General features: G+C 70.6%; 52 protein-coding genes and 1 pseudogene (1 of these 53 running past the window's edge). 19 read left to right on the forward strand and 34 right to left on the reverse strand.

What is annotated here, in order from left to right; translation table 11 throughout:
• The first annotated feature begins 294 nt into the window (after window positions 1-294).
• Window positions 295-1,434: an alpha/beta hydrolase gene (locus YWY_RS20400; protein WP_169725213.1), complete on the forward strand. Its 1,140-nt coding sequence runs from the start codon at window positions 295-297 to the stop codon at window positions 1,432-1,434.
• Between the two features lie 462 nt (window positions 1,435-1,896).
• Here the strand turns inward: YWY_RS20400 and YWY_RS0105065 are convergent, their stop codons facing one another.
• The 16 genes from YWY_RS0105065 to YWY_RS0105140 all read right to left on the reverse strand — a co-directional run bounded on the left by YWY_RS0105065 (window position 1,897) and on the right by YWY_RS0105140 (window position 18,713).
• Complete coding sequence (locus tag YWY_RS0105065; RefSeq protein WP_028846713.1) at window positions 1,897-3,132, reverse strand: NAD(P)/FAD-dependent oxidoreductase; 1,236 nt, start codon at window positions 3,130-3,132, stop codon at window positions 1,897-1,899.
• Between the two features lie 18 nt (window positions 3,133-3,150).
• The gene (locus YWY_RS0105070) at window positions 3,151-3,360 is read right to left on the reverse strand and encodes a ferredoxin (protein ID WP_028846714.1); all 210 of its coding nucleotides are present in this window, start codon (window positions 3,358-3,360) and stop codon (window positions 3,151-3,153) included.
• A gap of 120 nt (window positions 3,361-3,480) precedes the next feature.
• Window positions 3,481-4,797: a phytoene desaturase family protein gene (locus YWY_RS0105075; RefSeq protein ID WP_028846715.1), complete on the reverse strand. Its 1,317-nt coding sequence runs from the start codon at window positions 4,795-4,797 to the stop codon at window positions 3,481-3,483.
• 19 nt (window positions 4,798-4,816) lie between these two features.
• A complete protein-coding gene (locus tag YWY_RS0105080) occupies window positions 4,817-5,977 on the reverse strand; it encodes an acyl-CoA dehydrogenase family protein (protein ID WP_028846716.1) in 1,161 nt (386 codons plus the stop codon).
• A 2-nt stretch (window positions 5,978-5,979) separates the two neighbouring features.
• On the reverse strand, window positions 5,980-7,173 hold the full coding sequence (locus YWY_RS0105085) for an enoyl-CoA hydratase-related protein (RefSeq protein WP_028846717.1): 1,194 nt from the start codon (window positions 7,171-7,173) through the stop codon (window positions 5,980-5,982).
• A gap of 77 nt (window positions 7,174-7,250) precedes the next feature.
• Entirely contained in the window at window positions 7,251-8,438 is a 1,188-nt protein-coding gene (locus tag YWY_RS0105090) for an acetyl-CoA acetyltransferase (protein WP_028846718.1), read from the reverse strand.
• On the reverse strand, window positions 8,435-9,835 hold the full coding sequence (locus YWY_RS0105095; RefSeq protein WP_028846719.1) for an OB-fold domain-containing protein: 1,401 nt from the start codon (window positions 9,833-9,835) through the stop codon (window positions 8,435-8,437). The genes YWY_RS0105090 and YWY_RS0105095 overlap by 4 nt, the downstream gene beginning before the upstream one ends.
• Entirely contained in the window at window positions 9,832-11,043 is a 1,212-nt protein-coding gene (locus tag YWY_RS0105100) for an acetyl-CoA C-acetyltransferase (RefSeq protein ID WP_028846720.1), read from the reverse strand. The genes YWY_RS0105095 and YWY_RS0105100 overlap by 4 nt, the downstream gene beginning before the upstream one ends.
• Window positions 11,040-12,314 carry an acetyl-CoA hydrolase/transferase family protein gene (locus tag YWY_RS0105105; RefSeq protein WP_028846721.1) on the reverse strand — a complete coding sequence of 425 codons (1,275 nt, stop codon included), beginning with the start codon at window positions 12,312-12,314 and terminating at the stop codon, window positions 11,040-11,042. The genes YWY_RS0105100 and YWY_RS0105105 overlap by 4 nt, the downstream gene beginning before the upstream one ends.
• Window positions 12,315-12,318: 4 nt before the next feature.
• Window positions 12,319-12,573 carry a hypothetical protein gene (locus tag YWY_RS0105110; protein WP_051309778.1) on the reverse strand — a complete coding sequence of 85 codons (255 nt, stop codon included), beginning with the start codon at window positions 12,571-12,573 and terminating at the stop codon, window positions 12,319-12,321.
• Between the two features lie 11 nt (window positions 12,574-12,584).
• Complete coding sequence (locus YWY_RS23965; RefSeq protein ID WP_028846723.1) at window positions 12,585-13,073, reverse strand: aromatic-ring-hydroxylating dioxygenase subunit beta; 489 nt, start codon at window positions 13,071-13,073, stop codon at window positions 12,585-12,587.
• On the reverse strand, window positions 13,070-14,359 hold the full coding sequence (locus YWY_RS0105120) for an aromatic ring-hydroxylating oxygenase subunit alpha (RefSeq protein WP_245566560.1): 1,290 nt from the start codon (window positions 14,357-14,359) through the stop codon (window positions 13,070-13,072). The genes YWY_RS23965 and YWY_RS0105120 overlap by 4 nt, the downstream gene beginning before the upstream one ends.
• 18 nt (window positions 14,360-14,377) lie before the next feature.
• Window positions 14,378-16,081: a class I adenylate-forming enzyme family protein gene (locus tag YWY_RS0105125; RefSeq protein WP_028846725.1), complete on the reverse strand. Its 1,704-nt coding sequence runs from the start codon at window positions 16,079-16,081 to the stop codon at window positions 14,378-14,380.
• A 260-nt stretch (window positions 16,082-16,341) separates the two neighbouring features.
• Entirely contained in the window at window positions 16,342-17,115 is a 774-nt protein-coding gene (locus YWY_RS0105130) for an enoyl-CoA hydratase/isomerase family protein (protein ID WP_028846726.1), read from the reverse strand.
• Between the two features lie 9 nt (window positions 17,116-17,124).
• Window positions 17,125-17,934, reverse strand: a complete 810-nt coding sequence (locus YWY_RS0105135; protein ID WP_028846727.1) for an enoyl-CoA hydratase/isomerase family protein — start codon at window positions 17,932-17,934, stop codon at window positions 17,125-17,127.
• The gene (locus YWY_RS0105140; protein ID WP_051309784.1) at window positions 17,931-18,713 is read right to left on the reverse strand and encodes an enoyl-CoA hydratase/isomerase family protein; all 783 of its coding nucleotides are present in this window, start codon (window positions 18,711-18,713) and stop codon (window positions 17,931-17,933) included. The genes YWY_RS0105135 and YWY_RS0105140 overlap by 4 nt, the downstream gene beginning before the upstream one ends.
• A 151-nt stretch (window positions 18,714-18,864) precedes the next feature.
• Between YWY_RS0105140 and YWY_RS0105145 the strand changes: the two genes are divergently transcribed.
• The 6 genes from YWY_RS0105145 to YWY_RS0105170 all read left to right on the forward strand — a co-directional run bounded on the left by YWY_RS0105145 (window position 18,865) and on the right by YWY_RS0105170 (window position 23,505).
• Complete coding sequence (locus YWY_RS0105145; protein ID WP_245566561.1) at window positions 18,865-19,698, forward strand: SDR family NAD(P)-dependent oxidoreductase; 834 nt, start codon at window positions 18,865-18,867, stop codon at window positions 19,696-19,698.
• 18 nt (window positions 19,699-19,716) lie between these two features.
• Window positions 19,717-20,376: a TetR/AcrR family transcriptional regulator gene (locus YWY_RS20405; protein WP_038044523.1), complete on the forward strand. Its 660-nt coding sequence runs from the start codon at window positions 19,717-19,719 to the stop codon at window positions 20,374-20,376.
• A gap of 186 nt (window positions 20,377-20,562) precedes the next feature.
• Window positions 20,563-21,201, forward strand: coding sequence for a class I SAM-dependent methyltransferase (locus tag YWY_RS0105155; protein ID WP_028846730.1), 639 nt, complete (start codon window positions 20,563-20,565; stop codon window positions 21,199-21,201).
• 31 nt (window positions 21,202-21,232) lie between these two features.
• Window positions 21,233-21,871 carry an SAM-dependent methyltransferase gene (locus YWY_RS0105160; protein ID WP_028846731.1) on the forward strand — a complete coding sequence of 213 codons (639 nt, stop codon included), beginning with the start codon at window positions 21,233-21,235 and terminating at the stop codon, window positions 21,869-21,871.
• Between the two features lie 150 nt (window positions 21,872-22,021).
• Complete coding sequence (locus tag YWY_RS0105165) at window positions 22,022-22,618, forward strand: carboxymuconolactone decarboxylase family protein (RefSeq protein ID WP_028846732.1); 597 nt, start codon at window positions 22,022-22,024, stop codon at window positions 22,616-22,618.
• Window positions 22,615-23,505 carry an RNA polymerase sigma-70 factor gene (locus YWY_RS0105170; protein WP_028846733.1) on the forward strand — a complete coding sequence of 297 codons (891 nt, stop codon included), beginning with the start codon at window positions 22,615-22,617 and terminating at the stop codon, window positions 23,503-23,505. Before YWY_RS0105165 ends, YWY_RS0105170 begins: the two co-directional genes overlap by 4 nt.
• 177 nt (window positions 23,506-23,682) lie before the next feature.
• Here the strand turns inward: YWY_RS0105170 and YWY_RS25005 are convergent.
• Window positions 23,683-24,264, reverse strand: a pseudogene (locus YWY_RS25005) (Type 1 glutamine amidotransferase-like domain-containing protein); the annotation flags it as partial.
• Between the two features lie 34 nt (window positions 24,265-24,298).
• Here YWY_RS25005 and YWY_RS0105175 point away from each other — a divergent pair.
• The 4 genes from YWY_RS0105175 (at window position 24,299) to YWY_RS0105190 (ending at window position 26,700) form a co-directional block, all read left to right on the forward strand.
• Window positions 24,299-24,811: a SigE family RNA polymerase sigma factor gene (locus tag YWY_RS0105175; protein ID WP_028846734.1), complete on the forward strand. Its 513-nt coding sequence runs from the start codon at window positions 24,299-24,301 to the stop codon at window positions 24,809-24,811.
• Window positions 24,808-25,302, forward strand: a complete 495-nt coding sequence (locus YWY_RS20410; RefSeq protein ID WP_038044525.1) for a hypothetical protein — start codon at window positions 24,808-24,810, stop codon at window positions 25,300-25,302. Before YWY_RS0105175 ends, YWY_RS20410 begins: the two co-directional genes overlap by 4 nt.
• 229 nt (window positions 25,303-25,531) lie before the next feature.
• Window positions 25,532-25,987 carry a hypothetical protein gene (locus tag YWY_RS0105185; protein WP_028846735.1) on the forward strand — a complete coding sequence of 152 codons (456 nt, stop codon included), beginning with the start codon at window positions 25,532-25,534 and terminating at the stop codon, window positions 25,985-25,987.
• Window positions 25,988-26,241: 254 nt separating this feature from the next.
• Window positions 26,242-26,700, forward strand: a complete 459-nt coding sequence (locus tag YWY_RS0105190; RefSeq protein WP_425426111.1) for a class F sortase — start codon at window positions 26,242-26,244, stop codon at window positions 26,698-26,700.
• Window positions 26,701-26,703: 3 nt separating this feature from the next.
• Here YWY_RS0105190 and YWY_RS0105195 read toward each other — a convergent pair whose 3' ends face one another.
• Genes YWY_RS0105195 through YWY_RS0105210 form a run of 4 tightly spaced genes read right to left on the reverse strand, consistent with a single transcriptional unit; the run spans window position 26,704 to window position 30,495 of the window.
• Window positions 26,704-27,786 carry an acyl-CoA dehydrogenase family protein gene (locus tag YWY_RS0105195; RefSeq protein WP_028846737.1) on the reverse strand — a complete coding sequence of 361 codons (1,083 nt, stop codon included), beginning with the start codon at window positions 27,784-27,786 and terminating at the stop codon, window positions 26,704-26,706.
• Window positions 27,783-28,973: an acyl-CoA dehydrogenase family protein gene (locus YWY_RS0105200; RefSeq protein ID WP_028846738.1), complete on the reverse strand. Its 1,191-nt coding sequence runs from the start codon at window positions 28,971-28,973 to the stop codon at window positions 27,783-27,785. Before YWY_RS0105200 ends, YWY_RS0105195 begins: the two co-directional genes overlap by 4 nt.
• Window positions 28,970-29,737: an SDR family NAD(P)-dependent oxidoreductase gene (locus YWY_RS0105205; RefSeq protein WP_038044527.1), complete on the reverse strand. Its 768-nt coding sequence runs from the start codon at window positions 29,735-29,737 to the stop codon at window positions 28,970-28,972. The genes YWY_RS0105200 and YWY_RS0105205 overlap by 4 nt, the downstream gene beginning before the upstream one ends.
• Window positions 29,737-30,495, reverse strand: coding sequence for an SDR family oxidoreductase (locus tag YWY_RS0105210; RefSeq protein ID WP_028846740.1), 759 nt, complete (start codon window positions 30,493-30,495; stop codon window positions 29,737-29,739). The genes YWY_RS0105205 and YWY_RS0105210 overlap by 1 nt, the downstream gene beginning before the upstream one ends.
• 148 nt (window positions 30,496-30,643) lie before the next feature.
• Between YWY_RS0105210 and YWY_RS0105215 the strand changes: the two genes are divergently transcribed.
• Both YWY_RS0105215 and YWY_RS0105220 read left to right on the forward strand, forming a co-directional pair.
• Entirely contained in the window at window positions 30,644-31,243 is a 600-nt protein-coding gene (locus YWY_RS0105215; RefSeq protein WP_028846741.1) for a TetR/AcrR family transcriptional regulator, read from the forward strand.
• A gap of 112 nt (window positions 31,244-31,355) precedes the next feature.
• A complete protein-coding gene (locus tag YWY_RS0105220) occupies window positions 31,356-33,701 on the forward strand; it encodes a Tex family protein (RefSeq protein WP_028846742.1) in 2,346 nt (781 codons plus the stop codon).
• Between the two features lie 136 nt (window positions 33,702-33,837).
• On the opposite strand, the gene YWY_RS0105225 is transcribed toward YWY_RS0105220, so the two are convergent.
• The 3 genes from YWY_RS0105225 to YWY_RS0105235 form a co-directional block, all read right to left on the reverse strand.
• Window positions 33,838-34,380 carry a DUF4334 domain-containing protein gene (locus YWY_RS0105225; RefSeq protein WP_038044529.1) on the reverse strand — a complete coding sequence of 181 codons (543 nt, stop codon included), beginning with the start codon at window positions 34,378-34,380 and terminating at the stop codon, window positions 33,838-33,840.
• A 124-nt stretch (window positions 34,381-34,504) separates the two neighbouring features.
• A complete protein-coding gene (locus YWY_RS0105230) occupies window positions 34,505-35,956 on the reverse strand; it encodes an amino acid permease (protein WP_028846744.1) in 1,452 nt (483 codons plus the stop codon).
• A 23-nt stretch (window positions 35,957-35,979) separates the two neighbouring features.
• Window positions 35,980-36,906, reverse strand: a complete 927-nt coding sequence (locus tag YWY_RS0105235) for a proline dehydrogenase family protein (RefSeq protein ID WP_028846745.1) — start codon at window positions 36,904-36,906, stop codon at window positions 35,980-35,982.
• A 110-nt stretch (window positions 36,907-37,016) separates the two neighbouring features.
• Between YWY_RS0105235 and YWY_RS0105240 the strand changes: the two genes are divergently transcribed.
• Window positions 37,017-38,600 (forward strand): PucR family transcriptional regulator, encoded by a 1,584-nt coding sequence (locus YWY_RS0105240; protein WP_028846746.1) that lies wholly within the window; start codon window positions 37,017-37,019, stop codon window positions 38,598-38,600.
• Window positions 38,601-39,035: 435 nt separating this feature from the next.
• On the opposite strand, the gene YWY_RS0105245 is transcribed toward YWY_RS0105240, so the two are convergent.
• From YWY_RS0105245 to YWY_RS0105265, 5 genes are all read right to left on the reverse strand, one after another.
• Entirely contained in the window at window positions 39,036-40,013 is a 978-nt protein-coding gene (locus YWY_RS0105245; RefSeq protein ID WP_028846747.1) for a phosphotransferase, read from the reverse strand.
• Between the two features lie 379 nt (window positions 40,014-40,392).
• On the reverse strand, window positions 40,393-41,556 hold the full coding sequence (locus YWY_RS0105250; protein WP_211227477.1) for a Gfo/Idh/MocA family protein: 1,164 nt from the start codon (window positions 41,554-41,556) through the stop codon (window positions 40,393-40,395).
• Window positions 41,557-42,053: 497 nt separating this feature from the next.
• A complete protein-coding gene (locus YWY_RS0105255; RefSeq protein ID WP_028846749.1) occupies window positions 42,054-42,506 on the reverse strand; it encodes a YiiD C-terminal domain-containing protein in 453 nt (150 codons plus the stop codon).
• A gap of 328 nt (window positions 42,507-42,834) precedes the next feature.
• The gene (locus YWY_RS0105260; RefSeq protein WP_028846750.1) at window positions 42,835-43,449 is read right to left on the reverse strand and encodes a TetR/AcrR family transcriptional regulator; all 615 of its coding nucleotides are present in this window, start codon (window positions 43,447-43,449) and stop codon (window positions 42,835-42,837) included.
• A gap of 135 nt (window positions 43,450-43,584) precedes the next feature.
• The gene (locus YWY_RS0105265) at window positions 43,585-44,538 is read right to left on the reverse strand and encodes an ROK family protein (RefSeq protein WP_028846751.1); all 954 of its coding nucleotides are present in this window, start codon (window positions 44,536-44,538) and stop codon (window positions 43,585-43,587) included.
• Between the two features lie 227 nt (window positions 44,539-44,765).
• Here YWY_RS0105265 and YWY_RS0105270 point away from each other — a divergent pair, with 227 nt between their 5' ends.
• The 3 genes from YWY_RS0105270 (at window position 44,766) to YWY_RS0105280 (ending at window position 51,410) form a co-directional block, all read left to right on the forward strand.
• On the forward strand, window positions 44,766-48,011 hold the full coding sequence (locus YWY_RS0105270; protein ID WP_084608980.1) for an arabinosyltransferase domain-containing protein: 3,246 nt from the start codon (window positions 44,766-44,768) through the stop codon (window positions 48,009-48,011).
• Window positions 48,012-48,801: 790 nt separating this feature from the next.
• Complete coding sequence (locus YWY_RS0105275) at window positions 48,802-50,160, forward strand: WS/DGAT/MGAT family O-acyltransferase (RefSeq protein WP_028846753.1); 1,359 nt, start codon at window positions 48,802-48,804, stop codon at window positions 50,158-50,160.
• Between the two features lie 305 nt (window positions 50,161-50,465).
• On the forward strand, window positions 50,466-51,410 hold the full coding sequence (locus YWY_RS0105280; protein ID WP_156899110.1) for an alpha/beta hydrolase: 945 nt from the start codon (window positions 50,466-50,468) through the stop codon (window positions 51,408-51,410).
• A 106-nt stretch (window positions 51,411-51,516) separates the two neighbouring features.
• Here YWY_RS0105280 and YWY_RS0105285 read toward each other — a convergent pair whose 3' ends face one another.
• Entirely contained in the window at window positions 51,517-52,890 is a 1,374-nt protein-coding gene (locus YWY_RS0105285; protein ID WP_028846755.1) for an amidase, read from the reverse strand.
• Window positions 52,887-53,810, reverse strand: coding sequence for a D-2-hydroxyacid dehydrogenase (locus YWY_RS0105290; protein ID WP_051309883.1), 924 nt, complete (start codon window positions 53,808-53,810; stop codon window positions 52,887-52,889). The genes YWY_RS0105285 and YWY_RS0105290 overlap by 4 nt, the downstream gene beginning before the upstream one ends.
• Window positions 53,811-53,938: 128 nt before the next feature.
• Here YWY_RS0105290 and YWY_RS0105295 point away from each other — a divergent pair, with 128 nt between their 5' ends.
• Together YWY_RS0105295 and YWY_RS0105300 are read left to right on the forward strand one after the other, a co-directional pair.
• Window positions 53,939-54,655, forward strand: coding sequence for a maleate cis-trans isomerase family protein (locus tag YWY_RS0105295; protein ID WP_028846757.1), 717 nt, complete (start codon window positions 53,939-53,941; stop codon window positions 54,653-54,655).
• Entirely contained in the window at window positions 54,652-55,365 is a 714-nt protein-coding gene (locus tag YWY_RS0105300) for a GntR family transcriptional regulator (protein WP_028846758.1), read from the forward strand. Before YWY_RS0105295 ends, YWY_RS0105300 begins: the two co-directional genes overlap by 4 nt.
• On the opposite strand, the gene YWY_RS0105305 is transcribed toward YWY_RS0105300, so the two are convergent.
• The 3 genes from YWY_RS0105305 to YWY_RS0105315 all read right to left on the reverse strand — a co-directional run.
• Window positions 55,362-55,544, reverse strand: a complete 183-nt coding sequence (locus YWY_RS0105305) for a hypothetical protein (RefSeq protein WP_028846759.1) — start codon at window positions 55,542-55,544, stop codon at window positions 55,362-55,364. The two genes, YWY_RS0105300 and YWY_RS0105305, sit on opposite strands and share 4 nt — an antisense overlap.
• Before the next feature lie 26 nt (window positions 55,545-55,570).
• Complete coding sequence (locus tag YWY_RS20415; protein WP_028846760.1) at window positions 55,571-55,828, reverse strand: DUF6879 family protein; 258 nt, start codon at window positions 55,826-55,828, stop codon at window positions 55,571-55,573.
• A 224-nt stretch (window positions 55,829-56,052) separates the two neighbouring features.
• On the reverse strand, window positions 56,053-57,285 hold the 3' portion of the coding sequence (locus tag YWY_RS0105315; RefSeq protein ID WP_038044535.1) for an NAD-dependent succinate-semialdehyde dehydrogenase. Its footprint extends 237 nt past the window's final position; the window shows 1,233 of its 1,470 coding nt (coding positions 238-1,470); the start codon falls outside the window, past its right edge; it ends in the stop codon at window positions 56,053-56,055.

Below are 57,285 nucleotides of genomic sequence, written 5' to 3' on the forward strand. Positions count from 1 at the left end.
CGGCGCGGGGCTGTCCCACGGCGAGCCCATCCCGCGCTGGCGGGCGAAGCTCGCGCCGGAACCGCCACTGCGCATCCCCGGGAGGGCTGGGCTCGCGTATTTCGTCACATTCCGCTCCAACCGAGGAAGCCCATGAGAAAAATAGCTCGAGGCGCCGGCATCCTTGCCGCCGTCGCCGCATTGTTCAGCGCCTTGCTGGCAATTCCGGCCGAAGCTTCGAACGAAACGACCACGTGCCGAGCCGTCGAGGTTCCCTTCACCGTCGCGGGCCAAACCGGCCCCATCGCCGGTACGTTGTGCACACCGCCGGGAGCGAACGTCGTTCAAGTCCTGGTACACGGGTGGACATACGACCAGCACTACTTCGACTGGCCGGTCAAGCCGGAAACGTACTCGTACGCCCGCAGGGCCAATGCGGCAGGCTACGCCACTTTGGCCATCGACCGCCTCGGGGCGGGAGCGTCGCTGCGTCCGCCCAGCCTGTTCACCACGTTCAACAACAATGCGGAGGCATTGCACGCGGTCGTCACCGCGCTCCGTGACGGGTCACTCGGTCAGCGCTTCGACAAGGTGGTGACCGTCGGCCACAGTCTCGGCTCACTGACCGTCGCGCAGGAGGCCGGCCAGTTCAAGGACGTCGACGCCGTCATCACCACCGGCTTCGTGCACACCATCAACTACACCAACGTCATCGCCCGCGTGCTCGGCCGAGACCACCCCGCGATGGGTGACCCCAAGTTCGCCGCGGTGATCAAGGATCCGCTGTACATGACCAGCATCCCGGGGACCCGGGCGTCCTTCTACCACGTGCCGAACACCGATCCCGCGGTGATCGAGGCCGACGAACGGCTCAAGGGTGCCGCCAGCCTGGTCGACTTCGCCACCGGAGCCGGATTCAACGTGGTGAACGTCGATCGGGACCTCGACATCCCGGTCTTGGTCGTCACCGGGGACAAGGACTACTTCTTCTGTGGCCTGGCGTCCATCGACTGCAGCTCCGCACGGGAGCTGATCGAGCACGAACGCCAGTGGTACGGCCCGAATGCCACCATCGAGGCGTACATGCCACCGAACACCGGGCACAACACCGCGTTGGAGAAGACGGCGCCGCAATCGGCCAAGGTGATGATCGACTTCGTGGAACGGCACGTCGGTCATGGCACCGGCGTTCCCGGAACGGCGCCCGGCAAGCGTCCCGCCATACCGAGTCCACCGCCCACCACACCGTCGCCGGCCGCAGCGGTCGTAGCCAAGGCTTTCGAGACGGCAGTGCTTCCGGTGGCGAACGCCTACGTCCAGGCGGTCGAGCACGTGCCAGGGCTGGGCGACACGTCCAACCCGGTACCGGGCGTCGACAAGCTGCTGGCCACGGTGGCCAACACCGCGCACCGGTTCCTCGGCACCTTGCCCGCTGAACTCGTCGGCGCGCCGTAGGCCGCGCACGGCACTCGGCGACCCGGGGCCCGGGTCGCCGGGTTCCCCCTCCCCTTGCGCACTCTGTGGCGCCGGTGGCCGATCCGCCGCCGGCGCCACGGGGTGCACCTTGACGAATCAGGCCCGCCCATCGCCATGACAGATTTCGCCCTTGGGCCGACGATGACGGTCGGCTGCAGGCACAAAGGATGGGCAAGACACCTGCAACCGGCGCACGGCGGCCGTACCAGCAGCGTCCGGCAGCCGGTAACCGTGAACGCGGCACCGTGGACCGGATTCTGGGCACATATCCCCTCTTGCCAGCCGCAGCCCCTGAGACTTGCTTCGCGGAACTGCCACCGCGCCCGGTGGCGTAGTGGCACCGACGAGCTGCGAGTCAGCGGCGCGCCTCACGAGCGACACCATGTGCATCGAGACGGCGACATCTGGCGGTCGTTGCGTGGCCGACGGTGCCGATGCCACTCACGCAGGAGCTGCGGCTACCCGGCGTCGTTCGGCGAACGCCAGTGCATCCGCCCAACTCGCGCCCTTCATGATGAGGCCGCGGTACTTCATGATGACGTTCTGACCGTTGATCGCGAGCGCTCCCGCCAGCCGGTCACCTTCCCGGTACAACGCAACGACGCGCCGGTCACGCGCTGGATCACCGGTCACGATCCGGACCTCGTCGGCCGCCGGAACGCCGACGAACTGAATACGACTGTCGTACCAGTCCGACCAGAAGTAGGGCACGGTCCGATAGGCAGTCGCTCGGGCAGGATTCACCGCGTTGCGCGCGGCCACGGCCGCTTGCTCGGCCGCGCTGGTCCAATGCTCCAGGCGCATCGTGCGGTCGAACAGCGGGTTGTGCCAGCGGGCGACGTCGCCGGCCGCGTACACGCCATCCGCTCCCGCCCGCAGGTACTTGTCACAGACCACGCCGTCGTCGATGCGCAGGCCGGAACCCTCCAGCCACGCGGTGGCAGGTGCCGCGCCGACGCCGACCACGACCAGGTCCGCCGCCACGACCGTGCCGTCCGACAACACGACACGCTCGGTCCGGCCGTCACCTTCGATCCGGTCGACCCCGACCCCGCAGCGCAGGTCGGTCCCGTGACGCCGGTGCAGCTCGCCGCACACCGCCCCCATCTCCGCACCGACCGCCCTGGTCAGCGGCGTGGGCGCGGCCTCGACCACGGTGACCGGCAGTCCGCGCTTGCGCGCGGCGGAAGCCACTTCCGAGCCGATGAATCCCGCGCCGACCACGACGGTCCTGGCTCCGGCATCGAGTGCCTTCCGCACGGCGACGGCGTCGTCGAGCGTGCGGAGGGTGTGCACTCCGGCCAGCCCCTCCGTGCCGCGCAACGTCCTGGCCGTAGCACCCGTCGCGATCACCAGGGCGTCGTAGTCGAGCACCTCGTCACCGAGGTGGACCTGCTTGTTCGCGACGTCGAGGCCGGTCGCCGCCTTCCCCAGCCGCAGGTCCACCTGCAGGTGCTCGCGCAGATGCCGCTCCGACCGGAACACCGGCGGCTCCGGCGCCTGGCCACCCGGACGGGTGTCCAGGTAGGCCTTCGACAGCGGCGGCCGATCGTACGGCAGGTGCGGCTCCTCCCCCACCAGCGTGATCCGGCCGGTGAAGCCGGCCTTGCGGGCCGCCTCGACCGCGCGCAGGCCCGCCAGCGAGGCGCCGACCACGAGCAAGCTCCGCGGTGACATGTCCACCACCCCGGTCGGTCAGGCCGAGCCGGGCTCGGCCTGATGCAGCCGCAGCGCTTCCGTCGGACACCCCTCCACCGCCGCCTCGACGTCGGCCAGCTGCCCTTCCGGCACCGTGTCGGTCTTGAGCACCAGATCGCCGTTGTCGTCGATCTCGAACACGTCCGGGGCCAGCGATTCGCAGATACCGAGCCCGGTGCACTTGGTTCGGTCCACGGAGATCTTCATGTTCTCTCTCCCGATGACTTGCTTGACGTGACGAGGCGTGACTGAGCTGCACGCCCGGAATGAGGTGAGACGCGGCGAGGCCGGAGGGCACACGCCGGAAGCTTGCGGAATCCGCGTGGCTCAGGCTCGAGCACCGACCGGGTATCGCTGCGTGATCTGGCCGACCACGAGCTTCGCCGTTTCTGCACAGGCGGTCGTGCCGCCGTTGGCGTACTCCTTCACGCCGTCACCGACGTTCCACAAGTTCGGTATGGGGGTGGTGTTCGGCAGGTCGAAGCCGGCGACCGCACGCTGCGGCGGCCAGTCGTCCTTCGTCACCGCCCAGGACAGAATCCGTGCCCGGTCGAAACCGGGGATCTGATCCCGCAGATCGGCCAGCAAAAGTTCCTTCTCCGCCTGCTCGTCGAACGGTCCCACCGACGGTTTCGGCACCGACGTGCCGACGTAGAGGTTCCAGCCTTCCGGGGCCATCTCGGGGCAGGTGTCGGTGAAGTTCGCGACGTAGCACAGCCGGCGCGTCTTGGCGAAACCGAGCATGCCGGGGACGTCGACCAGGCGTTCCCGGCTGGCGAAGTTCACCGTGATCATCGCGCACGGACGATCGCCGCGCCGGACCTGCTGCACGTAGTCGGCGGGCAGGTTCTCCTCCCCCACCAGCCGCACGGTGGCGGCGGGCCCGGCGTCGCTCACGGCGACGCGAGTGGTGACCTCGACTTGCCGCCCGTTGCGATCGACGACGGCCCCGGTGACCTTGCCGTCGGCCACGGTCAGCGCGCGAACCTCGGACGACAGCCAGATCTCGCCGCCTTTGGCGGTGATCACCTCGGCCAGCGAACGCCAGATGCCGATGGTCCCTTCCGGGCAGAAGCCGAACTTCTTGAAGGCGCTCTTGCGCGTGAAGTAGGTCAGGAACACCCGCGCGGGCAGTTCCTCCGATCCCACCGCGAACACCGAGCCGCACATGTTCCGGAAGAGACCGTGCACGTTCTCGTTCTTGGTGAACTTCGCCAGCCAGTCCGCCGTGGACAGCTGGTGTTCCGGGAGGCCGTCGTCACTGCGCGCCGCCCCGATGCCCTTCAGCAGCTTGGCGCCCTGCCGGGTGAGCTTGGTCAGCAGCAGTCCCCAGCCACCGCCGGTGACGTCGATGTCCTTGCCGCCGATGCGGTAGAGGATGGGCGGTTTCGGGCAGCGGACGTCGAATCTCGCGCCGACCTCCTCGAACGTCTGCTGGGTGATCCCGCCGACCTCGATCACGATCGCGCCGTTGTTGACCTTGAAGCCGTCGATGTCGCGGGTGGATGCGCGCCCGCCGAGATACCCGAGGCGTTCGACCACGAGTGTGCGGTAACCGAGGTGGGTCAGCCGGGCCGCCGTGAACAAGCCGCCTGCCCCGGCTCCCACCACGAGTGCGTCGTATGCGTTGTCCGTGCTGGTCATCGGCTCGCCTTTCCGCTCGTCAGTAGGAGTCCGGAAGCCCGAGACTGTGCTGGGCGACGTAGTTGAGCACCATTTCCCTGCTGACCGGCGCGGTCCGCATCAGGCGGACCACGAACCACAGGTCGGCCAGCCCGTACTCGCGCGACAGCCCGTTGCCGCCGTGCGTCTGAATCGCCTGGTCCAGCGCCTTCAGGCCGGCCTCGGCGGCGACGAACTTCGCGACGTTGGCCGCCTCGGCGGCGTCTGCACCGGCGTCGTACAGCTCGGCGGCGCGCATCATGACCAGTCGCGCCGTCTCGACCGCGATGTACGACTCGGCCAGTGGGTGCGCGACCCCTTGATGCGCCCCGATCGGCGTGGACCACACCGTGCGGTGGCGGGCGTACTCGCTGGCTTTGGCCACCGCATACCGTCCGACACCGGTACACAGCGCGGCGGCAAGGATCCGTTCCGGGTTCAGCCCGGCGAAGACCTGCCGCAGCCCGGATCCCGCCTGGCCGATCAAGCTGTCCGGCGCCAGGCGCACCTCGTCGAAGAACACGGTGAACTGACGGTCCGGGGAGGTCAGCGCCGTGTCGATGCGCTGCAGCGTCAGGCCGGGGGCGTCGAGCGGAACGACGAAGAGCGACAGCGCCTTGCGGGTGTCGGTGGCGAGGTCTCCGTCCCGCGCGACCAGCAGCAGGGCATCGCATTCGTCGGCGGCCGAGATGTAGTACTTGCCGCCGGAGACGACCCATCCCGCACCGTCCTTGCGTGCGGTGGTCGCCACGTTGTGGCTGTTGGACCCGGCATCGGGCTCGGTCAGCGCGAACGCCATCTTCCGGGTTCCGTCGGCGATCCCCGGCAACCATGCCGCCTTCATCTCCGGTGAACCGTGAGCGGCCAGGATCGACCCGCAGATCGCGGGCGAGATGACCGGGATGAGCAGCGGCATCCCGTGCGCGGCCAGCTCCTCGACGACGATGGCGAACTCGGTCAGTCCCGCACCCCCGCCGCCGTATTCCTCCGGCAGGTGCACGCCGAGCAGTCCGGCCTGGCCCAGCTCGCTCCACAGCTCGTCGATGTGCTCACCACGGCGAGACCGCTCGGCGTAGTACTCGTGGCCGTACTTGGCCGCGATCTTGGCGGCACTCTCCCGCAGCAAGCGGCGGTCGTCGTTGTCGATGACGAGGCCCGTCATGGTCACCGTCCCCTGAATGTCGGCGTGGATCTGGTACGGAAGGCGGCCACGCCCTCCTGCGCGTCGGCGGTCGCCGCGGTACGCGTGATCGCCTCGGTTTCGGCCGCAAGCTGCTCGGGCAAGGTCGCCGACCACGAACCGGACAACAGCCTGCGCATCTCGGCGTAGGCGGCGGTGGGGCCATCGGCCAGCCGCCGCGCCGCCGCTCGCGCCCGGTCCTCGAGTTCGTCCTCGGCGACGACATGGGTCACCAGCCCCCAGTCGGCGGCTTGCCGGGCGTCGAGCACGCGCTGCTCGAAGTACATCTGCGCGGCGCGCCGGACGCCGATCAGCCGGGGCAGGAACCACGAACTGCCGCCGTCACCGGACAACCCGAGGGCGCCGAACCCGGTGGCGAACTTGGTGCCTTCGGCGGCGAACGCGAGGTCGGCGATGCACACCAGGCCGAGACCACCACCGGCGACCGCCCCGTGCGCTGCGGTGACGATGGGCGCGCGGATCTGGCTGAGGATGCGCAGCGCCTCGTGGTACGGCGTGATCATCCGACGCAACGCCGACGGCAGATCGTCCGGCGCGCAGGCACCGATCTCCTCCAGATCTCCACCCACGGTGAACGCGGGCCCGGCGCCGCTGATGAGCACAGCCCGGACGTCCTGGTCCGCCGCGCACCGCACGGCGGCTTCGTACAGTTCGTCGGCGACCTGCTGGTTCAACGCGTTGCGCACCGCAGCACGATCGATCCTGAACTCACCGAGACCGTCGTCGACGGTGAACCGCACCGTCTCCGATGCGGGGCGGTCCAACACCTCCCGCCACCGCGCACTGTCGGTGAGCTGGACGAGCTCGCGGATGCGGCCGTCGGCGAACGACAGCAAATGCACGAACTCGGCGTCCAGCGCGGCCACACCGTCCCGGGTGCGCCCGCGGTACCGGCCACGAACCAGGAGCCGTCCGTCGTCCAGGCTGCCGAACTCGACGGGCTCGGCGCGCGCGACGAAGCTGGCCCCGATCCGCCCCCAGAACTCGCGACGCATGGCGTCCGGCCCCTGGTAGTGCCCGCCCAGGCCGAGCGGCAGCCCTTCCGTGGTGCGACCGACGAAGCCGGGATGCAGCAGTGCGTCCAGCTCGTCGCGGTCACCCGTCGCCAGCGCCCGGTACAGGCGCTTGGCCAGCTGTTCGGCCGCCGCCCTGTCCACGGTCCTCACCTCCCGGGTTCTAATCTAACGTAAATAAAAATCGATGGCCAGGGTGGTACCCGCACCCGCTCACACGGTCAGCCGAGCTGCCGCCCCACCACCGACACGAACGACACGCAACTGCCGGGCCGGCCGCCGAGGTTGTGCGTCAGCGCCAGCCGAGGCTCGGCGACCTGCCGTCGTCCCGCCTGTCCGCGGAACTGCAGCCAGCACTCGTACAGCATCCGCAGGCCGCTCGCGCCGACCGGATGGCCGAACGACTTCAGCCCTCCGTCCGTGTTCACCGGCAGCCGGCCGCCGAGCTCGAACGCCCCGTCGAGGACGTCCCGCCACGCCCGGCCCCGGTCGGAGAACCCCAGGTCCTCCATCAGCACCACCTCGGTCGGCGTGAAGCAGTCATGCACCTCGGCCAGCGAGAGCTCGTTGCGCGGGTCGGAGATTCCGGCTTGCCGGTAGGCGTCCTGGGCGCTGCGCACGACTTCGGGGAAGGTCGTGTAGTCGTAGTCCGGATCAGCAGCACCGCGCGCCGGCCCGGCGACCAGGGACAGCCCTTTCACGTACATCGGCTGATCGGTGTAGTCCGGCGCTTCCTCGGCACGCACGATCAGCGCGGCCGCCGCCCCGTCGGACACCCCGGAACAGTCGAACACACCCAAGCGGCCGGCGACCTTCGGCGCGGCCTCGATCTTCTCCTTGGTGACCGGAGACCGGAACTGCGCCTTGGGATTCAACGCGCCGTTGTGGTGGTTCTTCCACGCCACGTGAGTCATCGCGGACCGCATGTCGCCCGGGTCGACTCCGTAGCGGGCGCAGTACGCCGGGTCCAGCATGGAGAAGGCGGCGGGCGCGGTCAGGCTCAGCTCCGCGGCGGTGCCGTCCCCCGGCGGGTCCGACCGCAGCAGTCCCGAGTAGCCGGAGTCTTTCAGCTTCTCCACGCCGACGGCCACCACACGGTCGTAGGCGCCCGAGGCCACCGCGTAGCACGCGTTACGGAACGCCTCCGAGCCGGTCGCGCAGTAGTTCTCCACCCTGGTCACCGGCTTGTAGTCGAGCGCCAGGGCCTTGCTCAGGAGCAGCCCGGACTGACCGGACGCGAGTGTGCCGAGCCAGTACGCCTCGACGTCGTCACGCGTGACCGAAGTGGTGGCGAAAAGCTCTTCAAGGGCATCCAGCAGCAGATCTTCCGCAGAACGAGACCAGTGTTCGCCGAACCGGGTACAGCCCATGGCCACCACGGCCACCCTGTCCCGAATGCCTCTGCTCACGCCGCACCTCCCCCGGCGCCGGCGGATCCACCCGGTGGTTCGAGCACCCGCGCCTTCCAGAAGTAGTTGTGCACGCCGCCTGCGGTGAACAAACGGCGGAAGGACAAGCCGACCCGTGTTCCCACGGCCAGGTCACCCGGCCGGGCGTCGGCGACTTCGAGCGGGTAGCGTCCGCCGCCGTCGAAATCGACGATCGCCTCGATCAACGGTGGCGACGGCGAGTACGCCAGCCGATCCACGGTGTACGTCGCGACGGTGCCGGTGGCCCCGGCCAGCGAGCGCCGTTGCATCTCGTCCACCGCACCGCACTCCTTGCACACCCGCACCGGCGGCAGGTGCGTGAACCCGCACCGCGAGCACACACTGCCGGTGAACGCGAACTTCCAATCCACCGCACGTGCGCTCGGCGGCCCCGCCGGCCTGCCGGGTTCCGGTCGGCGTGGTGGTTCTCGTTCTAGCCAGCCGCGCCAGCCGAGATAGGTGGCGTAGGGAACGACGACGCCGTCGTCGAGCTGTTCGGCTACTGTGCGGCGCTGCCGCCCGGCAGGCAGATGATCGGTGGCGCGCAGGGCGAGCGCGTCACATCCGTCGACGGCCGACAACACCAGGATCGTCTCGCCCGGCTCGGCCCGATCCAGCACCGCAGCCAGGCCGAGCCCGAAGTCCGCCGCCCCGGAATGGCCGATCGGCGTCGTCGACGCCGTGGCGAACGCCCGCATGGCTTGCTTGCGAACCCCTGAATTCGGCGACACCACGACGACGTGATCGGCGCTGTCCAGGCCCGCTGCCGCGAGCGTCGCTTCGGCGGCGTGCCGCACCAACGGCAGATACGTTTCCGCCCCGAACCGCTCCTCCCACTGATCACTCGCCTGCCTGCCGGGCAGTCGCCACCGGTCCAGGATCTCGACCGACCACGACCGTTCCGCGAGCACGTCGGCGATCGGGGCGGCGGAATCCCCGAAGAGCAGGGCGACCGCCCCGTCGCCACCGAAACGTTCGTCCGACGAGCCGGGTCGCCCGGTCCGGACGTCCGCCAGCACGGCCAAGCCGCCGTCCGCCCTCGCCGCTCGCCACGCCGCGAAAGCGGACCGCGCCGAGCCGATGACGTCCGCGGCGAACGTCTCCTGGGGAAGCGCCAGCGCCGCATGGATGGCTGCCGCGTTGGTCTTGTCCAGGTACGCGGGTGACGTGGTGGCGAAATAGATCGCCCGCGGCGTGGCCTGGTGCGTGCACAACAGGCGCGCAGCCGCCTCGACCGCCATGGTCGTGCTGTCTTCGTCGTACGATGCCGCCACCCGCTCGCCTTCGGCAGGGCCGGTCCCGAGCGTGGCCGCGATCTCCGGCAACCGGACACGCGGCCGGGGCAGGTAGGTGGCATACGCGACGAGCCCGGTCACGAGGCGACCCCCTCGAACAGCGCCGCCATCCCCTGGCCACCGCCGATGCACATCGTCTCCAGCGCCAGACGCCCGCCGCGACGCCGGAGTTCGTGCAGCATGGTCGCCAGAATGCGCGCCCCGGTCGCACCGATCGGATGGCCGAGCGAGATGCCCGAGCCGTTGACGTTGAGCCGGTCGTCGATCTCCTCGGGCTTGACTCCCCAGCCCTTGAGCACCCCGAGAACCTGCCCGGCGAACGCCTCGTTGAGCTCGATCAGGTCCAGATCGTCGAACGAGACCCCGGTGCGCTCGAACAGTTTGGCCACCGCAGGCACCGGACCGAGCCCCATCGTGGCCGGCTCGCAGCCCACGGCGGTCCATGCGCGCAGGAATCCGAGCGGTTCCAGGTTCAGCTCGTCGAGCACGTCCTCCGCGACGACCAGGCAGGCCGCGGCGGCGTCGTTCTGCTGGCTGGCGTTGCCCGCCGTGACCGTGCCGCCCGGGATGATCGGGCGCAGCGTGGCGAGGGTTTCCGGCGTCGTGTCCGGCCGGATGCCCTCGTCCTGCGCGCACGTCACCGGCTCGCCGGTGCGCTGCGGCACCTCGACGGGGACGACTTCCTCGGCGAACTTCCCCGCCCGCCATGCCGCGGCGGCCCGCTGATGGCTGCGGGCGGCGAAGGCATCCGCCTCCTCCCGGGTGATGCCGAAGCGGCCTGCCACGTTCTCGGCGGTCTCGATCATCCCGCTGATCGGCCCGAACCGCCATTCCGGCTGGGATCGTTCCCTGCCCCGGTCGAGCCGGTCGTAGAACGTCACGTTGCCCGACCGCCTGCCCCATCGCAGGTCCGTCGTGTAGTGCTCGATGTTGCTCATGCTCTCCACGCCGCCCGCGACGACCACGTCGGCGTTGCCGGTCTGCACCATCATCGCGGCGGTGACCACCGCCTGCAGGCCGCCGCCGCACCGGCGATCCGTCTGCAACCCCGGCACCTCGATCGGCAATCCCGCGTGCAACGCGACCCACCTGCCGATGCACGGCGCTTCGGAGTTGGCGTAGGACTGCGCGAGCACCACGTCGTCCACCCGCGCCGGATCGAGGCCGGTGCGCCTGACGAGCTCCTTGACGACGACCGCGGCAAGGTCCTCCGCCGGGACCGGCCGCAACGTGCCGCCGAAAGCACCCACGGGTGTGCGCAGCGGGCTGACGATCGCCGCACGTCTCATACCAGCACTCCACTTCGCTCGACAGCTTCCTCCAGCGCCCGGCGGTGATCCGGATGCGCGATCGCCAGCATCCGTTCGTACCGCGAGCGCAACGGCTGACCACGCAGGTCGGCCACCCCGTACTCGGTCACCACCAGGCCGGCATCCGCGCGCGCCGTGCTCACCGGCCCGGACAGCGCGGGCACGATCCGGCTCGTGCTCCCCGCGGTGGACGGCAGCGCCACGATCGGCAACCCGCCCTTGGACCTGGCCGCACCGCGCAGGAAGTCCACCGCACCACCGACGGCTCCGACGTAGTCCCCGGCGACGAGTTCGGCGTTGATCTGCCCGGAAAGGTCGACCTCCACCGCCGAGTTGATGGCGACCAGACGGTCCTGCGCGGCCAGCACCGACAAGTCGTGGGTGTAACCGGTCTCGCGCAGCTGCACCGCGGGGTTGCGGTGCGCGAAGGAGAACAACCGCCGGGTGCCCATCAGCATCCCGCCCACCGACCGGCCCCGGTCCAGGCTCTTGCGCGCGTTGGTGATCACCCCGGCCTCCATCAGGTCGGCCACGGCGTCACTGATCAGTCCCGAGTGCACACCGAGATCGCGGCGGTCGGACAGCTGGGCCAGCACGGCATCGGGCAACGCCCCGATCCCGAACTGCAGGGTTGCGCCGTCGTCGATCAACGAGGCCACATTGGCCGCCACACGCTCGACGACCGGGTCGGCCGGCTTGGGTTTCGCCTCCGCAGGCGGCCGGGAGGTGGGCACCACGACGTCCACGTCCTCCGCGGTCAGCCAGCGTGAGCACTGCGTCTGCGGCACCTGATCGTTGATCTCCGCGATGACCACCCGGGCCGTGTCGATCGCCGCCGAGTAATAGTCGTCGCCGAGGCCGAGCGAGTAGCGTCCGTGCGCGTCGGGCGCCGACAGTTGCAGCAGCACCACGTCGGCACGCAACGGGCCGCGGGTCAGCAGGCCCGGCAGCATCGAGTAGTGCACCGGCGTCACGTCCATGGCGCCGGCCCGGACCATGTGCCGGTTGACTCCGCTGCCGCAGTAGGAGACGAAGGAGATCCGGTCGGCGACCTCCGGCTGCACCGTCCCGGTCACCGGGATGCCGACGAAACACCGGATCGGTCCGATGCGGTCGCGCTGCCGCAGCAACGCCGTCGTCAGGGTGACCGGCTCGGCGCAGGCCTGCCCCCAGACCACGGTGTCACCGGGACGGACGAACTCGGCGAAGTCGATCTCCTCCGGCTCGCGCACGATCGCCGGGCGCGTCATGCGCTCATGCTTCCTCTCGCCAGCGGTGCGCCGACGGATCCAGCAGCCGCCGCAAGTGCTCGTCCGGCAGCCAGGCGATCGTCTCCAGCTCCAGCGCGTCGAGGTAACGCACGTGCCCGGTCCGCAGGTCCTCCAGCTTCAACCGGGGCCCGTTGCCCTGGTGATCGACGCTGACCGCGACCTCGGCGAACTCGCTGCCCACGACCTCCGGCTCGGCCGGGCCGATCACCACGCCGCGGCCGTCCTGCTCGTCCGTCATCCGCCCTCCTCCTAGATCAGGAACGACAGCGTGGGCAGCGGCCGGTCCTTGTTCACCAAGCTGACCTTCTTGTAGGCCATGCGGATCTCACCGTCGACCACGCGCAGCTTGTAGGTCAGCCGCCCGGCCCAGAGCTCCATGCCACGGGCGCGGGACTCGACGAGCACGAAGTTCGCCCCCACCACCGTGTCCGATCCCTCGGTGGCGAGGATCTCGACGTTGGAGATCACCCGCCGGAGGTTGGACGGCGGGGACTGCGAGTAGCGTTTGCCGGTGCGCAGCTGCTTGAGCCGGGTCGCGATCCGGCTCCGGTTGTCGTAGATGACCGAGACCTGGCTCCGCGGATCCGCCGCGTCGTCACCGGCGGGCACCCAATAGATGGCGTCGTCGGTCCACAACGCCTCCCAGGCGTCGTAGTCGTGTTCGTCCGCGTACCGCGCCTCGCGGTACAGGAACTGCTCGATCTGCCGCAGGTCCAATGCCGTGCCTGCCGCGGTCACTTCCCGACCTCCATCAGCTTCCTGTAGTGCGCCCAGAAGCCGCGCATCCCGGTCTCGTCGGTGGCGTTCCCGACCCGCAGCCCGCGCTCGTCGAGCCGTTCCCGGTGCACGCCGCGCTTGATCTCGAACCACTCGGGCCGCAGCTGTTCGGCACCCAGCTGGTTCCGCTCGTACATCTCGGTGTCGTCGGCCAGCAGCATGCCCGCCGGTCCCACCGATCCGATCGACTGCGACACCATCCGCCGGTTCAGCTCGGGCGCGCCCTTGAGCTGCACGGCCGTGGCGTGCTGAACGCATTCGTCGACCGCCAGCGGCTGGATCATGAAGACCTGGATCTCCGCGATGAACAGGTTCGGGAAGATCATCACGTGCGGGGCGCCCTCGACGAGGATCTTCTCCGCTTCCTCGCCGTAGACCTCGCGCATCTTCGCGACGTAGTCCGGGACGCGGTCCTCGGTGGTGCCGAACCATCGCATCGGCTGTCCGTGCCGGCGGAACTCCGGGCGCAGGTCGTTCTCGCTGTGCCCGTTGCCCAGGTCGCGGGTCACCGCCACGGACTTCTCGCTGTACAGCGCGCCGATGGGGCTGCCGGTGACGCTGAAGATCGAGCCGTGCACGAACTGCGGGTGGTAGCCGTCGGTCTCGTTCTCCACCAGCAGCTTCCAGTTGGCCCTCGTCCGGTGCTTGAGCCATCCGGCGGTCAGTTCGACCTCGCCCTCGGGCGACAGCCGGCACAACCGGTCGATCTCCCCTGCGGCGTGACCGAGGTGTTCGCGCAGCGTAGGACCGTCGTCGGCCAGGCTGGCGAAGACGAAGCCCCGGTAGGAGTCCACTCGCGCAGCCCTGGCCATCCCCTGCTTGAGCTTCCCGCGACCGCCGTAGCCCTGGTGGTACGGGTAGCCGAGCAGTTCGCCGTCGTTGCGGAAGGTCCAACCGTGGTACGGGCAGCGGAACGAGTTCGAGTGGCCGCGCTCGTCCTCGCACACCAGATTGCCGCGATGCGGGCACCTGTTGAGCAGCACATGGACCCTGCCGTCACGGTCCCGTGTCATCACCACGTCCTGCGGCCCGATGCTCTTGCGCACGTAATCGCCGGGCTGCCGCACCTCGCTCTCGTGCCCCACGAACACCCACGTGCGGTACCAGATCCGCGCCAGTTCCTCGGCGAAGATCCGGGGATCGGTGTAGAGGCTGCCGTGCACCCGGTCCGGCTGGATCAGCGCCGCGTAGTCGGGGCGATCGGTGGCAGCCGGTGGCATCGCTGTCTGCGACACTGTGGCAGTCACGCTGCACACTCCTTCGCTTCAGTTGCTGGCGGCGGCCGCCAGCTGCTTCTTCGCCCACTCCACGAGCCGGAACTTCTGCACCTTGCCCGTCGGCGTGGTGGGCAGGTCGGAGGCTTCGAGGAACAGCACGTGCTTGGGCACCTTGAAGCGGGCCAGCTTCTGCTTGCACAGGGAGACGACCTCGTCGGCGGTGATGTCCTGGCCCGGCGCGCGCACGACGCACACGCACCCCACGTCACCCCAGCGCTCGTCCGGGATGCCGATCGCGTAGGCCTGGCTGATCGCCGGGTGCTTGCTCAACAGGTCCTCGATCTCCTTGGGCATCACCAGCTCGCCGCCGCTCTTGTAGAGCTCCTTGCTGCGCCCGGTGATCTCCAGGTAGCCGTCCTCCCGCACCCGCCCGAGGTCGCCGGAACGGATCCAGCCGTCCTGGATCGCCGCGGCCGTCTCCTCGGGTTTGTTCCAGAAGCCGAGCATGTTCGTCGGGCCCTTGGACGCCAGCTCGCCCTCGGTGTGCGGGGGAAGGTCCTCCCCGGTCATCGGATCGACCGTCTTGTACACGGTCAGCGCGTCCTGGCCGGGGACGCCCGCGCTACCGGCGAGCTTGGGCCTGCCGACCGTGGTGGCCGTGTAGACCAGGTCGTCCTCGGGCAGCGTGAGGGTCATGGCGCCGCCGCACTCGGTCATGCCGTAGCCGGTGACGATCTCGTCGACGCCGAGCTCGTCGCGCACCTGTTCCCACAACCACACCGGGGCGGGTGCCGCGCCCGACAGGATCGCCGACAGCGAGCTCAGATCGAATTCCTTGCGCCGCGGATGCTCCAGCAGCGCGACCGTCATCGTCGGCACGCACAGGATGTCGGTGGCCTTGTGCCGCTGGATTCCTTCGAAGTAGCGCACCGGGTCGAACGCCGTCTGCGGGATGATCGCACCGCCGACGAACATCGCGGCGAGCAGGCCCTCCACGTAGCCGAACATGTGGTAGCACGGCAGCGAGAACAGGATCCGGCGTCCGTCTTCGAAGGCACGCGTCAGCGCTGACGCGTAGGCCGTCCGCTGCACCGCGTCGTGCGTGACCTGGACGCCCTTGGGCGACCCGGTCGTTCCCGACGTGTAGAGGATGTCGCCGATGTCGTCCGGCTTCGCCGTGCCCGCGGCCGCACCGCGGTTGTCGTCGCCGAGCTCCGCCAGGCCGGCCACGCTGAGCACACCGTCCCGGCTCCGCCCGTCGGTGGACAGCAGCACCACCCGGCGCAGGTTGGGCAGCTCGGCGGGCTCGCCGTTCTCCCAGCCCGGCGCGATCTCGTCCAGCATCGCCAGGTAGTCGAGGTCGCCGAAGCCGGTCATCGTGATCAACACGGAGCACTCCGACTGACGGAGGACGTACCGCAGCTCGTCGGTGCGGTACAGGTAGTTGAACGGGATCGCCACCGCACCGGCCTTGGCGACGGCGAACTTCACCGGCACGAACTCCAGGTAGTTGGCCATGACGATGCCGACGTGGTCGCCGGGGCGGACGCCGATGGCCGCCAGCCCGTCGGCCAGCCGATCGGCCCACCGCATGGTCTCGGAGTAGGTGATCGTGCGCTCGTCGGTGATGACGAACGGCCGATCCGCGTACTTGCCGGCGCAGTAGTCCAGCCAGTCACCCAGGGTGCGCGGCACCCACTCGGAAAACTCTGCCCGGAGCCGAGAGCGTCGTTGCTCGATGTCGGTCGCCACCGCAGGCCTCCCTTCTTTAATCATAGTTAGATTAACTGATCGACATGGCGTACACAACCAGCTCGCGACACTGACGTGAACCCGGCCGACATGGCGGCGAAGATCGGACAAAAGGGAACGATTCATAGGGAAACAGGTCATCCTGTCCAGCTGTTCAGTGGCACAGGTCACGAGCGGGGTCACCTGCCGCGAAGTCGGAGCGGACTGCCGGACTCCGCCGTCGTCGAACGTCGTCTAATTTGGACTAGAAATATTGGCGGTCAGCGGCCGCGAAACCTGGGCCGCCTGCGCTCACGGAACGCAGCCACGCCTTCGGCGAAGTCCTCCGTGTCGAACAGGCGCGCCTGCACCGCGATCTCGTCGTCCAGCACGCGCCACGGATCACGCGGCCAGGCAGCGAACATCGCCTTGATCTCGGCCAGCGCCAGCGGAGGTCCCTCCGCGATCGCCGCGGCGTCCGCGAGCGCGGCCGACAGCGCCTCCCCCGGTTCGGCGATGGCGTCCACCAGTCCCAGCTCGTGACTTTGCCGAGCGGACAACCGGCGCGGCAGCAGCATCAGCTGACGCGCCGCCGCCACCCCGACTCGCGCCGGCAACGTAGCGAATATGCCCATGTCACCGGCCAGGCCGACGCCGGTGAACGCGACGCTGAAGACGCTGTCGGCGGCCGCCACCACCCGGTCGCAAGCGGCGGCCAAGGCGGTACCCGCACCGAACGCGTACCCCTCGACCGCCGCGATCACCGGCTTGGTCCCGCCCCAGATCGCCTTCACGACACGCTGCGCAGCCTCGGCCCGCGGCACGGTCTGCTCCCGCGGCTGGCGGCGCATGGTCGAGATGTCGCCACCGGAGCAGAAGGTGCCGCCTGCCCCCGTCAGCACGATGACGCGCACACCGGGATCCGCCATCGCTGTTTCCAACGCTTCGGCCAGGGCGGCGCGTAGCTCGAGGTCGATCGCGTTGCGCTTGCCCGGGCGGTTCAGCGTGATCACCCGGACCTGCTCATGGTCCTCGGTCAGCACACAGTCGGTCACGACCTTCGCCTACTTTCCGGTGAAACGGGGCGGCCTGCGCTCGATGACGGCGGCCAAGCCCTCCCGGGCATCGGCGGTGCCGGACAGCTCCGCCACGGTCCGCGCTTCCTCTGGCAGCTGGTCCTCCAGCGAGGCACCGACACCACGCCACACCAGCCGCTTGGTGGCCGCGACGGCCTTAGGCGGCAACGCGCTGAGCGCGCGGGCCAGCGCCAACGCCTCGTCCCGCACCGCATCGGCCGGAACGACCTTGGTGATCAGTCCCGCCTCCAGCGCCTCCTGCGCGGTCAACGTCGGATTCGTCAGCAGGATCTCCATCGCCTTCCGGAGCCCGACGAGACGACTCAGTGTCACGGTCGCGCCGGCGTCCGGTGCCATCCCGACCCGCACCGCGCCGGAGAAGAACCTCGCCGAATCGGCCGCGATGACGAAGTCGGCGGCGCACACCAGGCCGAAGCCGCCACCGCCTGCGGCAAAGCCGTGCACGGCGGCGATCACCGGCGGCTCGAGCTGTACCAGCGCCGACACCGCAGCGTTCAGCCGCGCGGTGGCCTCCCGCAGATGGTCCGGTAGGCCTTCGCCACGACTGGCGAAATCGCGGACGTCACCCCCTGCGCAGAAGTTCTTCCCCTCACCGGAGAGGATCACGGCCCGCACCCGCGGCTGCCGGTGAATGCGCATGATCGCCGCGTGCAGCGCTTCCAGCAGCTCCATGTTCATGCCGTTGGCCGCATCCGGGCGGTTCAACCGCAACCAGGCGATGCCGTCCGGCTCGAACGACAGCAGCACCGGGCCCGAGCGTGCCGCGTCCTCGGTCATGTGTCCGCTCCCCTGCCTTCGGTGAACGACGCGATCCCGCCCGCCGCCGCTTCGCCTTCCACGTGCTCGATCACGGCCGCCAGCTCCACGGTCAGGGCGTCGGCGAGCGCCATGGTCAGGCCCTGCCGCACCAGCCGTTTGACCTTGCCCAGCACCGCGCGGTCCTTCTCGGCCACGCGGGAGACGAAGGCGGCGACGCCCTCCTCGAACTCCGCAGGCGCGAAACTCCGGTAAGCCAGCCCCCACTCGGCGGCTTGCGCGCCGGTCAATCGCTCACCGGACAGCAGATGCCCGAGGGCTCGCTGCCTGCCGACCAGCCTGGGCAGCCGCTGCGAACCGCCACCGCCTGGGATCTGGGCGAAGTTGGTGTGATTGTCCGCAAGCACCGCGTCGGAGCGCACCAGTGCGACGTCACTGGCCTGCATCAGCTCGAAGCCGCCCGCCATCGCATAGCCCTCGACGACGGCGATCACCGGGACGGGCAGCTCCGCGATGGCGTCGCACGCACGCCGGAAGTTCTCGAACAAGGGACGCACCGCGTCGGCGCCGGCTGCCCGCAGGCGAGCGAGCTCCTTGAAGTCCCCGCCCACCGAGAAGTTCCCGCCGGCTCCACGAACGACGACGACCGACGCGGTCCTGGCAAGCGCGCGCAAGGCTTGTTCGAGTTTCCGGCCCAGTTCGACCGTGATGGCGTTCATCGCATGCGGCCGGTTCAGCAGGACGTGGCCGACCGCGCCCTCTTGCCGGGTCGCGACCACACCGTCGGCGTTCTCGGTCACCGGACCTCCCGGCAGGCACGCTCGCCCGGCTCGGTCATCGTCATCGCCTCCCTGCGCACCCAACTGTCCGGCCCCTCCCACCCGCACGGCCACGCAGCAGTGGTCCGCCGAGCAGGCACGTTTTCGAATTGAAGATAAATTAGGTAGCATCGTGGCGTCAATCGCGACGTTCAGCGCGGAGGGCAGGATGGATCTCGGCTTGCGGGCAGCCCGGGTACTCGTCACCGGCGGGGCCTCCAACATCGGCCGCGGCATCGTGCACGGCTTCGCCGGCGAGGGCGCCCGCATCGCCATCTGCGACATCGACGGCGAGCAGGCGAACCGGGTACGGGCGGAAGCACTCGAGCGCGGAGCCGACGCCGCCGAGGTCGTCCGGGCCGACCTGACCCACGAAGGAGCAGGCAGACGCGTCGTCGACCGGGTGATCGAGCTGTGGGGCGGGCTCGACGCCCTGGTGAACAACGCGGGCTGGAGCGTGCCCGGGTTCATCGCCGAGGACACCGATCGGGCCCGCTGGCAGCGACTGGTCGAGGTGAACCTGTTCGCGACCATCGAGTGCACCCAGGCGGCGATCGCGGTGATGCGCGAAGCAGGCAGGGGCTCGATCGTGTTCATATCCAGCGACGCGGCATTCGGTGAGATCCGCCAGGGCGTCTACGGCGCCACCAAGGCGGCTGTCGTCGCGCTGGCCAGGACCGTGGCCAAGGAGCACGGCAGGCACGGCATCCGGTCCAACGTCGTCTGCCCGGGACTGGTGATCCCGGAGAGCGACGACGCGATCGGCGCGACCAGCCTGTGGGCAGGGGGCCGGGACGCGGTGTTCACCGAGGAGCAGATCGAGTCGGTACGCAAACAGATCCCCCTGCGCCGCCTCACGACCGCACGGGACGTAGCTGCGGCCGTCGTCTGGCTCTCTTCCGAGCCGGCCGCCAGGCAGATGACCGGGCAGGTGTTCTCGGTCAGCGGCGGCTACTGCATGCCCTGAGCCACCAGGAGCAGCAGGATGACGGGCAGACCCGACAGCGTGAATCCGAACGCCGCGACGCGCGATCGCATTCTCGAGGCCGCGGCCGCACTGTTGAGCAAAAAGGGATACTCGGCCACCCGGCTGACCGACATCGCCGACCTGGCATCGGTACGCGCTCCTGCGCTGTATTACTACTTCGAGTCTCGGCAGGACCTGATCGCCGAAGTCATGGCGACCGGTCAACGACGACTCCGTGCACACGTCGAAGCCGCGCTCGATGCGCTCGACGACGACGCATCCCCGCTGGATCGCATCGGGGCCGCGGTGGCGGCCCACCTGGAAGTGGAACTGTCGTTGTCCGACTTCGCTACGGCGGTGAGCCGCAACCTCGGCCAGCTCCCCGACGAGGTCCGTGACCGGCTGCGGGCCGAAGGCACGAAATACATCGAGCTGTGGCGGCGGTTGCTGGAGCAGGCCCGCCGCGCCGGTGCGATCCGGCCCGATCTGGACCTCCGGGCGGCACGCATGCTGGTCATCGGTGCCTTGAACTGGACGACGGAGTGGTGGGACCCCCGGCAGGGTTCGCTCGCCGCCGTCATCGACACTGCCAAGAACCTCGTCCGGCACGGCCTCTCCGCCCCGGCCGAGCGGCGAAACCACATCGCCTCCTCGAGCGACGTCCCCATGAGGCCGTGATGCGCGGCGTCGGCGACGCGACCGGCCGGCGCCAGTGGCGGCACGACGGCACAGCCGACGGGACGGTACGCCGGGACAGCCGCCGATCGGCCGACCCACCGTATGCACCCCACGGGCGGGCTGATCGGAGGTACCGGATGGGAATTCGGTTGACCGGTAGTGATGCCGATGCCGCACACTGGCGGAGTGGACGCTTCGATTCCTCAGTCCGATTTCGACTCCGCCTACGCCGAGGGTTCTCCCCCCTGGGTGATCGGCGAACCTCAGCCGGCCGTGGTCCAGCTCGAGGAGTCCGGGCAGATCAGTGGCCGGGTCCTCGATGCGGGCTGCGGAACGGGTGAACACACCATCTACCTGACCGAGCGCGGCTACGACGTCGTCGGCATCGACTTCTCCCCGAAGGCCGTCGAGCGAGCCACCGCGAAGGCGACGGCGGCGGGCGTCGCGGCGAAGTTCGAGGTGGCCGACGCGCTCGAGCTGACCGGCCCGCCGCGCTTCGACACGATCATCGACAGCGCACTGTTCCACGTCTTCGGAGCGGCGGACCGCACGCGGTACGCCCAGCGGCTGGCCGAGGTGTGCCACCCCGGCGGTCGCGTGCACGTCCTGGTGCTCTCGGACGCCGAGCCGGGGCTCGGACCGCAGATCAGTGACGCATACATCCGCGAGGCGTTCGCCGAAGCCAACGGATGGCAGCTGCAGGACCTGCGAACGAGCCGGTACCGGGTGATCGTCCCGCCGTACGTCGACCCACGGCTGGGCTTGACCCCCGACCAGCCCGCCGACATGCCGGCTTGGCTGGCCACCGCACGACGCTCGGACTGACAGCATCGCCGGAATACCGGACAATCCCCGGATGGAGAATTCCGTCCCCCGGTCGCATTTCGACCGCGCCTACGACGAGGGCGCTGCGCCGTGGGTGATCGACGAGCCGCAGCCGGCGATCGTCCGGCTGGCGGAGTCCGGGCAGATCACCGGCCGGGTCCTGGACGCCGGCTGCGGCACCGGTGAACACACCATCTACCTGGCCGCGCGTGGCCACGACGTGCTCGGCATCGACTTCTCCCCGAAGGCCGTCGCGCTCGCCACGGCAAAGGCGGCGGCATTGGGTGTTCCGGCGAGGTTCGAGGTGGCCGACGCGTTGCAGCTGTCCGGCCCGCCCCGCTTCGACACCGTCGTCGACTGCGGCTTGTTCCACGGCTTCGGCGCGCAGGACCGCATCACCTACGCCGAGCGGCTGTCCGCCGTGTGCCACCCCGGCGGCCGGGTGCACATCCTGGCGTTGTCGGACATCGCACCGGGGTTCGGACCGCGCATCAGCGACGCCGTCGTCCACGAAGCCTTCACCGAGGCGACCGGATGGCGGCTGCTCGAGGTGCGCACCAGCAGCGTGCGGGCCATCGTGCCACCGGATGCCGGCCCGGAGCTGGGTTTGACCCCGAACCAGCCCGCGGACATGCTGGCGTGGCTGGCCACCGCGCAGCGCCTGGGCTGACGGCCGCCCATGCCGCCCGGTAACGACCAGGACGCGACTACGCCTGGTCAGCCTTGGCACCGGCCGCCCATCCCGCGCGGGTACGACTGTCACATTTCCGCGAAGACCGGTGTCTTTCTGTCGAAGGCACTCGACGACAGGAGGAATCCGATGTCCGCAACCGCCAGGCTGCCGCAAGCCGACTTGTCCGGGCCGTTCGGCCGGCTGGCCGAGGCGTCCGCCCGCCGCATGCTCGGCGACGACGAGCCGACGGCGCTGGGCGTGATGTGGCACAGCCCGGCCATGCTCAGGCACACGAGCATGTTCGGCCGGAAGGCCAAGAAGAAGTGGCGCCACGCGCCGCCGGACCTGAAGGCCCTGGCGCACATGGCCGCGGCCGCGACGATCGGGTGCTCGATGTGCCTCGACTTCGGGTACTACCAGGCGCAGCACGAGGTGGACATCGACAAGGCCCGTCAGGTGCCCCGCTGGCGTTCCTCGACGGTGTTCACGCCGCTGGAACGCCGGGTGCTGGCCTATGCCGAGGCGATGTGCCAGACGCCGCCGACGGTCACCGACGAGATGGTGGCGGAGCTGCTGGAAGAGCTCGGCGCCCCGGCCGTTCTCGAGCTGACCGCGTGGATCGGGTTCGCGAACATGACCGCACGCACCGGCGTCACCCTGGGCCTGGAGTCGCACGGGCTCTCGGCGCGCTGCGGGCTTCCGCCGCTGGCCGAGCCGGACCGCCGTGAGGTCGGATCCGCATGACCGGTGATCCGTTCCAGAGGCACCGGAGCCTGCTGTTCACGGTCGCCTACGAAATGCTCGGCTCGGCCGCCGACGCCGAGGACGTCGTGCAGGAGGCGTGGCTGCGCTGGAACTCCATCGATCAGGCCACGGTGCGCGATGCTCGCTCCTACCTGGTGCGCACCGTGACGCGGCAAGCGTTGAACCGGCTGCGCACGCTGGCCCGCCGTCGTGAGGAGTACGTCGGCAGCTGGTTGCCGGAGCCGGTGCTGACCAGCCCGGACGTCGCCGAGGACGTCGAGCTCGCGGAAAGCGTGTCGATGGCGATGCTGACCGTGCTGGAAACGCTGACGCCAACCGAAAGAGTGGTGTTCGTGTTGCGCGAGATCTTCGGCGAGCCGTTCGAGGACATCGCCCGCGCGCTGGACAAGACGCCCGCGGCGGTCCGGCAGATCGCGCACCGCGCTCGCTCCCACGTGGCGGCACGGCGCCCGCGACACCCGGTGAGCCGCAGCGAGCAGCAGGAGGTGGTGGCTCGCTTCCGGGCCGCGGTGGAGACGGGTGACGTGCGCGCCCTGCTGGACGTCCTCGCCCCGGACGTGGTGATGCTCTCCGACGGCGGCGGCGTCGCGAAGGCCTTCGTGCGGCCGATTCTCGGCTCCGACGCGGTGGCGCGGGTGCTGGCGGCCTTCCCGCGGAAGATGCCCGACGGCCGCATTCAGGAGCTCGTTCTCAACGGCGAGCCGGCCTTGCGGCTGTTCGTGGGCGACCAGCCCGACGGCACGCTCAGCTTCCGCATCGAGAACGGCAGGATCACCCACATCTACGGGGTGCGGAATCCGCACAAGCTGGCCAAGGTCGACCAGCCCGTGCCGCTCAGCCGCGACACGGCGATTCAGCCCAGGTAGCGCACGTCCAGCGGGGTCTCCACCGCCCGGCCGCCGTGCCGGGTCACCCGGAATGCCCGGCCTCCCGGCCGTTCGCCGACCGCCTCGGCCAGTTCGCCGCGCGCCAGACCAGCGCGACCCCGTCGTCGGCGGCGTGTCCGGCCGGGAGCTGCCTTCGGCCGCCATCCGGCGACAGGACCGCTGTCGGTCCTCCTCGCCGACGTAGTGCGGGCAGGCCGATCCCGGCAGCATGCCGAGGCCGTCCCGCAACGGGGCGAGTGGAACGAACGAGTCGGTGGAACTGCCTTCGAACCAGCAGTTCATGCCTGCGCTGACCCCGGCGAGGACGACGCCGTTCTCGGCGGCCTGCGCCAGGATGTCCGGCAGCCCGTGCACGCGCCACACCGCCAGCAGGTTCGCCGTGGAGCCGCCGCCGACGTCAATGACGTCCCGCTCCAGCACCATCGACGGATCGGTGTCGCCCCATGGGCGACGGCAGAACAGCGAGAGCACCGAGGTGCGGGCCCGGCCTTCGAACGCCCGCTCGAACCACGCGACGTACTCGACGTCATCGCCGGAAGCCGTAGACATGAAACAGACCCTCGGCCGGTGGGTGGCCGACACAGACGAATCAGCTCGTCGATCGGCGTGATCCGGCCGGCTGCGGAGACTCCGCCACCGCCGAGCGTCACGAACGTGCCAGTCACACCGGTCAGCCTCGATCGACCCAATGTGATGTGCGTCATACCCTTGCTCGGTCGGCAACACCGCGTGGCGCACCGCTCGTCCTGCCGGGTACGAGGGGAGAAACGGTGTGACCGATCGAGAGGCCGAGTTCGTCGAGTTCGTTCGTTCCCGCGGCCCCGTCCTGCGCCGGACGGCGTTCTTGCTGTGCGGTGACTGGCATCGGGCGGAAGACTTGGTGCAGACCGCACTGCTGAAGTTGTTCCGCGCCTGGTCCCGCATCCGGGCGACCGAGGCCGTCGATGCCTACGCGCGCACGACCCTGGTGCGCACCGTGATGGACGATTCCCGGCTGCTGCGGTACCGCAGGGAACGCGTCAGCGACTCGCTTCCCGAGACGGTCGTACCCGCCGAGGACACCGACGCCACCCTCGATGCCCGGCGCGTTCTGGCCATGCTCCCGCCGCGTCAGCGGGCGGTCATCGTGCTGCGCTACTGGGAAGACCTGCCGATCGACGAAGTGGCGCGCATTCTCGGCTGCTCGGACGGCACCGTGAAGAGCCAGGCGGCCAAGGGGCTTGCCACCCTGCGCAAGCTGCTCACCAGCAGGCCGCAGCTGCTGGCGCTGGAGGCGCTCCGATGACCCGCAACGACATCCTGTGGCGGGAGCCCGACCCCGTGGAGCCCGCCGAGATCCGCCGGCTGCTGGACGACGCGCTCGGCCCGGAACCGGCGATGCGCATGGACCCCGATGCGCTGCTGCAGCGAGCACTGCGCAGGGAGCGCCGGATACGCATCGCCAGCATGAGCGGCGCGGTCGCCGCGGTGGCCACGGTGACCCTGGGATTGGCACTGGTGACCAGCTCCCCGGCGCTGGAGGACGGCCCCGCGACACCGAGCAGGCTCGTGCCGGGAGCGAGCGTCGAGCAGGAACCGTCGAGTTCGTCGCCGCCCAGCACGTCGACGCCGTCCCCGTCCGGCGGTCACTCGAAGCATCAGGTGCGGACAACGCCCCACGTGTCGCGGACATACGCGGTGTCTCCACCGCCTTCGCGGGACGAGCGGCCGCGCTCGGTGCAGAGGGTGCCCGACATCGACGAGCAGCCGATCGAACAACCACCGATGGCGCCGTGACGCACGTCGGTCTCGCTTGCCGTCCATGCACTCCCCTGCTTCGGCTGACGCGCATCCGGATGTCACCCCCGCATCCCGACGACCGCGACGCGTCGTGGCGTTGCCTGCTGTGAAGAGCCCGACGAATCCCGTCTCCGGCGAACGCCGCGCGAACCGGTCCCGGTCTTGAACGGGCGAAGTCGTCCCCTACCAGGCCGGTCCGTGTCGCCGGCCGTCTGGAGGAAACACCATGCGTTCTCTGCGCACACTCGCCGCCGGCGTCGGAACGGGTGCGGCCGTCCTGCTGAGCGCCACCCCGGCACTGGCCGCCGACAGCCCCCAGCCCGCTCCGCCCAAGGAGGACACCGCGGCCGCTGTGACCCGGCCGACCCCCGGTGAACCGCCCGCGGAACAGCCGGAAGCCGACGCTCCCCGCCGGTCTCGGCCGGACACCCAGCCGCCGCGCGAGCGAACCGAGGAGCGGCTGCACCCCGAGGTCTCGCGGCCCGCGGAAGGCCCGGCCGCGAAGGCCGAGGAGCGGCAGATCAAGGCCGTGCCGGAAGGCGGCGTGGAAACCGGCGGCGGTCCGGTGGAGCAGGACGACTCGGCGTTGATCGCCGGTGGAGCGCTCGCGGCAGCGGCAGCCGTCGGCAGCGGCGTCGTGCTGGTCCGCCGCCGCCTGGCCTCGGGCCGACCGTCGCGATGACCGAGGCCGGCCGTCGCGGTGCCCGCGGGCGCGGCCCGGACAGCACGCGCCGCCGGGGCCGGCTGGGCGTCTTGCCGGGCCGGCGTCGCCGTCACGGGTTGGTGGCTGCGGCGCTGGCCCTCTGTCTCGCAGCGGGCTGCTCGTCGGCGGCCTCCAGCGGTGCCGAACGTTCCCAGGCGCCCCCTTCGTCGCCGGCGCAAGCGAGCGAGCACTCCGGCCGGGGCGAGCAGGCACGGGAGAACAGCCCCCGGGGGATGCCGCCCGCACCGCCGGTCTCGGTGTCGATCCCGCGCATCGGGGCCCGTTCGTCGCTGGTGCCCGTCGGGCTGAACAAGGACCGCACCCTGGCTGTCCCGCCGGTTTCCCAGCCCATGCAGGCGGCTTGGTACCGGTACAGCCCTACTCCCGGCGAGGTGGGCCCGTCGGTCCTGCTCGGGCACGTGGACGGCGGCGGCAAGCCGGGCATCTTCCACCGGCTGCACACCCTCGAGCCCGGCGACGAAGTGATCGTCGAACGCGCCGACGGCAGCGTCGCCAGGTTCGTCGTGCGGCGTGTGGCGCAGGTGCCCAAGAAGGCGTTCCCGACCGACGAGGTCTACGGCGACACCGACCGCCCGGAGATCCGCCTGATCACCTGCGGCGGCTCGTTCGACCGCGCCGCCGGCAGCTACCGCGACAACGTCATCGTCTACGGCACGCTCAAGGCGCGCTGAGCGCTATGCGGGCAGGTCGACCAGGTCCGCCAGCGCCGCCCGGTGCCGATCCGACGTGCCGAGCCCGACCTGGTCGGCCTTGGCCCGCTTCAGATACAGGTGCACCGGGTGCTCCCAGGTCATGCCGATGCCGCCGTGCAGCTGCAGCGCTTCCTCCGCCGCACGGACGGCGACATCGCCGCAGTAGGCCTGCGCAACCGCGGTGGCGATCGGCAGGTCGGGGTCGTCCTCGGCCAGGGCGGCCGCGGCGTAACGGGCGGCGGCCGCCGCGGATTCCGTCTCGCTGTACAGATCGGCCAGGCGATGCTTGAGCGCCTGGAACCCGGCCAGTACCCGGCCGAACTGGCGGCGCTGCTGCAGGTAGTCGACGGTGGTCTGCAGGCACCAGCTCGCAATGCCGTACTGCTCCGAAGCCAGCAGCGCCGCGCCGGCCCGCAACGCACCACGGACGGCCTCCTCGGCATCGGTGACCACGGGCGCGGCCGCCACACCGTCAAGACGGATGTCCGCCAGCTGGCGGGTCATGTCGAGCGACGTCACGGGCGTCGGCTCGACGCCGGACACCGCATGAACCGTCCAACCGTCGTCGGAGGCCACCGGCACCAGCAGGACATCGGCCTCGACAGCGCCCGCTACGTTGGCCACCTCGCCGTACAGGCGGTTTCCTTCGGCGCGGACGGACGGGACGACACGATCGGGAGCAGCGGAGAACGGAACGGCCAACGCCGCCGTTCGTTCACCGGCGGCCAGCTGGCCGAGCAACTCGCTCTTCGTGCCGAGCAACACCGTGGTGGCGACTACGCTGCTGGTCAGGAACGGCACCGGGGCCACCGACCTGCCCAGCTCCTCGAGCACGACGGCCGCTTCCCTGGCGGACGCCCCCGCCCCGCCGTCGGCCTCGGGCACCAGCAGTCCGGTCACCCCGAGCTCGGCGGACAGCGCGCGCCACAGCGGCTCGACCACCGAGCGGTCCCCGTCGTACATCGCGGCGACGGCCGCGGACGGGCACCGGTCCTTCAGCAGCGAGCGCACGGACGCCCGCAGGTCCTCCTCCACGTCGGTGTAGAGCAGGTTCAGTTCGCTCATCGGGGCAGGTCCTTCCACGGGACGTCCTTGTCGGTGCGCGGTTCGGCGGGCAGGCCGAGCACCCGCTCGGCGACGATGTTGCGGAGGATCTCCGACGTGCCGCCCTCGATGGAGTTGCCTTTGCTGCGCAGGTAGCGGTAGCCGACGTCGCGGCCGGTGAAGTTCACCCGGTGCGGCCGCACGAACGACCAGTCGTCGTACCGGATGCCGTCGTCCTCCCGCAGCTCCACCTCCAGTCCGGACAGGGCCTGGTTCAACCGCGCGAACGTCAGCTTCATGGTGGCGCCTTCCGGGCCGGGCAGGCCGGCGGCCAGCTTCTGCCGCAGCCGCATCCTGGTCAGCCGCGCCACCTCGGACTCCACCCACAACCGCAGCAGCCGGTCGTGCAACGCGGACCTGCGCCGCTCCGGGTGGTCCCGCCAGGCCTTGGCCACCACACCGATCATTCCGCCTTCCCGGGGCGTCGGGCCGTCCCCGATCGCCACGCGCTCGGCGTTCAGCGTCGTGGTGGCCACCCGCCACCCCTCGCCGACCGCGCCGAGCCGCTGGCTGTCCGGGATGCGCACGTCGGTCAGGAAGACCTCGTTGAACTCCGCCTCGCCGGTGATCTGCCGCAGCGGCCGCACCTGAACGCCCGGCGCGTGCATGTCGCAGATGAAGTAGGTCAGCCCGCGATGCTTGGGCACGTCCGGATCGGTGCGGGCCACCAGGATCCCGAAATCCGCGCGGTGGGCCGCCGACGTCCACACCTTCTGCCCGTTGACCACCCACCCGTCGCCGTCGGGCACCGCCCTGGTCGCCAACCCCGCCAGGTCGGACCCCGCACCCGGCTCGGAGAACAGCTGGCACCAGATTTCCTCCCCGGTCCACAGCGGACGCAGGTAGCGGCGCTTCTGCTCTTCGGTGCCGTACGCCAGGATGGTCGGCGCGGCCATGCCCAGCCCGATGGCGTTGCCCGCCGGGTCGTTGTCCGGGGCGCCCGCGGCGGCCAGCTCCGCGTCCACCACCGCTTGCAGGTCACGCGGATAGCCCAGCCCGCCGTGCCCGGGCGGGAAATGCACCCATGCCAGGCCGGCGTCGTACCGCGCACGAAGGAACTCCAGCCGGTCGGTGGTCGCGGGGTCGTGTTCGGCCAGCAGCGCCGCGACTCTCGCACGGACGTCGGCCAGCGGGTCGGATTCGCTCATCGTTCCAGCGCCTCCATGCGTTGCTGCACCTTGTTCATGTCGGCGAGCCAGCGGTCGGTGTCCTGCGCCCGCGCCGCGTAGTAGGCGGCCACTTCCGGGTGCGGGAGGATCAGGAACCGGTCGTCGTGCAGCGCCTCCCACACCGCGTCCGCGACGCGCTCCGGCGGCAGGATGCCGTCGTGCTCCAGCACCGCCTTCATCGGCCCGGCCTGCTCGACCATCCGGGTTCGCACACCCTGCGGGCAGACCGCCTGCACGACGATGCCCCGGTGCCGGTAGGTCGCCGACAGCCACTCGGCGAACGCGACCACGGCGTGCTTGCTCGCCGAGTAGGTGGGGCTGCCCAGCATGGTCAGCAGCCCGGCGGCCGATGCCGTCACCACGAAGCGGCCGTGGCCACGCTCCAGCCACTCGGGCATCAGCAGCCGGGCAGCTCGTACGTGGGCAAGCAGGTTCACCTCGAGCGACGCCGCCCAGTCGGCCTCGCTCGCCTGGAGCCCGCGGCCACGCTCGACACCGGCGTTGCCGAACCACACATCGACCCCGCCCCACAGGTCACCGGCCGCCACCAGCTCGGCGACTCCGTCTTCGGACGCCGCGTCGCAGCCCACTGCCTCGGCACCGATCTCCCTGGCGACCTGCTCCGCGGCCCCGGCGTCGATGTCGTTGACCAGTACCCGGCACCCCTCGGCGGCCAGCCGGGTGGCCAACGCCCGGCCGATGCCGTGGCCCGCGCCGGTGACGACCATCCGCTGCCCGGACATCACATGCCGTTGCCGGTCAGCGTGACACCACCGTCGACGACCAGCACCTGCCCGGTCATCCACACCGCGTCCTCGGACAGCAGGAACGCCACGACGCTGCCGACGTCGTCCGGAACCCCCAGCCGCTTGAGCGGGTAGGCGGCCGCCACCTCGTCCTCCTTGCCCTCGTAGAGCTTGGTGGCGAACCGCGTCTTGACCACCCCGGGGGCTACCGCGTTGACCCGGACGCGCGGCCCCAGCTCGACCGCCAGCTCCTGGGTGAGGTAGCTGAGCATCGCCTTGGTGGCGCCGTAGAAGCCGATCCCCGGGGCCGGGCGCTGCCCGGCGATCGAGGACACGTTGACGATCGCCCCGCCGTGCTCGCCCATCCACGCCCGATGTACCTGCTGCACCCAGGACAGCGCGGCCAGGCAGTTCACCTCGACGATCTTGCGCGCCGCGCCGAGGTCGAGGTCGAGCAGCGGCCCGTAGACCGGGTTGATCCCGGTGTTGTTGACCAGGAAGTCGGCGCCGCCGAAGGTCTCGATGGCCCGCTCGACGGTTTCCCGCTGGTGGTCGGGGTCGTCGGCGTGCCCGGGTACTCCGATGGCGTGCTCGCTGCCGCCGAGCCGGTCCACCGCCTCGGCGAGCGGCTCCGGCTTGCGCGCGGTGACGACGACCTTGGCCCCGTCGGCGACCAGGCGTTCGGCCACGGCGAAGCCGATGCCCCTGCTGGCCCCGGTCACGATCGCGGTCCGTCCGGCGAATGGCTTGCCCATGTCGCTCCTCGCTGAGCTCGGCAACGGACTAAGCGGTCGCTTAGTGCTACGCTTCACCCTGACACGGGGCCGCCGAAGGCGTCAACCGTGCCGCCGCCACCATCCACCGGCCGGTCGACGTGGAGACCCGACGCACGATGAACGGCAGATGAGCAGCACGGAGAACACGCGGGCCGGCGCCTCCCGCGCGCGGTTGGTGGAGGCCGCCGTCACGGCCTTCGCCGAACGGGGTTTCCACGGCACCAGCACCCGTGACATCGCGGCGGCCGCGGGCATGAGCCCGGCCGCCGTCTACGTGCATCACCGCAGCAAGGAAGACCTGCTCTACCTGATCTCCCGGGTCGGCCACGACGACACCGTCGCCGTGATCCGCCAGGCGGCGGACTCCACGGACGACCCGGCGGCGCGGCTCGCGGCGGTGATGCGGGCGTTCGCGCTGCACCACGCCCGCGAGCACACCCGCGCGCGCATCGTCAACTACGAGCTGAACGCGCTGAGCCGGGAGCACCTGGCCGAGATCTCGGCCATCCGGCGGCAGATCCGGCTCGACGTGCAGGCGATGATCCAGGACGGCGTGGACGCCGGCGTGTTCGACACCCCGGATCCGGCGAAGGCGGCGATGGCGGTGTTGTCGCTGGGCATCGATATCGCCCGGTGGTACCGCGACGACGGCTCGTGGACCCCGGAGGAGATCGCCGACTTCTACGCCGACCTGGCGCTGCGCGTCGTCGGGGCCGGACGACGCTGACCGCCTCCGCCCGCGTCCGGGCCGCCCGTCGGGCAAACGCCGGGCCGGTGCACGCCGTCAAGTCGATCTCGGTGAGAATGCCGCCGGTACCAGGCAAGCAGAAGGGGCAAGCGTGACACCGACCGTCCAGACCGCCATCCATCAACGCATCGCCGACGAACTCGAGGTGACCCCGCGCCAGGTCGCCGCAGCGGTGGAACTACTGGACGGCGGGGCGACCGTGCCGTTCATCGCCCGCTACCGCAAGGAGGTCACCGGCGGGCTGACCGACACCCAGCTGCGGCAGCTCGACGAGCGGCTGCGTTACCTGCGCGAGCTGGAGGAGCGGCGGGCCACGATCCTGGAGTCCATCCGCCAGCAGGGCAAGCTCACCGACGAGCTGAAGGCGCGCATCATGGCGGCCGACTCGAAGGCCCGCCTGGAGGACATCTACCTGCCCTACAAGCCGAAGCGGCGCACCAAGGGCCAGATCGCCAAGGAAGCCGGGCTGGAGCCGCTGGCCGACGCACTGCTGTCCGACCCCACCCAGGACCCGGAGGCGACCGCGGAGCAGTACGTCGACGCGGACAAGGGCGTGGCCGACGTCAAGGCCGCGCTGGACGGCGCGCGGGCCATCCTCGTCGAACGCTTCGCCGAGGACGCCGACCTGGTCGGCGAGCTGCGTGAGCGGATGTGGACGCACGGCTACCTGGTGTCGAAGGTGCGCCCGGGCAAGGAGGCCGAGGGCGCCAAGTACGCCGACTACTTCGACTTCTCCGAGCCGTTCACCAAGCTGGTGTCGCACCGGATCCTGGCGCTGTTCCGCGCCGAGAAGGAGGAGATCCTCGAGCTCACCATGGCGCCGGACGAGCCGGTCACCCCGGACGGCGAGCTCGCGGACACCGGCGCCGAGTACGAGCGGCTCGTCGCCGCCCGGTTCGGCATCGCCGACCAGGGCCGCCCGGCGGACTCGTGGCTGCTGACCACCGCGCGCTGGGCGTGGCGGACCAAGATCCACCTGCACTTGAGCATCGACCTGCGCATGCGGTTGCGGCAGCTCGCCGAGGAGGAGGCGGTGCGGGTGTTCGCGGCCAACCTGCGCGACCTGCTGCTGGCCGCGCCCGCGGGCACCCGCCCGACCATCGGCCTGGACCCCGGCTACCGCACCGGTGTCAAGGTGGCCGTGGTGGACGGCACCGGCAAGCTGCTGGAGACCGCCACCATCTACCCGCACCAGCCGCAGCAGCAGTGGGAGGCGGCCCTGGCCACGCTGCGCGAGCTGGCCGTCAAGCACGGCATCGAGCTGATCGCCATCGGCAACGGCACCGCGTCCCGGGAGACCGACAAGCTGGTCGGCGAGCTGATCCGCCGTCACCCGGAGCTGAAGCTGACCAAAGCGATGGTGTCCGAGGCCGGGGCGTCGGTCTACTCCGCCTCCGAGTACGCCGCCAGGGAGCTGCCCGACATCGACGTGTCGCTGCGGGGCGCCGTCTCCATCGCCCGCAGGCTGCAGGACCCGCTCGCCGAGCTGGTCAAGATCGAGCCGAAATCCATCGGCGTCGGCCAGTACCAGCACGACGTCTCCCAGGTCGCGCTGGCGCGCTCACTGGACGCCGTGGTCGAGGACTGCGTGAACGCGGTCGGCGTGGACCTCAACACCGCGTCGGTGCCGCTGCTGGCCAGGGTGTCGGGCATCGGCCCCACGCTCGCCGAAAGCATCGTGGCGCACCGGGACGCCAACGGGCCGTTCAGTTCCCGCAAGGCGCTGCAGGACGTGCCGCGGCTCGGCCCGAAGGCGTTCGAGCAGTGCGCCGGGTTCCTGCGGATCCCCGACGGCGACGACCCGCTGGACGCCTCGGCGGTGCACCCCGAGGCCTACCCGGTGGTGCGGCGCATCGCCGAAACCGCCCGGATGCCGATCAAGGAGCTGATCGGCAACACCACGGTGCTGCGCAAGCTCGACCCGCAGCAGTTCGTCGACGACCGGTTCGGCCTGCCCACCGTCACCGACATCCTGGCCGAGCTGGACAAGCCGGGCCGGGACCCGCGCCCGGCGTTCACCACGGCGCGGTTCGCCGACGGCGTCGAGCAGCTGACCGACCTCAAGCCGGGCATGGTGCTCGAAGGCGTGGTCACCAACGTGGCCGCGTTCGGCGCATTCGTCGACGTCGGCGTGCACCAGGACGGCCTGGTGCACATCTCGGCGATGTCGGACTCTTTCGTCAAGGACCCGCGAGACGTCGTGCGGTCCGGCGACGTGGTCCGGGTGAAGGTGCTGGACGTCGATCCCGAGCGGCAACGCATCTCGCTGACCATGCGGCTCGAGGACGAGCCGGGGAAACCCGCCCAGCGTTCCCGCAATGAGCGGCGCACCGGCGGCCAGCGCAAACCGGGCAATCAGGGTCGGCGCGGCCGACAGCGGGAAGCCAGGCCACAGGGCGCCATGGCCGAGGCGCTGCGCAAGGCAGGCCTGGTCTAGCCCCGGCGAAGCGGCGCCTGCCGCCATGCCCGCTGGGCTCGAACGACGATCCGACGGATCACCACGACCGATCACAGCCCAGCGAGGCGGCAGGCGACCGACCGCCGACAGGATGCGCCGCGTCGCCCGGGAACGCTCAGCGTTCCCGGCGCAGCACGAAGAAGTACAGCTGCTCGGCCCCGCGCTGATCCATCGCGCCCAGCAGGGTGTCCTCGTCCACCCGCCGGAAGACGTCGATGATCGGCAGGTGGTCGTAGATCATCGCCGCGCTGACCTTGCCGCGGAACTCCACGTCCCGCAGCCGGGCCCGCGGCTTGCGGGTGCGCAGCACCGGCCGCAGCACCGGCAACGCCCGGCGGACCCGTTCCATCACCGGCAGCGGGATCCGGTCGGCCACCGCGACCGGCAGCTTCCGCGGCTCGACCGCGAACACCTCGCCGTCGGCCGAGAACAGCAGCGGGTGCACGTCCTCGGTGCTGTCGAACTGCTTGCCGTACCAGCCGGAGGCGGTCAGCAGGCCGTCCATCGGATGCCCGGTGCGCAGTTCCGAACCGGTCCAGCGCCCGGTCAGGTCGACCGAACGCACCGTCGGCAAGGCGTCGAACAGCGCCAAGGCGTCGTCCGGGGTACAACCGGCCTGCAGTTCCGTCAACCGTGCTGCCGCATCGAGGTCTGCCATGCGGTCATTATTCGCCGCCGGCTGCGACCTCCGGTGCACGATTGCGGCCAATCTGCTCCCCTTGGGCCCGGCAGGTGACGAAGACCCCGGCGCCCGGGCGCCGGGGTCTTTGGTGCGCGTGCTCCTACTTGCCGCCGGAAACCCCGTCCGGCCGCAGCTCGTTCAGCTTGGACCGCTTACGGCTGTAGGTCAGGTAGACCACCAGGCCGACGAGGAACCACACGGCGAACCGCAGCCACGTCTCCGGCTGCAGGAAGGTGATCAGCCAGATCGAGAAGACCACGCCGATGATCGGCACCACCGGCATGCCGGGGCAGCGGAAGTTGCGCGGCAGGTCCGGCCGCCGGTAGCGGAGCACCACCACCGCGGTGCAGACCACCACGAACGCCAGCAGGATGCCGATGTTGGTCAGCTCGGCGGCTTCGGCGATGGGCAGGAAGCCTGCGATGACCGCGGACACCACGCCGAGCAGCCACGTGGTGCGGGTGGGCACCTTGCGGGTCGGGTGGGTCTTCGACAGCCACTGGGGCAGCAGGCCGTCCCGGCTCATCGCGAAGCCGACCCTGGCGGCACCCATGAGGAAGGTGAACAGCACCGTCAGGATGCCCAGGATGGCGCCGACCGCGATGATCAGGCCGAGCCAGTCGAGGCCGATGGTGGCGAACGCGCTGGAGAACGCCGCCTCGGTGTCGATCTCGGTGTAGTTGACCATGCCGGTCAGCACCAGGCAGGCCAGCACGTACAGCACCATCGAGATGATCAGCGAGTAGATGATCGCCTTCGGCATGTGCCGCTGCGAGTCCTTGGACTCCTCCGCCGCGGTGGACATCGCGTCGTACCCGAAGACCGCGAAGAACACGGTCGCCGCGCCGGTGAGCGCGCCCGCCAGGCCGAACGGGGCGAACGGATCCCAGTTGCCCGCGTCGATGTGGAACGCGCCGACGACGATCACCAGCAGCACCACGCCGACCTTGAGGTAGACCAGTGAGGTCTCGAATCGCGCGGCGCTCCTCATGCCCCGGTTCAGCACGAACGCGATCAGCAGGCAGAGCAGCACCGCGAACAGGTTGACCACGTACGAGCCCTCGGGCACCCCCTCCGGCTCGGTGCCCGGAGCGCCGGACATCCACAGCGGAAGCTCGATGCCCAGAAAACCGAGCAGGTCGTTGAAATAGCCGGAAATGCCGATCGCCACCACGGACACGATGGCGGTGTATTCCAGCAGCAGGTCCCAGCCGATGAACCAGCCGGCGAATTCACCGAGCACCGCATAGCCGTAGGTGTAGGCGGAACCCGCGCGCGGGATCAGGCCGGCGAACTCGGCGTAGGAGAACGCCGCCGCGGCGCTGGCCACGCCCGCGATGAGGAACGAGAACAGCACCGCCGGTCCGGCGGTCTGGTTGGCCACCGCTCCGGCCAGCGAGAAGATCCCGGCGCCGATGATGCCACCGACACCGATCGCGGTGAGCTGCCACAACCCGAGGGTGCGGCGCAGCCCTCCGCCCTCGACCTCCTCGATGTGCTCGAGCGGTTTGCGGCGGAGGATGTCCGACCGCAATTGCGAGATCATCGACATGGGACGTCCTCTCGGTCAGTCGATCAGGTGGTACTGACGAAGGAGCGCAGGAAGAATGCCAGATTGGCCGGACGCTCGGCCAGCCGCCGCATGAAATACGGGTACCACTCACGTCCGAAAGGCACGTAGGAACGCACCTGCCGCCCTGCGCGAGCGAGCCGCTGTTGTTCTTGCTCCCGGACGCCGAACAGCATCTGGAACTCGAACTCGCCCCGGCCGCGGCCGGATTGCCGGGCCAGGTGTTCGGCGATGGTGATCAGCCGAGGGTCGTGGGTGGCGACCATCGGATAGCCCGCGCCGTTCATCAACGTGCGCAAGCACCGCACGTAGGAGGCGTCGACCTCGCGTCGGGTGCGGTAAGCCACGGACGCCGGCTCGTCGTAGGCGCCTTTGCACAGCCGGACCCGCGAACCCGGCCCGGACAGCTCCGCGCAGTCGGCCTCGGTCCTGCGCAGGTAGGCCTGCAGCACGGCGCCGACCCACGGGAAGTCCACCCGCAGGTCGCGGACGATCTGCAACGTTGAGTCGGTGGTGGTGTGGTCCTCCATGTCCACGGTGACCGTGGTGCCCGCCGCAGCCGCGGCGGAACAGATGCCCCTGGCGTTGTCCAGCGCGATCTTGTCGCCGTCCCGCGGCAGCGCCTGGCCGAGCGCGGACAGCTTCACCGAGACCTCCACACGGTCGGTGAGGCCTTCGTCGGCGAGCCGGGCCAGCAGCTGTTGGTAGGCCTGCGCGGTCCGTTCGGCCTGCTGCCGGTCGCGCGTGTCCTCGCCCAGCAGGTCCAGCGTGACCAGCCGCTCGCCGGCGATGCGGTGGACCGTGGCGACCGCCGTCGGAGCGTCCACACCGGCGACGAACCGGTCGACCACGGGACGGACCAGCGACGATCGTTCGGCGACGCCGCGCAGCACCCGGGACCGGGAAGCCGCGATGAGCCCAGCTCGCAACAATGGTCTCTCCTCACCGACGAGCAATGCCTGACCGAACGGTAGGGAATTCCGCCGGATGACGGATTGTCCGCGCGGACAGTCTTGGACGAGCCGAGTTGTAGGGTCGAACAATGTCCGTCGAGTTGAGCCGCCTTCTCCTCGCCGTCGGCGCATCGCTGATGGACCTGAAGGCCGGGGATCCGCACACCCCGATCCGGGGACTGGCCATCCTCGATCCGGACGACGAACCGGGCAGCTACCGGGACGAGCTGGTGCTGGTCATCGGGGCACGCGGCCGGGAAGCGGCCCGTGCGGTGCGAACCGCCGGCCAGCACGGCGCGGCCGCGGCCGCGGTCAAGACCAGCCCGGCAGGCGAGCCGGACGTGCGGGAGGCCGCAGAGGACGCCGGGATCGCGCTGCTCACCGTGCGGCCGCAAGTCCGGTGGGACCAGCTGGCCGCCGTCGTGCGCGAGGTGCTGGACAGCTTCGCGGTGCACGACGACGGCGAGCCGGGACCGGAGCCGACCGAGGACCTGTTCGCCCTCGCCCAGTCGGTCGCGGCGCTGACCGGTGGCGCGGTGAGCATCGAGGACACCACGCCGCGAGTGCTCGCCTACTCCCGCTCCGGCGACGAGGTGGACGACTTGCGGCGGTTGTCGATCCTGGGCTGGCAGGGACCCGAGCCGTACCTCGAGCTGCTCCGGCAGTGGGGCGTCTACCACCGGCTGCGCACGTCCGACGAGGTGCTGCGGATCCAGGCACATCCCGACCTGGGCATCCGCGCGCGGCTGGCCGTCGGCATCCGGGCGGGCAATCAGCACCTGGGCTCGATCTGGGTGCAGCAGGGTGATCAGCCGTTCTCCGAGCACGCCGAGTCCGCGCTGATCGGCGCCGCGCGGCTGGCCGCTGTCCACCTGCTGCGCCGCCGTGGCGCGCCGTGGCGTTCGCGCGGCGAGCTGGTGGCCGGCCTGCTCGACGGGACCGCCAGCGCGGACCTGGTGGCCGGCCAGCTCGGCCTGGACTCCTCGGTGTCCGCCGTGGTCGCCGCGTTCGCCGCCCGGGACACCCAGCACGACCGTCCGACGCTGGAACTGCACCGTGTCGAGCTGGCCACCACGGTGTCGGTGCACATGACGTCGTTCCGGCACGGGGCGCTGGTCGGCACCGTCGGCACACGCGTCTACGCCGTGCTGCCCGAGGTGCGTACCGATCGCACCGAACCGGGCTTGCTCACGCTGGCCCGCGACGTGGTGGCGGTGCTGCGCCGCAGGTCGGGGCTGACCGTGCAGGTCGGGGTCGGTGCCCCGGTGCCCTCGCTGGCCGAGGTCCCGGCATCGCGCGCGGACGCCGACCGGGTGCTCGACGCGCTGGCGCGCACCCCCGAGACCGACGTGGCCACGATCACCGACCGCCGCGCGGACGTCCTTCTCGGCGAGACGCTGAAACTGCTCGAGGAGCACCCGGACCTGCGCGATCCCGCGGTCACCGCGCTGGTGGAGCACGATGCGGCCCAGGGAACCGAGCTGGCCCGTTCGCTGCTGGCCTATCTCGACGCGATGGGTGACGTCCGGTCCGCGGCGGCGGGCCTGCACATCCACCCCAACACCTTGCGCCACCGGGTCCGCAGGGCAGCGGAAATCAGCGGCTTGTCGTTGGCCGATCCGCGTGAGCGGCTTTGCTGCCACCTGCAGCTGCTGCTGGCCACCCGGAGCTGACGCACCGATCCCGACGCGACCCGTCCGGGCCCGGATGAGCCGGATCGGCAGGCACGTCGTGCCGTCCGCTAGGCTGTTCGCGATACCCGCCTGTCGGAAACGGACCGTGTCGTCGCCGCTACCGAGCGGGCGCGAGGGGATTTCCTCGGCCGAGTGAACCGATCCCACGACAGTGCCCGTGTGAGTAGCACGATCGCATGGTTACCAGCCTGCGATCCCGCCACACACTGGGCGCGCCCCGTACGGTAGGGCCCGACGCACCACCCGGCGGGCGGCTCCACGCACCGCTGCCGGCCGGTGGCCGTCCCCTTCCGGCCACCGTCGGGTGCGCTCGTGTCTGGTCCGAGGCCAGTCACCGCCCTCGCATGGTCTCGGACAGACGCCCCCAAGCCGCCCCCGGGAACCCACCCCCCGGGGGCGGCCTTCCCCTTCGAGTCACGAGAAGTATGCGGGCTTCGCCACCGACAGCAAGGTCTCCAGCGGAGCCGATGCGAATTTGTGGTCTTCGCCGGCCAGCTGCAAGGCCCGGTGCCAGGTCAGCGTGCGCGCCACCTTGGCCAGGCGGCACGCGAGATCGAGTTCCTCCCGCAACGCCCCGGGCGGGGCCAGGTCGGCGAACTCGCCGAGGTAGGCGTCGCGCAGCCGCAGCGCGGCAGCCCCGCCTCCTTCGGCGTCGACGTAGTTCAGCGGCACGAACATGCTGAAGAACGGGTGGGCGACCACCGCGTCACCCCAGTCGTAGAAGCGGGCGGGCTCGCCCTCCTCGCCCAGGATGTTGCCCGGATGCAAGTCGTGGTGGTCGATGCTGATCCCCACCCGCGACGCGGCGAGCCGTTCGCACCAACGCTCGACCTCGCCGCGCATCGAGCGCACCCGGTCGTAGGCGGCTCGCTGGTCCTCGCCTGCCTTGCTGCGCGCGAACTCCGCGACCGACTCCACCGCCTCGGTGAACCGCTGCGGCATCACCTCCGGCCGGGCGTCCGGCACGCCACGGTCCAGCAGCTCGGGCACGGACGGCTGGACCTGCCGCTGCAGCCGGGCGTAGTCGGCCACCGCGCTCGTCATCCGCTGCACGAGCGCGGCCTGATCCGTGCCGGCCTGCTGGAACAGCGTCGGGCCACCGTCGGGAAGCACGATCCACGCCCGGGGCTCGTCGATCGCGATCGGTGCCAGCACGCTGTCCGGCGCCGCCCGGTGCAGCACCGGGTAGAGGCGGATCTCGAACGCGGTGCCGGGCCCGGCCGCCTTCAGCCACACCACTCCCCGATCGGTCGGCGCGCGCAGCGCCGTGGCCCATGCCTTCACGTGCGGCTGCGTGACGTCGCCGGTGCGGCGCATCCCCGCCGCGGCCAATTGCTCGTCCAGCCAGGCGGTCGCCGCCTGCACCCACGACGGGGACGTCCACTCGATCATGCAGCGGTTTCTACCGCATCGGCGTGTGCGAGGTCCGGGATTTTCCGGCCGACGGCCCGGCGACGAGCACCGCGCGCGGGGATCTTCGCTGCTCGACGGCTCACTGGTTGCTGAAGGCCGAGCCGAACGCGCCGTCCTCCCGGCGCCCCGCTGCCACACCGTGCGACCGGGATTTCAAGTCAGCGCCGGAATGCCTGCCCGCGTGTGACAGCCCGGGCGCCCACGGAGTCCAGCAGCCGGGTCGTGGTGTGCCGCTCGCAGGCCGGCCAGTGGCCGCGGCGACCTCCCGGCCGTCGCAACCCCGCCGCTCCGCCAGCCGCGCGACTCGGCGAACCACGGGTTCGCCACTGCCGGGTGACCACCATGATCGGCTGCTTCGTCAGGCGACCTGCGTCGATTGCTCGACCGGAGTCCACACACTGTCCCGCGCTGCGCTTGCCTGGACCGCGCCGATCACCCGCTGCACCGCGAGCCCGTCGGCGAACGACGGTTCCGGGTCGGTGCCTTCGGCGATGGCGTTGAGCATGTCCGCCGCCTGGTGGGCGAACCCGTGCTCGTAGCCGAGCAGGTGCCCCGGCGGCCACCAGCCGGCCAGGTAGGGGTGCTCCGGTTCGGTGACCAGGATGCGGGTGAAGCCGGCTTCGCCGCCCGCGGTGCCGTCGTAGAACCGCAGCACGTTCAGCTCCTCCAGGTCGAACGCCAGGCTGCCCCGCGAGCCGTTGATCTCGATGCGCAGCGCGTTCTTCCGGCCGTTGGCCATCCGGGTGGCCTCGAACGTGCCCATCGCACCGCCGGAGAACCGGGCGAGAAACGCCACCGCGTCGTCCACGGTGACCTTGCCGGTGCGGTGGCCGTCCGGCTCCGGCAGCGGACGCTCCGGCACGAACGTCCTGGCCGTCGCGCTGACGCCGACGATCCGCTCGCCGGTGACGTACTGGGTGAGGTCGATGATGTGCGAGCCGATGTCGCCGAGCGCCCCGGAACCCGCCCGCTCGACCTGCAGCCGCCAGGTCAACGGAGCATGCGGATCGGTCAGCCAGTCCTGCAGGTACTGCGCCCGGACGTGCCTGATCTCGCCGATCCTGCCGTCCGCGACCAGCTTGCGGGCCAGCGCGATCGCCGGGACCCGCCGGTAGGTGAAGCCGACCATGCTGCGCACGCCGTTCGCGCGCGCCCGCTCCGCGGCTGCGGCCATCGCCTCCGCCTCGGCCAGGGTGTTGGCCAGCGGCTTCTCGCACAACACGTGCTTGCCCGCGGCCAGTGCGGCGATGGCGATTTCGGCGTGCGTGTCGCCCGGCGTGCAGATGTCCACCAGGTGCACGTCGTCGCGCTCGATCAGCGCGCGCCAGTCCGTCTCGGTGTCCTTCCAGCCGAACCGGCGCGCGACGTCGGCGACGGCCTCGGCGTCCCGGCCGGCCAGGGCCACCAGTTCGGGTTCCAGTGCCGGCCGCAGGAAGCTGCGCGCGCTGCGCCACCCCTGCGAGTGCGCCCGGCCCATGAAGGCGTAGCCGATGACTCCGATGCCGATCGTCGCTTCACCCACGGTGTTTCGTCCCTGCCTGTCGTGTCGGTCGTTTCCTGGCGGCGCTCGGCGGTGTCCCGTCACGCCCAGCGGCTCCGGCCCGGGCGCCCGGATGCCGGTTCGCCCGTGTCGGCACGCCCGGGTTCCGGGTGACGGTGTGCGCGGTCAGCGCCCTGTTTCCGCACGCCTGCCCGGTGCTGGTGCTGCCCACCCCGATGCCATCCTGTGCCCGGCGAGAGCACGCTCCCCGCTCCTGCCGTCGGCCCGCCTCCGCCGTCAGGACTTGAAGCCGAGCGGCACGTGCTGTCCGCGATTCTCCTCGGCCACCACCGGTGCGGTGAGCGCCATGGCACCGCGGAACCTTCATCTGGGCCCGGTCGGGCATGTCCCTGGTACCTGGCGGGCAGGCCGGATGCCGTCGGCGTCCTGGCCGTTGGGCAGAGCACGGTGTCTTCCTCTGACCCGCCTTGCTCCACCGCGTCGCGTGGGCCGGGGCGGCGCCGCCGACACCGGCCACCTCAACCGAGTCGGCGCAGCTGGTACAGCCCGTGCGTCCTGGCCACCACCGTGCCCTCGGTGTCGGTCAGCTCGGCGTCCAGCTCGAAGTCGGCCTTGCCGTTGGCCTCCGCTTCCTCGGCCACCGCCGCGATCGTTTCCTCGGCGAGTGCGGCCTGCGACCGCACCGCCGTCTTGGCCGGCCGGAGGAAACTGATCCGCAGGTCCTTCACCAGCGGGAAGAAGCGGGTGGTGTCGAACGAGGCGACCGCGATCGCCCCGCCGAGCAGTTCGGCCACGGTGAACAGCACCCCGGCGTACATCACGCCGAAGTGGTTGCCGTTGCCCTCCATGGGCACTTCCGCGGCGGCGAACCCCGGTCGCACCTCGACCACCCGCGCGCCCATGGCGTGCGCCACCGGGATGGTGTGCTCCACGGCCTTGTTGACCAGGGTGACGTAGTCCGGCTCGGTCATCCGTTCAGCAACCCTCTCGCTACCTGGGTGATCTGCACTTCGTTGGAGCCCGCGTGGATCATCGGCGACGCCGGCCAGGGACCGGAAGGTGCTGCCGTTCGTGCTGCCCGGCGAACCGGAAGCGCCGGAATGTCCGATGGCTGCCTCCTTGCCCGGCACGGGCATCCCTCCGTCAGACTGATGACAAGTGTCGTCAATTTAGGATCCGGGCCGACGCGCGTCAACAGGCGCCCGGCGGAGTTCACCACGAGGGCGGATGCCGGGCTCGTACTGGTCGGCCGCCAGCAAGGCAAAGAAAGTCCACCACGACGCGGACGACGGACCGGGCTCAGCCGCGCGGCCGCTCGCCCCAGAACAGCAGGACGGTGCGCACGCACTTGTCGATCAGCTCCTCGCGGCTGACCGGCAACGTCCCGGACAGCCAGCCGAAGAACAGCGTGGCCACCGCGCCGGTCAGCGCCACCGACGTCAGCACGCTCTCGTTCTTGCTCGCCCCCGGCGGCAGCTGCCTGCGCACCAACCGGGTGAAGGTCGGCGCCACGCCGATGCTCACCCCGCTCAGCGCGGGATCCGACAACGGCTCGACCAGCAGCAGGCGGCCCTTGCGCGGATCGTCCAGGCACACCGAGACGAGCGCGTCGACCGCCGCGCGCGCCTGCTCCTCGCGGCTGCTCCCCGCCACCGGGGTGGTCGCCTCCATGGCCTGCTGAAGCTCCTCGGCCACCTGCAGGAACAGTGCCGACAGCAGCTCGTCCCGGCCGGCGAAGTTCTCGTAGAAGTACCGGTCGGTCAGGCCCGCCCTGCGGCACACCGACCGCACCGTCACCCCGGCGCCACCATGCTCGCCGAGTAGATCCAGCGCAGCGTCCAGCAGCGCCGCACGCCGTGCCGCGCGCCGCTGCTCCAGGGTCGTTCCTGCCCACAGCCGCTGCCGGGACGCCACGGCACCAGGTTAGGCCGCGCGCGCGAACCCGACTCGGTGACCGGCCCGTCCGCCCTCGCTGTGCGCCCGCCCTGCCCTCGTCGTGCGCCGGTCGTCCGGCCCGGCTGGGCGGCCAACGAAGACGCCGTGGCCGGGTCAGGCGATTGGATCGGGCAGTGCCGCGAACGCCAGCCTGGCGGCCCCGAGCAGGCACGCCGACCGCCCCAGCGGCGACGGCACCACGGTGATACCGCGGATGTAGGACAACCCGGCGTGCTCGGCGAGATGGCGGCGCAGCGGTTCGAACAGCACCTCACCGACCTGGGTCACGCCCCCGCTGAGCACAGCCACCTCGATGTCGGCCAGCGCGGCGGTACCCGCGATCGCTGCCGCCAAGGCGCGCGCGGCACGGTCGAAGGCGGCCAATGCCAGCTCGTCCCCGGCGCGCGCCGCTTCGGCCAGGGCGGCGGTCGCCGGCTCGCCCTGCCACCCGTTGTCGACCGCCCACCGCGCGATCGACGTTCCCGATGCGATCGCTTCCACGCAGCCGCGCCCGCCGCACGCGCACTCCGGGCCGTCGACGTCGACCACGAGGTGCCCGATGTGGCCGGCGTTGCCGGACTGCCCAGCCCGGACCTGGCCGTCGAGGATCAGGCCTCCCCCGATACCGGTGGACACGGTGATCACCAACGCGTCCCGGTGGTCCTTGGCGCCGCCGTAGGCCAGCTCGGCGGCGGCCAGCGCGACACCGTCCAGCGCGAACGCCGACGGCAACCCGGGCGCGATCGCGGCCACCCGTTCCATCAGCGGAAACTCCCGCCAATCCGATACGTTGAGCGGGCTGGCGGTCCCGGTGCGCACGTCGACCGGCCCCGCACTGCACACCCCGACCACGGCAACGCGTGCCCCGTGCGGCCCGGCAAGCACGTCCCCGGCCGCCTTGGTCAACGTCGCGGCAATGGCCTCGGCGCCCTGGCCCGCGGGTGTGCGGACCTCGGTGGCATCCACCACGGTGCCGTCCGGCGCGACGACGCCGACGGCGATCTTGGTGCCCCCGAAGTCGATCGCCAGGGCCAACGGGGACGAGGAAGCTGAGGTCGTGCCGGTCATGCCGCTGAGATTGCCATGCCGGGCCGGGACGTCGCGACGGCACTCCCCGCGCGCCTGCCTTTCTGTGACAGGCGGCACGGACGGCACGGACACCACGCCCGGCCTGGCACGGGGATCACCGGCCGTAACGCCAGCCAGACCAACGCCCGGCTCACCACACCCCACCGGACACGGGGATCACCGAGCCCACGGCAAGCCGATCATGGCCGTGCGTTAGCGTGACTGCGATGTCGGGTGCGAGTCACGGCGCCCAAACCGCTGTCGAGGTGGGGGAGCCGCAAACGGACGCGCCCCCTGCCGATGCCATCCGCCAGGGGGGCAGGCGTCGGCTGCCCAGCTGGTCACCGGCACGCTGGCGGCTCGTCGCGAAGGTCCTCGGCATCGTCAGTGCGCTGTGCGCGCTGGCCATCCCGTTCATGCCGATCATCCAGGACACCGCGCGGATCGTATGGCCGGCGCCGAACAGCACGCAAGCGATCAACACGCCGCTGGTCGGCTACTGGGCGCTGGAAATCGACGCGACGGTGCCGTGCGCGACGATCAAGTCGGCGGACGACGCCCTGGTCTCGCGTGCCATGTTGCTGTCGACGGTGCCGCGAGCCCGGATCAACACCGGCGTCGGCATGCACATGGACGTCGACAACAACGTGCTCACCGTGGTCAACCGCGGGCAGCAGATCGTCAGCCAGCCGCTCCCCGAGTCCGGATGCGACGTCCGCTTCACCTCCACCGGCGAGCGCACCAGGATTACCGTGGCCGGTGCGACGGTGTACGACGAGGCCTCCGACGTCCGGCCGCGCGTGGTCGGCGTCTACTCGGACATCGCCGCCGACCGTGACCCCATCGACGGCCTGCAGGTGTCGATCACGCCGGACACCCGCTACCAGTCGTCGCCCACGGTGTGGAAGACGCTGGTCACGGTGATCGGCGTGCTGGCCCTGCTCGGCTGTCTGCTCGCGGTCAACCGGCTGGATTCCCGGGTCGCCAGGCGGGCGCCGCGGTGGGCACCGATCGGCTGGTGGAAGCTGACGCTGCGCGACCTCACGGTCATCGGCGCGCTCGGACTGTGGGTGTTCATCGGCCCGGTGACCTCGGACGACGGCTACATCCTGTCCATGGCCAGGGTGGCCGAGGACGCCGGCTACCTGACCAACTACCACCGCTGGTTCGGTGTCGCCGAGGCGCCGTTCGGCTGGTTCTACCACCTCACCGAGCTGATGACCGAGGTGTCCACGGTGCCGCCGTGGATCCGGCTGCCGTCGTTCGTGCTCGCGGTCATCGCCTGGCTGCTGATCAGCCGGGAGATCCTGCCCCGCCTCGGCAACCAGGTGCGCCACTCCAAGGCCGCCGCGTGGGCCGCCGCCGCGGTCTTCTTGGTGTGGTGGATGCCGTTCAACAACGGGGTGCGGCCGGAGCCGGTCGCCGCGGTCGGCTCGCTGCTGGCCATCGCCGCCGTGGAGCGCACCCTGGTGACCCGCCGCCTGCTGCCGCTGTGCCTCGGCCTGATCGCCGCGGCGCTGACGTTGGCGGCGACCCCGACCGGGCTGATCGCCGTCGCGCCGTTCATCGTGGCCGCCCGGCCGTTGTGGCGGCTGCTCAAGCAGCGCGCCGAAGCGGGCTGGGTGACCGTGCTGGCCCCGATCGGCGCCGCCGGGTTCGCGGTGCTGTTCGTCGTGTTCGCCGACCAGACGTTCGCCACGGTGGTGGAGGCCACCAGGTTGCGCAACCAGGTCGGGCCGAGCCTGGCGTGGTTCCAGGAGTTCTCCCGCTACGACCTGCTGTTCGGGGGCGGCGGCAACTCCGGCGACGACTCGCTGACCAGGCGTTTCCCGGTCCTGCTGATCGTGCTGTGCGTCGCCACCTGCCTGGTGGTCATGCTGCGCCGCGGACGCATTCCGGGCGCCGCGCTCGGCCCGTCCCGGCGGCTCATCGGCACCACGGCACTGTTCTTCCTGCTGCTCGCCCTGACCCCGACGAAGTGGACGCACCACTTCGGGGCGTTCGCCGCGGTGGGATCGGCCATGGCGGCGCTGACCGCGTTGGCCACCAGCTCGTCGGTGTTGCGGTCGAACCGCAACCGCAACGCCTTCCTGGCCGGGCTGCTGGTGGTCGCGGCGCTGGCCACCACCGGGCCGAACTCGTACTGGTTCGTCTCCAAGCTCGGCGTGCCGTGGGCCGACACCGCCCCGGAGATCGCCGGCGTCAAGGTCGCCACGCTGCTGGTGGTCGGCGCGGTCGTGGCCGCCGCGGTGGCCTGGGTGCAGAACGTGCGGTTCCAGCCGCCCAAGCGCGGCAAACGCACCACGTCCGACCGCCGCTCCCGCGCGCTGGCACTCAGCTCGGCGTCGCTGACCATCGTGTGCGGCCTGGTCGCGCTGTGGGAGTTCGCCACGGTCGCCACCGCGGCGGTCAACCAGCGCGGCAGCTACAGCCTCGCCGCAGCGAACATCGATCACCTCTTCGGCGACACGTGCAACCTGTCCGACCACGTGCTGGTGGAGCGCGCGCCCGCGTCGAACGTCCTGCCGGAGCATCCGCCGCACCTGCAGCAGACCGCGCCGGAGAAGGAGCCGGAGAAGGAGCGCAAGAAGGACAAGAAGAAGTCCGACCCGCTTCCACCGCCGGACAACGACAACGGCATGAGCCTGACCGGCTTCCACACCCGGTCGGTCGGCGAGCAGGACCCGCTGAACTCGCCGCCGCACGACTTCGCCGAGAACAACGTGCCGATGTGGAGCAGCTACCGGAACCCGCAGGGCGCCGCCGGCCAGCTGCGCACCCAGTGGTTCAAGATCAGCCCCAAGGACTTCGACAAGCAGCTGGTCGTCTCGGTGGCGGGCGGGCTGGCGCCCGGACTGAAGATGGCCGCGGAGTACGGTGTGCCCACCAAGAAGGGCTTCAAGGTGGTCGAGCGGCGGCCGATGCCGATCCCGCCGACCGCGGCCACCCGGTGGGAGGACTCCCGGATCTCCCAACAGGGCATCGACGCGAAAGTCCGGGCGGTGCGCATCGTCGCCGACGACACCAACCTCACCGAGGACGGCTGGATCGCCCTGTCCGCGCCGCGGGTGCCGGAGCTGACCACGCTCACCCTGCGCCTGCGGGACAAGCCGGTCTACATGGACTGGCCGACGTCGTTCGTGTATCCGTGCGTCGATTTGCCCAAGGTGCGGGACGGCATCGCGGAGATGCCGCGCTACCGGATCACCGCCGGGCTGCTGGCCCACGAAGCCGGCTGGGCAGGCAGCAACGGAGGCGGCCCGATCGGCTACCTGGAAACCGTCGCCGACATGCCGGAGATCCCCAGCTTCCTGCGCGGCGACCCCAAGCAGTCGTGGGGCCAGCTGCTGCAGGTCCGCCCGCTGGAGCGCGGCGCGGAGCCGCAGATCATCCGCGGCCAGGAGGTGCACCCCGGCTGGTGGTCACCGGGGCCGGGACCGGCGCAACCGGACGGTCGCACGCCCACGCGCTGACCACGATGGTTCTCTGCCGCGCACCCGCTCGGGCTGCCGCGGTGGCCCAGCGAACCCCACGCTGCCGTGGCAGCCCCGCACCTCCCCCACGCACTGATCACACCAGCCCCACGGACACGGCGACCAGCAACCCCCAATTGCCGATCGGCGGCGTCCTCGGCGCTGTCCGACGTGGTGCCGCGCTACTTCCAGCACCCCGCGTCCGCGGCTTCTTGCACCCAGCGCGGGAGAACTGGCCAACGGCTCCCCGGCGGCGGTGAAGTGGCGCGGCGGCCCGCCCTTGCATGCGAGGAACCGGTAGAGCCCCTCGGCTCTCCTGCTCACACAAGGGCGGCTCTGCACCTCGGACGCCACGGAACTGAAGAGGCGCCGCTCACCCACACAACGGCGGCCCCACACCCCGGACACCACAGAACTAAAGCAACGCCGCTCTCCTGCTCGCACACGGGTGGCTCGTACTCTGCGTGCGCGGAACCGGCCGGGTTGCCGCCCACGATCCGTTCTCGCATCCTGCACGTGAGCACTGGCCGATGGGTCCTCAGCGGAGGTGGATCAGGCGCGGTCTCGCACTCTGCGCGAGCCGACCGGGTCGTCGCCGATCCAGCCCTTGCGGACCAGGCGGTCTCGCACCCTGCGAGAAGCCGACACGGCCGGGACTCCCCTCGGACGCCCTCGCCCCGTCCCCTGCGTCGCCGACGATTCCTGAGCGAAACGTGTGAGATGCCGTGTGCTCTGCGCGCATGGCCCGTAGGCTCGAAGCACCGCACGTGCGAAAGAGGGTGGCGGCGACGTGAAGTTCATGCCGGTGACCGATTCCATGTTCCTGCTCATCGAGTCGCGGGAGCACCCGATGCACGTGGGCGGGCTGCAGCTGTTCCGGAAACCGGAGGGCACCGGCGACGACTACGTCGCCCAGCTGTACCGCGACCTGATCGACAAGTCCGAGGTCAGGCCGCTGTTCCGGCAGCGGCCCGCCGGGCCGGTGAACTCGCTCGGGCAGCTCGCCTGGACCGAGGACACCGAGCTCGACCTCAGCTACCACGTGCGCCGCTCCGCGCTGCCCACTCCCGGCCGGGTGCGGGAGCTGCTGGAGATCACCTCCCGCTGGCACGGCACGCTGCTCGACCGGCACCGTCCGCTGTGGGAGACGCACTTCATCGAAGGGCTGAACGACGGCCGCTTCGCCATCTACACCAAGATCCACCACGCCATGCTCGACGGGGTCTCCGCGCTGCGGCACATGCAGTTGTCGCTGACGCCCGACCCCGACGCCCGCGACTGCGAGATGTGGTGGTCGCTCAAGCCGCCCAAGCGGTCGAAACCACCGCAGCAGCGCTCGTTGCTCGACCGCGTGCGTGGCATCGCCGGCGAGCTGGCCGGGCTGGGCCCCGCCATGCTGAAGACGGTGAACGAGATCCGGCGCGAGCAGTCGATCACCCTGCCGCTACAGGCGCCGCGGACGATGTTCAACGTCTCCGTCGGCGGGGCGCGCCGCGTGGCCGCGCAGTCCTGGCCGATCGAGGCCTTCCGGCAGATCGGCAAGGCAGCCGGGTGCACCATCAACGACGTCGTACTGACCGTGTGCGCGGGTGCGCTGCGCGACTACCTGATCGAGCACCGGGCACTGCCCGACCAGTCGCTGACCGCGATGGTGCCGGTGTCGCTGCGCGCCAGCGAGGGAGCCGAGCGCGGCGGCAACGCGATCGGCGCTCTGCTGTGCCGGCTGGGGACGGACGTCGCCGACCCGGCGAAACGGCTGGAAGTGGTCAGCCACTCGATGCGGGAGGGCAAGCGGCTGTTCTCGGAGCTGACCCCGCTGCAGGTGCTGCTGCTGTCGGCGGTGAACGTCGCCCCGCTCGGCCTGTCCCCCATCCCCGGGATCGCCGACCACACCAAGCCGCCGTTCAACCTGGTGATCTCCAACGTGCCCGGCCCGCGCCAGAAGATGTACTTCAACGGCGCGCAGCTGGACGGCATCTACCCGGCGTCGATCTGCCTGGACGGCCAGGCCGTCAACATCACCATGACCAGCTACGACGACCAGATCGGGTTCGGCATCGTCGGCTGCCGCCGGTCCGTACCGCACCTGCAGCGGATGTTGCTGCACCTCGACACCGCGCTGGAAGAACTCACCGCGGCGGTGTTGTGAGCCGCGGCGGTGCTGTAAGGCGCCACGGTGCCGTGAACCGCCGCGGTGCTGTGAACGGCCACGGTGCCGTGAACGGCCACGGTGCCGTGAACCGCCGCGGTGCCGTGAGCAGCCACGGTGCTGTCAACCGCGGCGGTGTAGTGAGCCACGGCGGTGCTGTAAGGCGCCACGGTGCTGTGAGCCGCCGCCGTCGTGCTCCGGCTGCGGCCTGACTCGGGGCATGCGTCCGGACCAGCCTGTGGCCTGACTCGCGTCATGCGTCCGGACCCGCCCAATTGAGATACCGTGGGTATCCGGAGGTGGCGATGACACAGGCAGCAACCCGGCCGCCGCGCCTGAGCCTGCACTCACGCGTGCTGTACGCGACGTTCTGGCTGTTCGGCCGCACGGTCGGCCGATTCGTTCCGATCACGCACCCGAAGGTGCTGCGGGCCGCCGAGCAGTGGGACGCACACGCCGGGCGGCGCAAGCGCATGCCGCGCGGTATCACCGTCACACCGGTACAGCTGGACGGATTCGAGGCCGAGTGGCTGCGGCCCGAGGGCGCGGTCGACGACGCGGCGATCCTGTACTTCCACGGCGGCGGATTCTTCTCCGGCGGGCTGAACACGCACCGGCCTGCCGTGTCCGCCATGGCCAAGCGCAGCAAGGTTCCCGCGTTCTCGGTCGCCTACCGGCAGCTGCCCAGCACACCGATCAACGGCTCCGTGGCGGACTGCCTGGCGGCTTACCGGCACCTGCTCGGCACCGGCTTGCGGCCCGAGCGCATCGTCTTCGCCGGCGACTCCGCGGGCGGGTACCTGACGTTCGCGACGGCGCTCAAGGCCCGCGACGAGGGCCTGCCGCTGCCCGCGGGCCTGGTCGCACTGAGCCCGGTGACCGACCTGGAAGGCCAGGCGCGGAGCAAGCACGCCAACTGGGGCAAGGACACCTACATCCTGGCCAAGCACCTCAGCAAGGCGGCCGAGCTGTGGTCCACCGACCCGGACGGCCAGGGGCCGCCGATCTCCCCGGTCCGGGCGGACCTGACCGGCATGCCGCCCACGTTGATCATGGCGGCGGAGACCGAGGTGCTGCTGGCGGACGCGGAAGCGATGGCCGAGGCCCTGTGGGCGGCAGGCGCCGAGTGCAAGCTGGAGGTCTGGCGCGGCCAGGTGCACGCCTTCCCGGTGCTGGCGCCGACGCCGGAAGTCCGGCTGGCCGTCGGGCACATCGCCGAGTTCATCCAGCAGGTGCTGAAGGCGAGCTGATCAGCCGCGCCGCTGGGGGCGCCTGCTCGCCTGACGCATGCCTGCGGCACCACCACGGCTGGCCGCCTGCGCGATGCGCATCGGCGGCCTGCAGGCACGACCCGGGCTACCGGGCTGCCTGCCCGGCCAGCACCTGCTCCACGTGCCGCGCGAATGCCAGCACCACGTCGTCGGCGTGCCGCGGACCGACGATCTGCAGCCCCACCGGCAGCCCGTCCGAGGTGCGCCCGATCGGCAGGCTGATCGCGGGCTGCTGGGTCATGTTGAACGGGTAGGTGAACCCGGTCCACTGCCACCACTTGGTGTACGGCCCGCCCGGCGGGACGTCGTGCCCGGCCTCGAACGGGCGCACCGGCATCATCGGGGTGATCAGCACGTCGTAGCGGGTGTGGAACTCGCCCATGCGGATGCCCAGCGCCGCCCGGGTCTCGTTGGCGGTCAGGTAGTCCACCGCCGAGAAGGTCCTGCCCAGATCCCAGATCTTGCCCAGCCCGGGGTCGACCTTCTCCCGCGCGCCGGGCGGAAACGCGCTCAGCGCCTTCGCCGCCCCGCACGCCCACAGCACTTCGAAGGCGTCGGCCGGATCGGCGAAGCCCGGGTCGGCCTCGTCGACGGCGATGCCGGATTCCCGGACGGCTTGCACCGCATCCGCGGCGACCCCGGCGATCTCCGGGTCCACGTCGACGTAGCCGAGCGTGGGCGAGAACGCTGCCTTGAGCCCGCTGACGTCCCGCGCCACCGCCTCCGCGAACGTCTCGTCCATCGACGGTGGTGAGGTCGGGTCGCGGGGGTCGGGCTGCGCCAGGACGTCCATCATCAGCGCGATGTCGTCGACCGTGCGCGCGAACGGACCGGCGTGCGCCAGCGCCCCGAACGGGCTCGCCGGATACAGCGGAATTCGGCCGTGAGTCGGTTTGAAGCCGACGACACCGCAGAACGAGGCAGGAATGCGTACCGAGCCACCGGCGTCGGTGCCGACCGACAGCACGCCCATGTCAGCTGCCACGGCCGCGGCACTCCCGCCGCTGGAGCCGCCCGCGGTCTTGCTCGGGTCGTGCGGGTTGCGCGTGACGCCGCACAGGCGCGAGTCCGTCGTGGCCTTCCAGCCGAGCTCCGGGGTGGTGACCTTGCCCAGCACGACCAGGCCGGCTTCCCGCATGCGCGCCATCACCGGGCTGTCGACGTCCCACGGCTGGTCCGGGTCGATGCACAGCGAGCCGCGCAGCGTTGGCCAGCCCTTGGTGAGGAAGACGTCCTTGACCGACGACGGCACGCCGTCCAGCGGACTGCGCTGCTCACCCGACCGCCAGCGGCGTTCCGATTCCCTGGCCTGTGCCAGCGCCTGGTCGGCGTCCACCAAGCAGTAGGCGTTGAGCTCGCCGTCTCGCTTCTCGATGGCCTCCAGCGCGGCCTGCGTGGCCTCGACCGGTGACAGCGTGCCCTGCGCGTACTCGGCGGCCAGCGCGGTCGCGGTGGTCATCTGCTTCCTCCCGTCGGTACGTAGCCTCGCTTCTTGTCCACGACGTTGTGTAGCGGCTCGCCCGCGATCCAGCGCCGGAAGTTCGCCACGAACACCCGGGCGAGGGTGTCCTTCCAGCCGACCGTGTCACCGGACATGTGGGGCGACACGACGACGTTCTCCATCGTCCACAAAGGACTCTCCGACGGCAGCGGCTCCTGGTCGAAGACGTCCAGCGCGGCACCGGCCAGCTCCCCCGCCCGCAACGCGGCGATCAGGTCCTCGGTGACGACGTGCTCACCGCGGCCGACGTTGATGAACCGGGCGGTGGGTTTCATCGCGGCGAACACCCTGCGGTCGAACATGCCGCGGGTCTCGTCGGTCAGCGGCAGGACGGCGATGACGAAATCGGCCCAGCCCACGTGGTCCGGCAGTTCCGCCGAGGAGTGCACGATGCCGAAGTCGGGATCGTCCTCGCGGGCTCTCCGGCCGGCACCGCGGACCTCGATGCCGACGGCTCGCAGCAGACGTGCGATGGCCGCGCCGATCGGGCCCGTACCGACGACCAGTGCCTTGCGCCCGCCGACCCGTTCGGTCTCCCGCCACTCCCAGCGACGTTCGCGCTGCAGCTGCAGCGTGCGGGGGAAGTCCTTGGCGAATGCGATCACCAGCCCGAGGACGTATTCGGCGATGGCGTCGTCGAACACCCCGCGGGAGTTGGTCAGCACGACGTCGCTGTCGCGCAGGTCGTCGAACAGGATCGCGTCGACCCCCGCGCTCGCCACATGTACCCACTGCAGCTTGTCCGCCGCAGGCCAGGCCGCACGGACCGCCGGGGAGAAGAAGTCCCAGACGAAGAGCACGTCTGCGCCCGCCAGAGCGTCACGCAGCCCGTCGGCCCGGACGTAACGGACCTCGGCGAGCCGCTCGACCTCGGCCATTCCCCGCGGCTGGTCGTCGCCGCACAGCACGGTCACGACAGGAGTTTCTGGCACGTTGACACGCTAGGAGCGGTTCGTATGATTGTCAACAATCCGCGCCTGCGGACGCCCAGACGTCAGGGAGCACCGTGCACACGATCGGTTTCATCTATCCCGACCACGCCGCCGAGGACGACTATCCGTATGCCGAGCAGTTGCTCGAGGGGACCGCAAGCGCGGCGAAGCTGGTGGTCGAGCACATCTACGGCACCGACCTGCACGCCGTGGCGGAGCTGATGGACCTCGGCTCGCCTGCCAAGCTGGCCGACGGCGCGGCCAAGCTGGCCAAGCACTCCCCCACGGCCGTGGTGTGGGCGTGTACCAGCGGGAGTTTCGTCTACCGGCCGGATGGCGCAGCCGAGCAGGCGCGCAAGCTGAGCGAAGCCGCGGGGGTCCCGGCGTCGAGCACGTCCTTCGCGTTCACCAACGCCGCCCAGGCGCTCGGGGTGCGGCGAGTGGCAGTAGCGGCGAGCTATCCCGAAGACATCGCCGCCCTGTTCGAGGAGTTCTTGTCCCATCACGGCCTGAAGGTCGTCTCGCGGACGTCCGCAGGCATCGACACGGCCGCGGAGGTCGGCCGGCTCCGGCCGGACGAGGTGGTCGCGCTGGCGGCGGCGAACGACCACCCGGACGCGGACGCGCTGCTGATTCCGGACACGGCGATGCACACGCTGAGGGTCGTCCCGACAATCGAAGAGCGCATCGGGAAACCGGTGCTGACCGCGAATCAGGTCACGGTGTGGGAAGGCCTGCGCCTGGCGGGGTTGCCGCAGCGCGCCGAGCAGTTGGGAGCGTTGTTTCGGTGAACATGCCGGATGTCCAGCCGATCAGCCGGGAATCCACCGCCGCGATCATCGCCCGGCAGCTGCGCGAAGCCATCATGACCGGCGCGCTGCAGCCCGGTACGCAGCTCGGTGAGGCCGAGCTGGCGGCCCGGTTCCAGGTCTCCCGGGGGCCACTGCGGGAGGCCATGCAGCGGCTGGTGTCGGAGGGTCTGCTGCGCAGCGAGCGCCATCGCGGGCTGTTCGTCATCGAGCTGGAACCGGGTGACGTCTACGACATCTACGCCGCCCGCGCGGCGATCGAACGCGCCGCGTTGATCCGCATCATCCGGTCCGACCCGAAGAAGGCGGCCAAGCGGCTGCGGGAGGTGCTGGCGGAGATGGCGGGCGCCGCCGACGACGGTGATCCGTCCGCGGTCAGCCGCGCCGACCTGCGGTTCCACGAGGAGCTGGTGGCGCTGTCGGGCAGCCGCAGGCTGGCCAGGATGGCCAGCACGCTGTTGATCGAGACCCGGATGTGCCTGGCCGCGCTGCAACGTACCGGCCACAGCCCCGCCGACCGGGTCGCCGAGCACACCGCGATCGTCGACGCCATCGAAGCGGGCGACGAGGAACGAGCACTGGCACTGCTCGAGGCGCACATGGAGGACGCGATCAACCGCCTCGCGCCCGGTACCAGCCTGTACTCGGCCCCGCCCGATGTGCCGAAGGACGGCGTCGACATCTCAGGTTAGGCGCAACCGGGATGCGCTGCCTCGTGCCGCGACGACACCACACGCCCCTGCGCACCCAGGGCGTGAACCAACCCAGCCAGCGCCTGCAGATACTTCCCCAGTTCGGCCAGCAACGGGAGCGGCGGCAACTCGCCGAGGTGGTGCGCGTCCTCGAGCACGTTGCACAGCCGCAAGATCACCCCCGCCAGGTGCGGGTTGTGGATCGCTACCCGGGCGTGAACGGACGCCGGGCCACTTCGAGGCGCTGCATGACCTTGCCCTCGGCGCGGCGAGCCCGGATCAGTTCGTGCCATTCACTGTTCGGTCCTGCCGTTCGGTCCGGGCAGCTTCGGCTCTCCGGCCGATACCGACGCAGATCCTCCTGCTCATCGGGAATCTTGTAGGTCTGCTGGCACTCGAGCCGGACGGTCGACTTCTCGAACTCACCGAAGAGGACAGCGACTTCTCTGTACGAGACCGGCATTCCTCACCCTTCGCCCCGGAGCGAAGGAGTCGCACCTTCTCATGCGTTCGGTGATCACGCACAAGCGCCAAGTACGCGCCGGCGTCGAACGAGGCCGTTTCACGGTCTCGCATGAGATCCCCGACCGAGCGGTTACGACCTCCCCGATCCGGCTACCTCGCGCCGTGACCATGCCAGAGCGCGGCCACGCCACCGTGTCCGATCGTGCGGGCGTCTTGCCGCGGCTACTTCACGGCGATGGCGATGTACTTGGTCTCCAGGAACTCGTCGATACCCACCGTGCCGCCTTCGCGGCCGATGCCCGATTGCTTCACACCGCCGAACGGGGCCGCCGGATTGGACACGATGCCCTGGTTCAGCCCGACCATGCCGGTCTCCAGCGCCTCGCACACCCGCAGCGCGCGGTCGATGTCTTGGGTGAACACGTAGCTGACCAAACCGTACTCGGTGTCGTTGGCCTTGGCGACGACCTCTTCCTCGGTGTCGAAAACGTGGATCGGGGCGACCGGGCCGAAGATCTCCTCGCGCGCCAGCCGCGCCCCCTGCGGCACGTCGGACAGCACCGTCGGCGGGTAGAAGTGCCCGGGCCCGTCCAGCGGCGCCCCGCCGGTCAGCACCTTCGCGCCGCGCTCGACCGCATCAGCCACCAGCATGTCGACCTTCTCCACCGCGGCTTCGTCGACCAGCGGGCCGATCACCACGCCCTCCTCGGTGCCGCGGCCGATCGGCTGCGCCGCCATCCGCTCGGTGAGCCGCCGCGCGAACTCGTCGGCGACCCCGCGCTGCACGTAGAACCGGTTGGCCGCGGTGCAGGCCTCGCCGATGTTGCGCAGCTTCGCCAGCATTGCGCCTTCCACCGCGGTGTCCAGGTCCGCGTCGTCGAAGACGATGAACGGTGCGTTGCCGCCCAGCTCCATCGAGGTGCGCAGCACCTTGTCGGCACACTGCTCGAGCAGCTTCCGCCCGACCTCCGTCGAGCCGGTGAACGACAGCTTGCGCGCCCGGCCGTCCCGGATCAGCGGTTCCATCACACCGCCCGCGTCACTGGTCGTCACCACGTTCACCACGCCGTCCGGCAGCCCGGCCTCGGCGAGGATCTCGGCCAGCGCCAGCATCGACAACGGCGTCTGTTCGGCCGGCTTGATCACCGACGTGCACCCCGCGGCGATGGCCGGGCCCAGCTTGCGGGTGCCCATGGCCATCGGGAAGTTCCACGGCGTGATCAGCAGCGCCGGGCCGACCGGCTGGCGATGGATCAGGAACCGGCCCTTGCCGTTCGGCGCCACCGCATACCCGCCCTCGATCCGCACGGCTTCCTCGGAGAACCACCGGAAGAACTCGGCGGCGTATGCGACCTCGGCGCGCGACTCGACCAGCGGCTTGCCCATCTCCAGCGTCATCAACAGCGCCAGCTCCTCGGTGCGGTCGATGATCAGCTGGAACGCCCGGCGCAAGAT

It is taken from the genome of Thermocrispum agreste DSM 44070, from assembly GCF_000427905.1.
Classification (GTDB): Bacteria; Actinomycetota; Actinomycetes; order Mycobacteriales; family Pseudonocardiaceae; genus Thermocrispum; species Thermocrispum agreste.

Bases quoted from the DNA above. Each gene is read 5' to 3' on its own strand.
- YWY_RS0105065 (WP_028846713.1), bottom strand. From the start codon at position 3,132: ATGTCACCGCGGAGCTTGCTCGTGGTCGGCGCCTCGCTGGCGGGCCTG.
- YWY_RS0105070 (WP_028846714.1), bottom strand. From the start codon at position 3,360: ATGAAGATCTCCGTGGACCGAACCAAGTGCACCGGGCTCGGTATCTGC.
- YWY_RS0105075 (WP_028846715.1), bottom strand. From the start codon at position 4,797: ATGACCAGCACGGACAACGCATACGACGCACTCGTGGTGGGAGCCGGG.
- YWY_RS0105080 (WP_028846716.1), bottom strand. From the start codon at position 5,977: ATGACGGGCCTCGTCATCGACAACGACGACCGCCGCTTGCTGCGGGAG.
- YWY_RS0105100 (WP_028846720.1), bottom strand. From the start codon at position 11,043: ATGAGACGTGCGGCGATCGTCAGCCCGCTGCGCACACCCGTGGGTGCT.
- YWY_RS0105105 (WP_028846721.1), bottom strand. From the start codon at position 12,314: ATGACGCGCCCGGCGATCGTGCGCGAGCCGGAGGAGATCGACTTCGCC.
- YWY_RS0105110 (WP_051309778.1), bottom strand. From the start codon at position 12,573: ATGACGGACGAGCAGGACGGCCGCGGCGTGGTGATCGGCCCGGCCGAG.
- YWY_RS0105135 (WP_028846727.1), bottom strand. From the start codon at position 17,934: ATGACCGAGGACGCGGCACGCTCGGGCCCGGTGCTGCTGTCGTTCGAG.
- YWY_RS20405 (WP_038044523.1), top strand. From the start codon at position 19,717: ATGACGGGCAGACCCGACAGCGTGAATCCGAACGCCGCGACGCGCGAT.
- YWY_RS0105160 (WP_028846731.1), top strand. From the start codon at position 21,233: ATGGAGAATTCCGTCCCCCGGTCGCATTTCGACCGCGCCTACGACGAG.
- YWY_RS0105165 (WP_028846732.1), top strand. From the start codon at position 22,022: ATGTCCGCAACCGCCAGGCTGCCGCAAGCCGACTTGTCCGGGCCGTTC.
- YWY_RS0105170 (WP_028846733.1), top strand. From the start codon at position 22,615: ATGACCGGTGATCCGTTCCAGAGGCACCGGAGCCTGCTGTTCACGGTC.
- YWY_RS20410 (WP_038044525.1), top strand. From the start codon at position 24,808: ATGACCCGCAACGACATCCTGTGGCGGGAGCCCGACCCCGTGGAGCCC.
- YWY_RS0105185 (WP_028846735.1), top strand. From the start codon at position 25,532: ATGCGTTCTCTGCGCACACTCGCCGCCGGCGTCGGAACGGGTGCGGCC.
- YWY_RS0105190 (WP_425426111.1), top strand. From the start codon at position 26,242: ATGCCGCCCGCACCGCCGGTCTCGGTGTCGATCCCGCGCATCGGGGCC.
- YWY_RS0105195 (WP_028846737.1), bottom strand. From the start codon at position 27,786: ATGAGCGAACTGAACCTGCTCTACACCGACGTGGAGGAGGACCTGCGG.
- YWY_RS0105200 (WP_028846738.1), bottom strand. From the start codon at position 28,973: ATGAGCGAATCCGACCCGCTGGCCGACGTCCGTGCGAGAGTCGCGGCG.
- YWY_RS0105205 (WP_038044527.1), bottom strand. From the start codon at position 29,737: ATGTCCGGGCAGCGGATGGTCGTCACCGGCGCGGGCCACGGCATCGGC.
- YWY_RS0105210 (WP_028846740.1), bottom strand. From the start codon at position 30,495: ATGGGCAAGCCATTCGCCGGACGGACCGCGATCGTGACCGGGGCCAGC.
- YWY_RS0105215 (WP_028846741.1), top strand. From the start codon at position 30,644: ATGAGCAGCACGGAGAACACGCGGGCCGGCGCCTCCCGCGCGCGGTTG.
- YWY_RS0105225 (WP_038044529.1), bottom strand. From the start codon at position 34,380: ATGGCAGACCTCGATGCGGCAGCACGGTTGACGGAACTGCAGGCCGGT.
- YWY_RS0105230 (WP_028846744.1), bottom strand. From the start codon at position 35,956: ATGTCGATGATCTCGCAATTGCGGTCGGACATCCTCCGCCGCAAACCG.
- YWY_RS0105240 (WP_028846746.1), top strand. From the start codon at position 37,017: ATGTCCGTCGAGTTGAGCCGCCTTCTCCTCGCCGTCGGCGCATCGCTG.
- YWY_RS0105245 (WP_028846747.1), bottom strand. From the start codon at position 40,013: ATGATCGAGTGGACGTCCCCGTCGTGGGTGCAGGCGGCGACCGCCTGG.
- YWY_RS0105255 (WP_028846749.1), bottom strand. From the start codon at position 42,506: ATGACCGAGCCGGACTACGTCACCCTGGTCAACAAGGCCGTGGAGCAC.
- YWY_RS0105265 (WP_028846751.1), bottom strand. From the start codon at position 44,538: ATGACCGGCACGACCTCAGCTTCCTCGTCCCCGTTGGCCCTGGCGATC.
- YWY_RS0105270 (WP_084608980.1), top strand. From the start codon at position 44,766: ATGTCGGGTGCGAGTCACGGCGCCCAAACCGCTGTCGAGGTGGGGGAG.
- YWY_RS0105280 (WP_156899110.1), top strand. From the start codon at position 50,466: ATGACACAGGCAGCAACCCGGCCGCCGCGCCTGAGCCTGCACTCACGC.
- YWY_RS0105285 (WP_028846755.1), bottom strand. From the start codon at position 52,890: ATGACCACCGCGACCGCGCTGGCCGCCGAGTACGCGCAGGGCACGCTG.
- YWY_RS0105290 (WP_051309883.1), bottom strand. From the start codon at position 53,810: ATGGCCGAGGTCGAGCGGCTCGCCGAGGTCCGTTACGTCCGGGCCGAC.
- YWY_RS20415 (WP_028846760.1), bottom strand. From the start codon at position 55,828: ATGCCGGTCTCGTACAGAGAAGTCGCTGTCCTCTTCGGTGAGTTCGAG.